50 protein-coding genes and 1 tRNA gene (1 of these 51 only partly in view) are annotated in these 57671 nt (G+C 63.0%); 29 read left to right on the top strand and 22 right to left on the bottom strand.

The genetic code is table 11. The features are described 5' to 3' along the window. Positions 1–265 carry the 5' end (the start) of a cell division ATP-binding protein FtsE gene (gene ftsE / locus PU133_RS19105; RefSeq protein WP_126012375.1) on the bottom strand. It extends 395 nt beyond the left edge of the window, so 265 of the gene's 660 nt are visible here — the first part of the coding sequence; its start codon is at positions 263–265; its stop codon lies beyond the left edge, outside the window. Between the two features lie 269 nt (positions 266–534). Here ftsE and PU133_RS19100 point away from each other — a divergent pair, with 269 nt between their 5' ends. The 4 genes from PU133_RS19100 (at position 535) to PU133_RS19085 (ending at position 4876) form a co-directional block, all read left to right on the top strand. Beyond that, entirely contained in the window at positions 535–1104 is a 570-nt protein-coding gene (locus PU133_RS19100) for an FxLYD domain-containing protein (RefSeq protein WP_126012372.1), read from the top strand. A gap of 146 nt (positions 1105–1250) precedes the next feature. Then, on the top strand, positions 1251–1793 hold the full coding sequence (hpt, locus tag PU133_RS19095) for a hypoxanthine phosphoribosyltransferase (protein WP_126012369.1): 543 nt from the start codon (positions 1251–1253) through the stop codon (positions 1791–1793). Between the two features lie 228 nt (positions 1794–2021). Continuing rightward, a complete protein-coding gene (locus tag PU133_RS19090) occupies positions 2022–4367 on the top strand; it encodes a PAS domain-containing protein (protein ID WP_404864594.1) in 2346 nt (781 codons plus the stop codon). A gap of 146 nt (positions 4368–4513) precedes the next feature. Next, the gene (locus PU133_RS19085; protein WP_126012366.1) at positions 4514–4876 is read left to right on the top strand and encodes a response regulator; all 363 of its coding nucleotides are present in this window, start codon (positions 4514–4516) and stop codon (positions 4874–4876) included. Positions 4877–4902: 26 nt separating this feature from the next. On the opposite strand, the gene PU133_RS19080 is transcribed toward PU133_RS19085, so the two are convergent. From PU133_RS19080 to argH, 5 genes are all read right to left on the bottom strand, one after another. Next, complete coding sequence (locus PU133_RS19080) at positions 4903–7509, bottom strand: TIGR02302 family protein (RefSeq protein WP_404862960.1); 2607 nt, start codon at positions 7507–7509, stop codon at positions 4903–4905. Between the two features lie 87 nt (positions 7510–7596). Next, a complete protein-coding gene (locus PU133_RS19075) occupies positions 7597–8712 on the bottom strand; it encodes a diguanylate cyclase (RefSeq protein ID WP_404862959.1) in 1116 nt (371 codons plus the stop codon). A 54-nt stretch (positions 8713–8766) separates the two neighbouring features. Then, on the bottom strand, positions 8767–10050 hold the full coding sequence (gene lysA, locus PU133_RS19070; protein ID WP_404862958.1) for a diaminopimelate decarboxylase: 1284 nt from the start codon (positions 10048–10050) through the stop codon (positions 8767–8769). Positions 10051–10061: 11 nt separating this feature from the next. After that, positions 10062–10331: an LPS translocon maturation chaperone LptM gene (locus PU133_RS19065; protein ID WP_404862957.1), complete on the bottom strand. Its 270-nt coding sequence runs from the start codon at positions 10329–10331 to the stop codon at positions 10062–10064. Between the two features lie 140 nt (positions 10332–10471). Next, positions 10472–11875 carry an argininosuccinate lyase gene (gene argH, locus PU133_RS19060; protein ID WP_404862956.1) on the bottom strand — a complete coding sequence of 468 codons (1404 nt, stop codon included), beginning with the start codon at positions 11873–11875 and terminating at the stop codon, positions 10472–10474. A 37-nt stretch (positions 11876–11912) separates the two neighbouring features. Here argH and tlpA point away from each other — a divergent pair, with 37 nt between their 5' ends. Further along, positions 11913–12599, top strand: a complete 687-nt coding sequence (tlpA, locus tag PU133_RS19055) for a thiol:disulfide interchange protein TlpA (protein WP_404862955.1) — start codon at positions 11913–11915, stop codon at positions 12597–12599. 21 nt (positions 12600–12620) lie between these two features. On the opposite strand, the gene PU133_RS19050 is transcribed toward tlpA, so the two are convergent. The 7 genes from PU133_RS19050 to PU133_RS19020 form a co-directional block, all read right to left on the bottom strand. Next, positions 12621–13502 (bottom strand): 3-hydroxybutyryl-CoA dehydrogenase, encoded by an 882-nt coding sequence (locus PU133_RS19050; RefSeq protein WP_126012346.1) that lies wholly within the window; start codon positions 13500–13502, stop codon positions 12621–12623. A 105-nt stretch (positions 13503–13607) separates the two neighbouring features. After that, positions 13608–14537, bottom strand: a complete 930-nt coding sequence (locus PU133_RS19045) for an electron transfer flavoprotein subunit alpha/FixB family protein (protein WP_404862954.1) — start codon at positions 14535–14537, stop codon at positions 13608–13610. An 84-nt stretch (positions 14538–14621) separates the two neighbouring features. After that, positions 14622–15371 (bottom strand): electron transfer flavoprotein subunit beta/FixA family protein, encoded by a 750-nt coding sequence (locus PU133_RS19040; protein WP_404862953.1) that lies wholly within the window; start codon positions 15369–15371, stop codon positions 14622–14624. Positions 15372–15538: 167 nt separating this feature from the next. Further along, complete coding sequence (locus PU133_RS19035) at positions 15539–16279, bottom strand: rhomboid family intramembrane serine protease (RefSeq protein ID WP_404862952.1); 741 nt, start codon at positions 16277–16279, stop codon at positions 15539–15541. A 28-nt stretch (positions 16280–16307) separates the two neighbouring features. Next, the gene (locus tag PU133_RS19030) at positions 16308–16877 is read right to left on the bottom strand and encodes a cob(I)yrinic acid a,c-diamide adenosyltransferase (protein WP_404864593.1); all 570 of its coding nucleotides are present in this window, start codon (positions 16875–16877) and stop codon (positions 16308–16310) included. A gap of 31 nt (positions 16878–16908) precedes the next feature. Continuing rightward, on the bottom strand, positions 16909–17106 hold the full coding sequence (locus tag PU133_RS19025; protein ID WP_126012334.1) for a twin transmembrane helix small protein: 198 nt from the start codon (positions 17104–17106) through the stop codon (positions 16909–16911). A gap of 109 nt (positions 17107–17215) precedes the next feature. Then, a complete protein-coding gene (locus PU133_RS19020) occupies positions 17216–18052 on the bottom strand; it encodes an SDR family oxidoreductase (RefSeq protein ID WP_404862951.1) in 837 nt (278 codons plus the stop codon). A gap of 81 nt (positions 18053–18133) precedes the next feature. On the opposite strand from PU133_RS19020, the gene PU133_RS19015 reads away from it, so the two are divergent. Together PU133_RS19015 and PU133_RS19010 are read left to right on the top strand one after the other, a co-directional pair. Then, positions 18134–18982 (top strand): YihY/virulence factor BrkB family protein, encoded by an 849-nt coding sequence (locus tag PU133_RS19015; protein ID WP_404864592.1) that lies wholly within the window; start codon positions 18134–18136, stop codon positions 18980–18982. Positions 18983–19089: 107 nt separating this feature from the next. Continuing rightward, positions 19090–19386 carry a hypothetical protein gene (locus PU133_RS19010; RefSeq protein WP_126012325.1) on the top strand — a complete coding sequence of 99 codons (297 nt, stop codon included), beginning with the start codon at positions 19090–19092 and terminating at the stop codon, positions 19384–19386. Here the strand turns inward: PU133_RS19010 and gluQRS are convergent. Next, positions 19383–20276: a tRNA glutamyl-Q(34) synthetase GluQRS gene (gene gluQRS, locus PU133_RS19005; RefSeq protein ID WP_404862950.1), complete on the bottom strand. Its 894-nt coding sequence runs from the start codon at positions 20274–20276 to the stop codon at positions 19383–19385. The two genes, PU133_RS19010 and gluQRS, sit on opposite strands and share 4 nt — an antisense overlap. A gap of 126 nt (positions 20277–20402) precedes the next feature. Here gluQRS and PU133_RS19000 point away from each other — a divergent pair, with 126 nt between their 5' ends. Together PU133_RS19000 and PU133_RS18995 are read left to right on the top strand one after the other, a co-directional pair. Beyond that, positions 20403–21050, top strand: a complete 648-nt coding sequence (locus PU133_RS19000; protein ID WP_404862949.1) for a DNA-3-methyladenine glycosylase family protein — start codon at positions 20403–20405, stop codon at positions 21048–21050. Between the two features lie 109 nt (positions 21051–21159). Next, complete coding sequence (locus PU133_RS18995) at positions 21160–21717, top strand: HNH endonuclease (protein ID WP_404862948.1); 558 nt, start codon at positions 21160–21162, stop codon at positions 21715–21717. Between the two features lie 21 nt (positions 21718–21738). Here PU133_RS18995 and PU133_RS18990 read toward each other — a convergent pair whose 3' ends face one another. After that, the gene (locus PU133_RS18990) at positions 21739–23865 is read right to left on the bottom strand and encodes a DUF294 nucleotidyltransferase-like domain-containing protein (protein WP_404862947.1); all 2127 of its coding nucleotides are present in this window, start codon (positions 23863–23865) and stop codon (positions 21739–21741) included. A gap of 54 nt (positions 23866–23919) precedes the next feature. Beyond that, a complete protein-coding gene (locus tag PU133_RS18985; RefSeq protein ID WP_404862946.1) occupies positions 23920–24444 on the bottom strand; it encodes a disulfide bond formation protein B in 525 nt (174 codons plus the stop codon). Between the two features lie 175 nt (positions 24445–24619). On the opposite strand from PU133_RS18985, the gene PU133_RS18980 reads away from it, so the two are divergent. The 3 genes from PU133_RS18980 (at position 24620) to PU133_RS18970 (ending at position 29228) form a co-directional block, all read left to right on the top strand. Next, positions 24620–24704 (top strand) — tRNA-Leu (locus tag PU133_RS18980). Positions 24705–24845: 141 nt separating this feature from the next. Continuing rightward, positions 24846–27512 (top strand): EAL domain-containing protein, encoded by a 2667-nt coding sequence (locus tag PU133_RS18975; protein WP_404862945.1) that lies wholly within the window; start codon positions 24846–24848, stop codon positions 27510–27512. A gap of 69 nt (positions 27513–27581) precedes the next feature. Continuing rightward, positions 27582–29228, top strand: coding sequence for an AMP-binding protein (locus PU133_RS18970; protein ID WP_404862944.1), 1647 nt, complete (start codon positions 27582–27584; stop codon positions 29226–29228). A gap of 9 nt (positions 29229–29237) precedes the next feature. Here PU133_RS18970 and PU133_RS18965 read toward each other — a convergent pair whose 3' ends face one another. From PU133_RS18965 to secA, 3 genes are all read right to left on the bottom strand, one after another. Beyond that, entirely contained in the window at positions 29238–30530 is a 1293-nt protein-coding gene (locus tag PU133_RS18965; protein WP_404862942.1) for a GNAT family N-acetyltransferase, read from the bottom strand. Then, complete coding sequence (locus tag PU133_RS18960) at positions 30530–31942, bottom strand: lipopolysaccharide biosynthesis protein (RefSeq protein WP_404862941.1); 1413 nt, start codon at positions 31940–31942, stop codon at positions 30530–30532. Before PU133_RS18960 ends, PU133_RS18965 begins: the two co-directional genes overlap by 1 nt. Before the next feature lie 162 nt (positions 31943–32104). Next, positions 32105–34822: a preprotein translocase subunit SecA gene (secA, locus tag PU133_RS18955; RefSeq protein WP_404862940.1), complete on the bottom strand. Its 2718-nt coding sequence runs from the start codon at positions 34820–34822 to the stop codon at positions 32105–32107. A 249-nt stretch (positions 34823–35071) separates the two neighbouring features. Here secA and PU133_RS18950 point away from each other — a divergent pair, with 249 nt between their 5' ends. The 6 genes from PU133_RS18950 (at position 35072) to PU133_RS18925 (ending at position 39371) form a co-directional block, all read left to right on the top strand. Beyond that, the gene (locus PU133_RS18950) at positions 35072–36040 is read left to right on the top strand and encodes a peptidylprolyl isomerase (protein ID WP_404862939.1); all 969 of its coding nucleotides are present in this window, start codon (positions 35072–35074) and stop codon (positions 36038–36040) included. Between the two features lie 92 nt (positions 36041–36132). After that, the gene (gene argJ / locus PU133_RS18945; RefSeq protein ID WP_404862938.1) at positions 36133–37365 is read left to right on the top strand and encodes a bifunctional glutamate N-acetyltransferase/amino-acid acetyltransferase ArgJ; all 1233 of its coding nucleotides are present in this window, start codon (positions 36133–36135) and stop codon (positions 37363–37365) included. After that, positions 37346–38122: a GNAT family N-acetyltransferase gene (locus PU133_RS18940; RefSeq protein WP_404862937.1), complete on the top strand. Its 777-nt coding sequence runs from the start codon at positions 37346–37348 to the stop codon at positions 38120–38122. Before argJ ends, PU133_RS18940 begins: the two co-directional genes overlap by 20 nt. After that, positions 38115–38555 (top strand): 8-oxo-dGTP diphosphatase MutT, encoded by a 441-nt coding sequence (mutT, locus tag PU133_RS18935; protein ID WP_404864591.1) that lies wholly within the window; start codon positions 38115–38117, stop codon positions 38553–38555. Before PU133_RS18940 ends, mutT begins: the two co-directional genes overlap by 8 nt. 216 nt (positions 38556–38771) lie before the next feature. Beyond that, positions 38772–39083 carry a hypothetical protein gene (locus PU133_RS18930; RefSeq protein ID WP_126012292.1) on the top strand — a complete coding sequence of 104 codons (312 nt, stop codon included), beginning with the start codon at positions 38772–38774 and terminating at the stop codon, positions 39081–39083. Between the two features lie 108 nt (positions 39084–39191). Further along, entirely contained in the window at positions 39192–39371 is a 180-nt protein-coding gene (locus PU133_RS18925) for a Flp family type IVb pilin (protein WP_126012289.1), read from the top strand. A 7-nt stretch (positions 39372–39378) separates the two neighbouring features. Here the strand turns inward: PU133_RS18925 and PU133_RS18920 are convergent, their stop codons facing one another. Continuing rightward, positions 39379–40260, bottom strand: coding sequence for a methyltransferase domain-containing protein (locus tag PU133_RS18920; protein WP_404862936.1), 882 nt, complete (start codon positions 40258–40260; stop codon positions 39379–39381). 77 nt (positions 40261–40337) lie between these two features. Here PU133_RS18920 and PU133_RS18915 point away from each other — a divergent pair, with 77 nt between their 5' ends. From PU133_RS18915 to PU133_RS18900, 4 genes are all read left to right on the top strand, one after another. Then, on the top strand, positions 40338–41108 hold the full coding sequence (locus PU133_RS18915) for a ComF family protein (RefSeq protein WP_404864590.1): 771 nt from the start codon (positions 40338–40340) through the stop codon (positions 41106–41108). 80 nt (positions 41109–41188) lie between these two features. Continuing rightward, positions 41189–41449, top strand: a complete 261-nt coding sequence (gene grxC / locus PU133_RS18910) for a glutaredoxin 3 (RefSeq protein WP_404862935.1) — start codon at positions 41189–41191, stop codon at positions 41447–41449. A gap of 3 nt (positions 41450–41452) precedes the next feature. Further along, positions 41453–42313, top strand: a complete 861-nt coding sequence (locus tag PU133_RS18905) for a carbon-nitrogen hydrolase family protein (protein WP_404862934.1) — start codon at positions 41453–41455, stop codon at positions 42311–42313. Beyond that, on the top strand, positions 42310–42741 hold the full coding sequence (locus PU133_RS18900) for a DUF1178 family protein (protein WP_404862933.1): 432 nt from the start codon (positions 42310–42312) through the stop codon (positions 42739–42741). The genes PU133_RS18905 and PU133_RS18900 overlap by 4 nt, the downstream gene beginning before the upstream one ends. Before the next feature lie 48 nt (positions 42742–42789). On the opposite strand, the gene ubiG is transcribed toward PU133_RS18900, so the two are convergent. Beyond that, a complete protein-coding gene (ubiG, locus tag PU133_RS18895) occupies positions 42790–43581 on the bottom strand; it encodes a bifunctional 2-polyprenyl-6-hydroxyphenol methylase/3-demethylubiquinol 3-O-methyltransferase UbiG (protein ID WP_404862932.1) in 792 nt (263 codons plus the stop codon). Between the two features lie 225 nt (positions 43582–43806). Between ubiG and PU133_RS18890 the strand changes: the two genes are divergently transcribed. The 7 genes from PU133_RS18890 to PU133_RS18860 all read left to right on the top strand — a co-directional run bounded on the left by PU133_RS18890 (position 43807) and on the right by PU133_RS18860 (position 55236). After that, on the top strand, positions 43807–45060 hold the full coding sequence (locus PU133_RS18890; RefSeq protein WP_404862931.1) for an aspartate kinase: 1254 nt from the start codon (positions 43807–43809) through the stop codon (positions 45058–45060). Positions 45061–45174: 114 nt separating this feature from the next. Continuing rightward, complete coding sequence (gene ptsP / locus PU133_RS18885; protein WP_404862930.1) at positions 45175–47445, top strand: phosphoenolpyruvate--protein phosphotransferase; 2271 nt, start codon at positions 45175–45177, stop codon at positions 47443–47445. 17 nt (positions 47446–47462) lie between these two features. Next, complete coding sequence (prfA, locus tag PU133_RS18880) at positions 47463–48542, top strand: peptide chain release factor 1 (protein ID WP_404862929.1); 1080 nt, start codon at positions 47463–47465, stop codon at positions 48540–48542. 3 nt (positions 48543–48545) lie between these two features. Next, on the top strand, positions 48546–49424 hold the full coding sequence (prmC, locus tag PU133_RS18875; protein ID WP_404862928.1) for a peptide chain release factor N(5)-glutamine methyltransferase: 879 nt from the start codon (positions 48546–48548) through the stop codon (positions 49422–49424). Between the two features lie 303 nt (positions 49425–49727). After that, positions 49728–50684, top strand: coding sequence for a DUF4167 domain-containing protein (locus PU133_RS18870; protein ID WP_404862927.1), 957 nt, complete (start codon positions 49728–49730; stop codon positions 50682–50684). Between the two features lie 217 nt (positions 50685–50901). Further along, entirely contained in the window at positions 50902–53514 is a 2613-nt protein-coding gene (gene clpB, locus PU133_RS18865) for an ATP-dependent chaperone ClpB (protein ID WP_404862926.1), read from the top strand. 237 nt (positions 53515–53751) lie between these two features. Beyond that, complete coding sequence (locus tag PU133_RS18860; protein ID WP_404862925.1) at positions 53752–55236, top strand: L,D-transpeptidase family protein; 1485 nt, start codon at positions 53752–53754, stop codon at positions 55234–55236. An 81-nt stretch (positions 55237–55317) separates the two neighbouring features. On the opposite strand, the gene PU133_RS18855 is transcribed toward PU133_RS18860, so the two are convergent. Continuing rightward, on the bottom strand, positions 55318–57267 hold the full coding sequence (locus PU133_RS18855; protein ID WP_404862924.1) for a M23 family metallopeptidase: 1950 nt from the start codon (positions 57265–57267) through the stop codon (positions 55318–55320). Positions 57268–57671 lie beyond the last annotated feature (404 nt).

Genomic DNA, 57671 nt, shown 5'->3' with positions numbered 1-57671 from the left:
GGAAGTCTTGGAAGACGATACCGATTCGCCGCCGCAGGAGCGGCAGTTCGTCGCGGGGAATCGTCGCGATGTCCCGATTGAAGACATTGATTAGTCCGCGCGTCGGCTGCAGGGACATGAACAACAGGCGCAACAACGTCGTCTTGCCGGCGCCCGAAGGCCCCGTCAGGAACTGGAACGACCGCTTCGGAATGTCGAAGGTCAGGTCGCGCAGGATTTCCGGACCCATGCCGTAGCGAAGTCCGACATTTTCAAATCGAATCAATGCCTGCTATCCTCAATCACGCCGATTCAGGTGATGATTGCGTGTGCGGAGGGTTATCGCGATATGCGCTTCGCTGCAATTCGCATGACGTTGGCTCGAATGTTAGGCAAAAGTTAACCAGTCTGCTTCACGATTTGCCAACTGTTTTCCCCGATAGCCGCGGCCCTGGGCACTGATGCCCGGACATCGCGGCAGGGCGACCATGTCCGGTCCTTAGGGAGTGTCCGATGTTTGGACGGCAAACGGCTAAGAGCAAGGCAACATCTTCGATGTCGATCGATGTGATCCCGCCTCAGAATTTTACCCGACAGGCGCCTCGCGGTGTCCTGATCGGCGATTCGCGCGTGGTTGACGCGGAATTCATCGACATTGATTCGGTTGCCGACACGACCGTCCGCTTCCGAGAAGTCGCCCGTGCCACCGCAGCGTCGCCGAGCGTTGACCTGTCGGCTGCCCCGAAGCGGCGCGGACGCAGCGATGCCGCCTTCTGGGCCGCGCTCATTCTGCTGTCTGCCGCCACCTTCTGGATATCCGGTGGTCATGCACTGGCGAAGCTCACCGGCTATGGCCCGCAGATTCAGGTGACGGACGTCAATTCCCATATTGTGGCCACGCGCCTCGGCGATGTCCTCTTCATCACCGGCCGCGTCGAAAACGGTGGGGATCGCGCTGTCAGCTTGCCACAGGTGCATGTGAATGTCGGTGACAGCTTTGCGCTGGCTGATGTGATCGCGGGCACGGAACGGCTGGCCGCCGGTGGATCGGTCCGTTTCGAGGCGCGCATCCCGCGCGCCGATCTTGTCGATGTGCCGCCGTCCGTCCAGCTGTTGAAGCGCTGATCATCGACTGCGGCGATGCATTTCCGCATCACGCTTGAAACAAGCCTCGTTCTTCATGGGTGTCGCGTCGAGCCGATCGTTTCGCTCGGCGCGCAACTGCGCTAAAGCGGCGGCTTGAAAGCCACTGCCGCAGGAAAGATCGAGACATGCCCGTCGTGCGCGGAAAGACCATCGACCCCTTGTTTTCCGCCGAAGCGATCGCGGAGCGCAACCATGCGATCGCCGCCGAAATCGCTGCCACGCCGCGCAATGATCTGCTGGTCGTTGCAATCCTCAAGGGTTCTTTCATCTTCGCGGCCGATCTGATCCGCGCCATGCACGATGTTGGCCTGGCGCCGGAGGTGGAATTCATCACGCTCTCCAGCTACGGCAAGGGCACCACCAGCCAGGGCGTGAAGATCATCAAGGACATCGATAGCCTCGTCAAAGACCGCGATGTTCTCCTCATCGACGACATCCTGGAATCGGGCCGCACGCTGCGCTTTGCCCGTGATCTCATGTATGAGCGCGGTGCGTCCAATGTCTCGATCGCGGTGCTGCTCGACAAGCGCTCCAAGCGAGAGGGCCAGCTTGAGGCCGATCATGTCGGTTTCGAATGCCCCGATTATTTCGTCGTTGGCTACGGCATGGATGTCGCTTACGCCTTCCGCGAACTGCCTTTCGTGGGCGTGGTGAAGGGCGACGCCTGAGCCTGACGGCCTTTCCGTCGCCTTAGGCGGAAATCTTATCGCGTTTTCAACGTCTCGGTGTAGAACCAGTCGAACGCTCTGCCGGAAAGCCTGTCATCATCGACAGGCGCGACAGGGTCGAATGTCGATCTGCAACACGTAGGCTGGGAAAACCTCTTGGACAGCAACGAGAATTCCGAACAGGCCTCGTTCCAGAACGTCGTTCTCGAACGCGATCAGCTGGCAGCGATGTTCGAGCAGGCGCCGACTTTCATGGCGCTTCTGAGCGGCCCGGAGCACCGGTTCGAACTTGCCAATCCCAGCTACAAGAAGATCGTTGGCGGTCGTGACGTGCTGGGCAAGACGGTTGCTGAAGCGCTTCCCGATGCCGTGGAGCAAGGCTTCCTCAAGCTGCTCGACGAGGTCTACCAGAGCGGCAAGCCGTTTCGGGCCGATGGGTTCAAATACGCCGTGCAGCCCGTGCCGGGCGGGCCGATCAACGAGTGCTATGTCGATTTCGTCTACCAACCCTTGCGCGGCAGGGATGGGCAGATCACAGGCATCTTCGTCGAGGGCGCCGATGTCACCGATCGGACGATCGGCACCGAGCTGCTGCGCGAGAGCGAAGCCCGCTACCGCATGCTGTTCGACGCGATCGACCAGGGCTTCTGCATCATCGAATTTCTGGATGGTCCGCACGGCCCGGCCAGCGATTACGTTCACATCGAAGCGAATGAAGCCTATGCCCGCCATGCCGGCATTCCGAACGTCGTCGGCCAGAAGCTGCGGGAGATGGTTCCCGCCGAGGCCGATGACTGGGTTGCGCGCTATGGCGAAGTGCTGCGCACTGGACAGCAGATCCGCTTCGAACAGATGTTGATCGCGACCGGCCGGCATCTGGAGCTTGCCGCGGTTCGGGTCGAGCCGCCGAGCCGCCGCCAGGTGGCCGTGCTGTTTCAGGACGTTACGGCCCGCAAACAGGCTGAAAAGGCGCTTCGCGACAGCGAGGAACAGTTCCGCGTCTTTGCCCAGACGGTGCCGAACCATGTCTGGGCGGCCCGACCCGACGGCCTGCTCTACTGGTTCAACAACCGCGTCTCCGAATATGCGGGCGCTTCCAGCACAGACCTGGAAGGTGTCGAGTGGACGAAGATCGTTCACCCCGACGATCTCAAGAAAGCTGCTGCCGCCTGGGAGCGTGCTTTGACGACAGGAGCCGTCTACGAGACGGAATTTCGCATTCGCCGCCACGACGGCGTGTATCGCTGGTTCCTGGTCCGCGCCGAGCCTGTGAGGGACGAGGACGGCACGATCGTCAACTGGATCGGCACCAACACCGATATCGAGCACAGCCGCGCCCAGGCCGCCGAACTTGCCAATCTGAACGCGACTCTGGAGCAGCAGGTCCAGCAACGCACCGGGGAACTGATGGCGGCGGAAGAGGCGCTGCGCCAGTCCCAGAAGATGGAAGCGGTTGGCCAGCTGACCGGTGGGATCGCGCACGATTTCAACAATCTGCTCGCGGGCATCACGGGCAGCCTGGAGCTGGCCGAACGGCGCATCGCGCAGGGTCGCTTCGACGAGGCTGGCCGCTATCTCGGCGCGGCGCAGGGCGCGGCAAAGCGGGCGACTGCGCTGACGCATCGTCTCCTGGCATTTTCCCGCCGCCAAACGCTCGATCCGAAGGCGACCGACGTCAACCGTCTGGTCGTCGGCATGGACGACATGATTCGCCGCACCATGGGACCGCAGATCGCCGTGGAGGTGGTGGCAGCCGCTGGCCTCTGGGCCACGCTCGTGGACCCGAACCAGCTCGAAAACGCGCTTCTCAATCTCTGCATCAATGCGCGTGACGCGATGCCGGATGGCGGCAAGCTGACGATCGAGACCGCCAATCGCTGGATGGACGAGCGCGCCGCTCGGGAACGGGAGATCCCGCCGGGTCAGTACATTTCCATGTGCGTGTCGGACAACGGCGCCGGCATGCCGCCGGAGGTCGTCGCCAAGGCATTCGATCCATTCTTCACGACCAAACCCATCGGCCAGGGCACCGGGCTCGGCCTGTCGATGATCTACGGCTTCACGCGCCAGTCCGGCGGGCAGACGCGGATCTATTCGGAAGTCGGGCAAGGCACGATGGTGTGCCTCTATCTGCCGCGCCATCTGGGCGATGTCGTAGAGCATGGCGTTCAGGCCGAGCCGAGTGCGCCCGCGCTCGAAGCGGCGGGACAAACAGTGCTGGTCGTTGATGACGAACCGCTGATCCGGCTTCTGGTCGTCGAGGTGCTGGAGGAGCTGGGCTTCACAGCGATCGAGGCGGGCGATGGTCCGTCGGGCCTCAAGATTCTGCAGTCCGATGCGAGGCTCGATCTCCTCATTACGGATGTCGGCCTTCCCGGAGGCATGAACGGCCGGCAGATGGCCGATGCAGCACGCGAAACGCGACCCGATCTGAAGGTATTGTTCATTACCGGCTACGCCGAGAATGCGGTCGTTGGCCATGGCCATTTGGAACATGGCATGCACGTGATGACCAAGCCATTCGCGCTCGAGCAGCTGACGGAACGCATCAAGGCCCTTATCGAGCCGAGCTGAAACGCCGCTTCATTTCGGCACTCAACCAGGTTTCCGGCGTGCTCTCTTTACGCAAAGCAAACCAATCAATGGTTTGTTGGCGTAAGGGCTGGGCAGAGAAACCCGCGGCGACCGATTGCGGTGCGCTGACGAAAGCGGAGACGGCAATGGCGAAAATTCTGATCGCGGAAGACGAGACTGCGCTCCGCTCGTTCGTGGCACGAGCCTTGAAGCTCGACGGTCACCAGGTCGAGGAAGTCGGTGACGGCGCCGAAGGCATCGACAGGCTGGGTGGTGGCGAGCGCTACGATTTGCTTCTGTCGGATATCCGCATGCCGGCGATGGATGGCATCGAGCTGGCGCACCAAGCGTCCGCCATGCACCCGACCATGAAGATCCTGCTCATGACCGGCTATGCCGAGCAGCGCGAACGTGCGGACAACCTCGCCGCCATCATCGTGGATGTCGTTTCCAAGCCCTTCAGCCTGCCGGAAATTCGCGCCGCCGTAAGCCGGGCGCTCGCCGCCTGAGACCCGATGCGCGAGGCGGCATCGCCTCAGCGGATCTCCAGCAGCCGTTCCAAATATTGCCGTTCCAGCTGCGGGCTCAGCGCATTGCCGAGCCTGTTGCGGATCGCTTCCAGGATCTCCCGCGCCCGCTGGATGTCGATCTCGTCCGGCACGCGCACCGTGTCGCCGAAATCCGGCCCTTCGGTAGAGCGCGGCCGCCCAAGCGGATCGGTATCCGACCGGCGCATCTGGTTCTGGCCCTGGCCTTCGCCCTGACCCTCGCCTTGGCCCATCTGCTGCATCATCTGGTTCATCATGTCCTGAGCGCCTTGGCGCAGCGCTTCAAGCGCGCGGCCCTGTTCGCCGACGGCCTGTTCGCCGCGCCCGTCACCGAGCGAGCGTGAGGCATCGCCCATGGCCTCGCCCGCTTGGCCGAACCCTTCGCTCGGCTCCATGCCCATGCCCTCCAGGCTCTCCTGCAACTCACCCAGTTGTTGCTGGAGCGCCTCCTGCTGCGCGCGCAATTGGCGCAGCGCCTCCTGCAACTGCTCGGGCGTCATCTCCGAAAGCCCGTTCTCGCCCTGCTGACCCTCCTGTGGCGCCTGATTGCCCTGCTGCTGATCCTGCTGGCCGGGATTGAACGGATCGAGGCTCTGCTGCATCCGCTCGGCGAGCTCCTGATCGAGCCGGAAGGTCTCGTTCATCAGCTCCTGCTGCTCGCGCATCAGTTCGCCGAGCTGGTCCATCTGGCGGCGCATCTCGCCATTGCCCTGCTGCTGTTGCTGCTGGCGGCCGGCCTGAAGGTTGTTCATCATGCGCTGCAGTTCGGACAGCATTTGCTGCGCTTCTTCCGTCGCGCCTTGGCGAGCGAGATTCTCGATCTGGTCGAGCATCGCGTTCAGGTCTTCCTGGCGAAGCAGGTTCTGCATCGCGTTTTCGGGAAGCTGCATGGCCTGGTCGGAATTCTGCAGTTCCTGAGCAAGCGCTTGCAGGTACTCCTGCATCGCTTCGCGCAGCTCGTCCATCAGCGCTTGGATTTCCTCGTCTGTCGCACCGTTCTCCAGTGCCTCGGCAAGCTCGCGCTGGGCGTTCCGCAGGCGTCTCTCGGCAAGCGACAGGTCGCCGTCCTCGATGCCCAGCGCCACTTCCCAGAGGTAATCGGCGGAATCGCGCAGCATGTCGTCGTTGTAAGCCTGCTCGATGCGCGAGCGCGCCGATTGCAGAAGCAGGAAATGGGAGAGGTTCGGGATGGTCTCTTCCGGCGCGATCATCAGCGCATCGCTCAGCGTCAGCACCTCGGCGACGGCGTTGGCATCGAGCGCGAGGATCTGTCGCTGTTCGACCAGTGCGCGGGCGAGAGGCTCGGAGAAGCTGCGTTCTGGCAACCGCATGCGGTGCGGCTCCGATCGGCCCTCCTGGCCGCTGGCATCGACGGCGACGAGCGTCACGTCGACGAGCGTGCCCGACCATGGATGCTGCGTGAGATCGTGACTTGCGCGTCCCCGCTGCTCCAGCCCCTGGCGACGGGATAGGTTCAAGCGGTACTCGGGTGCGTCGTAGAGCGGGCGAGCGCCTTCCGCGGGATCGACCGGTGCGATATCGGCGAAAGCGCGGACGATCCCGTAATCGTCGGAAGCGGTGAAGGCAACTTCCAGCGCACCGTTGACGGCCCTTCGAGGATCTTCGGCGAATGTGATTTCCGGTGCCTGGTCAGGCTCGACCGCGAGCCGCCACGCACGATCGCCGTCGCGCGCGCCGGAAACGACCAGCGTTCCGCTGCGCATCGCATCCATGCGGTAGCCGCGCGCGTTGGCAGTCGATGCAACTGCAGGCCTTTGCGTTGCGGACGAGGGCGCGTCTTTGGCCTCGGTCGGTGCCAGCATCACCGCGCTTTCGGCCTGTTCCGCGGCGAAGCTGACGATCTCGCCGCCGGCGCCGCCGCTGATTCGGACAACCACTTCGCTGCGCTCCGGCAGGGTGATGACCGCACCTTCGCCCAGCTGCGCCGTGCTGAGGAAAATCGGCGGACGGCCCGTATAGGCCGGCGGCGTGATCCACGCGTCGATGCGTGTCGGGGGCGCATTGCTGACCGCATGGGAAACGAACGCGTCCGACAGCGTGCCGGCGCGGTTGGAAGAAGAAAACGCAAATGCCGTGAAAAGCAGAAGCACGACCAGCGCCCGCATTCCGTAGGGGTCGCGGCGCGGCGTGTCGGGATTGGGCAGACCGACCGAAAGCTTGTCGAGCTTCGCGCTCATGCGCCGCTGGTGTTCCTCCCAAAGCGCGCGGGCAAGCGGGTTGTCGCGCTCGAGCGTGTCGCTTTGAACGCGCACCGCCTGGTGCGCGATCGCATTGCGTTCCTCAAGCCGGGCGTCGGCCTCGCCCGTCGATGGAAGTCGAAAACGGGTGAGTAGGTAGAGCGACGCGAGCGCGGCCAGCCCCAGGACGACGAGCGTCGCGATGCGGACCAGGTCGGGCACGGCGCGAAAATAGCCGAACCAGGACAGCGCAACGTAGATCGCGGCGATCCCGGCGAGCGGAAGGACGGCAATCCAGAGGCGCTCCAGCGCGATGACGAGCTTCGTCGTGGCCCGCTTGCGCGAAAGCTTGGCGGCCAGTGCCGCCGCCGTTTCGGTCAAGGAAGAAATCGCCATTCACCGCTGCTCCAGGTTCAAGACGAGGATAGCGGAAAATGTGGCTTTGGCGAGGGCACCCACCGGATTGTGATGGGGAGCAAATCCTCAGGCAGCTTTGACGATGGCCGCGCTCTTCACCCGATTGCGACCGGCGCTTTTCGCCGAATAGAGTGCCTTGTCTGCAGCATCGAACAGGTCGCCGAATTCGGTCATCGACTCGTCGACGCATGAGGCACCGGCGCTGACGGTGACTTTGATCTGGATCCCGGCCAGCAGGAAAACTGCCTCCTCGATGGCGATCCGAACCCGTTCGGCAGTCGCCAGCGCTGCTTCCAGCGAGGCGTGCGGCATGAGCACGGCAATTTCCTCACCGCCGAAGCGGCAAACGGTATCGTTGACGCGAACGTGCTTGGCGATGATATCGCTGACTTCCGCCAGCACCTTGTCGCCCGCTGCATGGCCCCAGATGTCGTTGACCCTCTTGAAGTGGTCGATATCGATCATGACGAGCGCAAGCGACTGGCCTTTGCTTCTGGCGACGTAGAAGGCGTGCGTGGCGAGATCGTCGAAGCCACGGCGGTTTTGCAGTCCGGTCAGTGCATCGGTGCGCAGATCCCGACGCGCTCGCACCGTGGCCTCATGACGCTGCAGCTCGCCGGCAAGAAGGTGACCAAAAGCCAACACGCCGCCAAAAGTCGCCGCTGCGAGCGGCAGACCCGCATTCAGAAAAACGGTGAGCGCGAGATTCGAGGGCATCAGCAGAATGGCTATCGGCATCAGTGATGCCACAAAGGCAATTTCCGTCAAGCGCCGCATGCTAGGCACGGTTGTCGTCAGACCGCGCCATCCAGCGACCGCGATCGTCGAGACCACGACCCAAACAATTCCGCAGAGCCCCGCGGTAGCTCCAATGCCACCCGTCTCGAGCCGATGAAAGGCGGCGATCGATGCGGTAATCATGGCGCCCGGCCAGCCCGCAAACACCGCAGAAAGGGCGACAAAGACTGCCCGACCGTCGATGACGACGCCTTCCGTCAGCATGATGGGGCTCGACATCGCCAAATGGACACCTGCCCCAAACAGAAGCCCGAGTACGAGGTTCCGGGCCATCCCGGCGCGTGTGCGTCTCAGCACCGAGCCATATGCCAGCACCACCAGGGCGACCAATCCGGCATTGTGGAAAAACGCGAGCGCAATGACGCCGAAATCGACTTGAAGCAAAGAAGAACCCCTTAATAATTAGGGGGTTATCGCTTGAAAAACCTTAAATTTGGTCTAACCAGCTTCGATTTCGTTGACCCAGTCCGGCACGCTGTCCAGGCCGAGAAGATCGTCGAAGCTTGGGCGCGGGCGCACGACGTGGAACCGGTCGCCCTTGACGAGCACCTCCGGCACCAGCAGGCGGGAATTGTAAGTGCCCGATTGCACCGCGCCATAGGCACCCGCAGAGCCAATGGCGATGAGGTCGCCGGCTTGAAGAACCGGAATGGTCCGGTCGCGGGCCATGAAGTCGCCGCTCTCGCACACAGGCCCCACGATATCCGCCTTGATGCGCGGCGCGCCGGCAGGCGTTTCCTTCACCGTCCTGATTTCGTGCCATGCCTCATAGAGCGTTGGACGGATCAGGTCGTTCATGGCGACGTCGGCGATCACGAAGATCTTGCTGCCGGTTTCCTTCACGTAGAGCACTTCGGAAACGAGAATTCCCGCATTGCCGGCGATCATGCGGCCGGGCTCGAAGATCACCTGACAACCGAGATCGCGCACATGCGCCTTGACCGTTTCGGCATAGTCGCGCGGCTCCGGCGGCGGCTGGTTGTCGTCGCGGTAGGGAATGCCGAGGCCACCGCCAAGATCGACGTGGTGAATGGTATGCCCGTCGGCGCGCAGCGTCTCGACCAGTTCGCGCAGCAGCCGGAAGGCGTCGTCATAGGGCTGCAGATCGGTGATCTGGCTGCCGATATGCATGTCGATGCCGGTCACGCGGATGCCGGGCAGCGTGGCGGCATGGGCATAGACCCGGCGCGCATCCTGCCAGGAGATGCCGAACTTGTCGTCCTTCTTGCCGGTCGATATCTTGGCATGGGTGCGTGCATCGACATCCGGGTTGATGCGGAAGGAGACCGGTGCAGTCGTTCCGGCAGCGAGCGCCCGGCTGTTCACGACCTCCAGTTCGGGCTCGGATTCGATGTTGAAGCAGTGGATGCCGGACGCGAGCGCAAAGTCGATCTCGCGCTTGGTCTTGCCGACGCCCGAAAACATGATCTTGGAAGGCGGGATGCCGGCTGCAAGCGCGCGCCGCAACTCGCCCTCGGAGACCACGTCGACGCCGGAACCGAGCTTGGCGAGCGTCGCCAGAACCGCCTGGTTCGAATTGGCCTTCATCGCATAGCAGACGAGCGCATCGATGTCTGAAAAGGCGTCTGCGAAGACCTGATAGTGGCGCGTCAGCGTTGCCGTGGAATAACAGTAAAAAGGCGTGCCGACGGCCTTGGCGATCTCCGCCACATCGACGTCTTCGGCGTGGAGCGCGCCGTTCAGGTAACGGAAATGGTTCAAGAGGCTTGGCCTTAATCGAGCAGCGGGTCGAGGAAGAAGCGGCGGTTGGGTTCGGCGGGTGGAACGTCGGCCGAGCTGTTGCGCGAGCCGCCGATCACGCCCGACAGGCGATTGGCATCCGCATCGGGCTGCTGAACCTCTGCCTGCGCCTGCGGCGCGCCGGAAAGCGCCGGCCGGTCGAGCGGCGCCTTGCGACCGCAGGCTGTCAGCGCAAGGCCTGCCGCCACCGTGATGATGAGAAGGCGCGCTGTCGCGTTGGCGGTCGTTTTCTGGCCGGTCATCGTCTCTTGTCTCCGGATGATGCCGCGTCTTTTAGCCGATGGCGTGCGTCATGTGCAATGCGAGCAGAACGCACGCCTTTGTGTGTTGGAATGTCGCGTTCCCGAACGATGAACCGGCATCCACTTCAGTTGGCAACGCTCTAGAGCCGTTCTCGCCACCAGGCGATCTGGCTGCGCACCTGATCGGGCGCCGTCCCGCCGAAGGACTTGCGGCTGGCAACCGACGCTTCCACCGAGAGCACGTTGAAGACATCGTCGGTGATAGATGCATGAATCGCCTGCAGCGCGTCGAGAGGCAGATCCGAAAGCGTGCAGCCCTTCTCGTCCGCAAGCGCGACTGCGCGTCCCGTGACATGGTGTGCTTCGCGGAAGGGCAGGCCGGCTTCGCGAACCAGCCAGTCGGCAAGGTCCGTGGCGGTGGAATGGCCCGAGCCGGCCGCCGCGCGCATCGATTGCGCGTTGACCTTGAGGTCGCGGATCATGCCCGTCATAGCGGCGATGCTGAGTTCCAGGCTTTCGGCTGCGTCGAAAACCTGCTCCTTGTCTTCCTGCATGTCCTTGGAATAGGCGAGCGGGAGACCCTTCATCACCGTCAGCAGCGCGATCAGCGAGCCATTGATACGGCCGGTCTTTGCCCGCACCAGTTCGGCCGCATCCGGGTTCTTCTTCTGCGGCATGATCGACGAGCCGGTGGAAAACGCATCCGACAGCGTCACGAAATGGAACTGCGGGGTCGACCAGATGACGATCTCTTCGGCCAGCCGCGACAGATGCGTGGCCGCGATCGAAGCGGTTGCCAGGAACTCCAGCGCGAAGTCACGGTCCGATACCGTGTCGATGGAATTGCGGGTCGGCTCGCGGAATTTCAGCGCAGCGGCGGTCTGGTGGCGATCGATCGGATAGCCCGTGCCGGCAAGTGCCGCCGCACCGAGCGGCGATTCGTCGAGCCGTTCGATCGCATCGCGGACCCTTGAACGGTCGCGGCCGAACATTTCCACATAGGCCATGAGATGGTGACCGAATGTCACGGGCTGGGCCGATTGGAGATGGGTGAAGCCCGGCATGACGGTCTCGGCATGCTCGCCGGCGCGCTCGAGAAATGCCTCGATCAGGCCGGTCAGCGCCGTGTCCGTGCGCTGCAGCTCTTCCTTGACCCACAGCCTGAAATCCAGCGCCACCTGGTCGTTGCGCGACCGGGCTGTGTGCAGGCGGCCCGCTGCCGCACCGATGAGATCGGCCAGCCGCGCCTCGATGTTCATATGAATATCTTCCAGCCGGCGGGAGAACTGGAATTGTCCCTGCTCGATCTCGCCGAGGATCGTTTTCAGGCCCTGCGCGATCTTGTCGCGATCCTCAGACGAAATAATGCCCTTATCTGAGAGCATCGCCGCATGGGCGAGGGAGCCGGCGATATCCTGACGGTACAGCTTGCGGTCGAAGTCGATGGAAGCATTGATTTCTTCCATGATCGCAGCAGGACCGGACGCGAAACGCCCACCCCACATCTGGTTCGACGATTTGCCTTCGGCAGTGTTGTCCGACATGTTGAGCCCAACGGTCTGATTGAGAGGGATCGCGAGAATGCAGAGCCTGTCCACCGCGAAACTGGCAATCGCCGCCGTCGTTCTTGGTGTCCTGGCTGGTGCCGGGGCGGTATACGTGAAGGGCAGTCCTTCTGGCAATGACCGCACGCCGCCGATGAACGAAGTGGCGGCCGTTTCGCTTCAAGGCACCACCGAGGCGGCAAGCTGCCCGGCAACCGACGACCGGGTTGCGGCGCTGACCCCTGTCGCCACCGGAGCGGTTGCCGCGATGGCTCCGACAGAGACGCCGGTCTCGCTTGCCTCGCTCGGCTTCAACGGCCCCGACGGCGCGCCGATGACGCTCGGCGATTTCGGCGGCAAGACGCTGCTCGTCAATCTCTGGGCCACTTGGTGCGCCCCCTGCCGGGAAGAGATGCCGGATCTCGCCGAGTTGCAGGAGACGATGGGCGACGACACGTTCGAGGTCGTGACGGTCAACATCGACTTGGGCGACGAAGAGAAGCCGCGTGCTTTCCTACAAAAAATCGGCGTCGACAACCTCGCGCTCTACCGCGATGCGTCCATGGGCATCTTCAACGACCTCAAGGCCCAAGGCCTCGCCTTCGGCCTTCCCGTGACGCTCCTCATCGACGAAAACTCCTGCCTCCTCGCCGCCATGAACGGCCCCGCCGCCTGGGCCGGCGAAGACGCCATCAAGCTGGTGGAGACGGCGAAGGCGATCTAGGCGGGCATTGGGGCCGGCGTCCTACCGCGTCGGAACGGGCACTTCGCCGCGATAATCATAGAATCCGCGGCCGGATTTGCGGCCGAGCCAGCCGGCTTCGACGTATTTTACGAGGAGCGGGCAGGGGCGGTATTTGCTGTCGGCGAGGCCGTCATAAAGCACCTGCATGATCGAGAGGCAGGTGTCGAGGCCGATGAAGTCGGCGAGTTGCAGCGGCCCCATCGGGTGGTTGGCGCCAAGCTTCATCGCGGTGTCGATCGCTTCAACGGTGCCGACGCCCTCGTAGAGCGTATAGATCGCCTCGTTGATCATCGGCAGCAGGATGCGGTTGACGATGAAGGCCGGAAAGTCCTCCGCAACCGTGATCGTCTTGTCGAGCGAGGCGACGAATTTGTTGGCGGACTGGAACGTCTCGTCTTCCGTCGCGATGCCGCGCACAAGCTCCACCAGCTTCATCACCGGAACCGGGTTCATGAAGTGAATGCCGATGAAGCGTTCGGGCCTGTCGGTGGCCGAGGCGAGCCGTGTGATGGAGAGTGACGAGGTGTTGGTGGCGAGGATCGCCTCGGGATTGAGAGCTGGGCAGAGCTGCTGGTAGATCTTGCGCTTGACGGTCTCGTCTTCCGTCGCGGCCTCGATGACGAGATCCATCGACGCCAGATCGTCCATGGTCGGAGCGGCTTTGATCAGCGACAGCGCCTTGCTGCGCTCTTCTTCCGGCAGCTTTGCCGAAGAAACCTGGCGCGCGAGGTTGCCGTTGATCGTCGCAAGCCCCGCTTCGATGCGCTCGGTCGTCACATCGTGAAGACGGACGTCATACCCGGCAAGAGCACAGACCTGGGCGATGCCGCAGCCCATCTGTCCCGCGCCCACCACGCCCACGCTACGAATTGTGCTGGTCATTGACCCTCTGTTTCCGCCATGTCCTGAAAGAGTGAGGGAAACTAGCGTGGCCGGGTGGCATGCGTCCACCCCGGCCAGCGCTCTAATGTGCAAATCGGCGTACGGTCAGAGCGCTTTTTCGAGTTCCGGAAGCGCCGTGAAGAGATCCGCGACGAGGCCGTAATCGGCAACCTGGAAGATCGGTGCCTCTTCGTCCTTGTTGATCGCGACGATCACCTTGGAATCCTTCATGCCGGCAAGGTGCTGGATCGCGCCGGAGATGCCGCAGGCGATGTAGAGATCGGGGGCGACGACCTTGCCGGTCTGGCCGACCTGCCAGTCGTTCGGCGCGTAACCGGCGTCGACTGCAGCGCGCGAAGCGCCGACGGCTGCACCGAGCTTGTCGGCAAGCGGCAGCATCACTTCCTCGAACTTTTCCTTGGAGCCCAGCGCACGGCCGCCGGACACGATGATCCGCGCGGAGGTGAGTTCGGGACGATCGGTCTCGGCAATCGCCTCACCGACGAAGGACGACACACCCGGATTTTCACCGGCGTCGATGGTCTCGACGCTCGCCGAACCACCTTCGCCAGCCACCTGGAAGGAGGCCGTGCGCACGGTGATCACCTTCTTGGCGTCGCTGGTCTGCACGGTCTGCAGCGCGTTGCCGGCATAGATCGGGCGTTTGAAGGTCGTCGCGTCGATGACTTCGATGATATCGGACAATTGCATCACGTCGAGCAGCGCGGCGACGCGGGGCAGAACGTTCTTGCCCATGGTGGTCGCAGGCGCGATGACCGTGTCGTAGTCGGCGGCGAGCTTGGCGATCAGCGCAGCGGTCGGCTCGGCGAGGCGGTGTTCCAGGCTGTCGGCATCGGCCAGCAGAACCTTGGTGACGCCCTCAAGTTTGGCAGCTGCGTCGGCGGCGGCCTGCGCGCCCTTGCCGGCGACGAGGACGTGGACCTCTCCACCGATCTTGGAGGCAGCCGAAAGCGCCTTCGCCGTCTGGTCGGAAAGCGTTGCATTGTCGTGTTCAGCGACGAGAAGAATGGTCATCTGTCGTTTCTCCCTTGAGCGCGTTGGCGGGCTCAAGGCGTTGCGGTCTCTCGACCGAGCCTCGGGCCAACGCTGAAAATCACATCAAAGCACGCCGGCTTCGTTCTTGAGCTTCTGCACCAGTTCCTCAACGGAGCCGACCTTGACCCCTGCCGAACGGCCAGCGGGTTCCTCGGTCTTCAGGACCTTGAGACGCGGCGCGGTATCGACGCCGAAATCGGCCGGCGTCTTCTTGTCGAGCGGCTTCTTCTTGGCCTTCATGATGTTCGGAAGCGATGCATAACGCGGTTCGTTGAGGCGCAGATCCGTCGTCACGATGGCCGGCAGCTTCAGTTCCACGGTCTGCAGGCCGCCATCGACTTCGCGGGTCACATTGACCTTGCCATCGCCGAGTTCGACCTTGGAGGCAAAGGTACCCTGACCCCAGCCGAGCAGCGCCGAAAGCATCTGGCCGGTCTGGTTGCTGTCGTCGTCGATCGCCTGCTTGCCGAGAATGACGAGATCGGGATTTTCTTCCGCCACGACGGCCTTGAGCAGCTTGGCGACGGCCAGCGGCTCGACCACGTCGTCGGTCTGGATCAGGAGCGCGCGGTCGGCACCCATGGCAAGCCCAGTGCGCAGCGTTTCCTCGGCCTTTGCCGGACCGACGGAGACGACGACGACTTCCTCGGCCTTGCCGGCTTCCTTGAGCCGCAGCGCCTCTTCGACGGCGATCTCATCGAACGGGTTCATCGACATCTTCACGTTGTTCAGTTCGACGCCTGAACCGTCCGCCTTGACGCGGATCTTCACGTTGTAATCGACCACCCTTTTTACCGGCACGAGGATCTTCATTCTCTTCCCTTTCTCAAACGCGGTCTTCGACGCGGACAGGCTGTTTATCAGCGCATTGTCACCGACAGGCGCCCGATTTGCGACATGCATACGCCAATCGCCGGGGATTTCAATCGCAGCCGGTGCCGCTCGACTGGGTCGAGCACTAGCTTACGCTTACGTAAAAGTCAAACGTCGCGGCGGATGGCGGGCACCACCGTCACGGCGCGTGGCCGCACGATCCGGCGGTCGAAAAGCGGCACGTCGCGCCGCTTCATCAGGGGCAACAGCACGAGCCCGGCGACGATGCCACCTGCATGTGCGGCCCAGGAGACTTCGCCACCGATATCGATGACGAGCATGCCGAACTGATAGGCGATCCACGCGATGAGCGCCAAATAGGCGGGGACGGGCACGGGAATGCGGCCGAAGACGAGGACCCAGAGCCTGACCCGCGGATGAAGCAGGAGATAGGCGGCCACCACGCCCGAGGCGGCACCGGACGCGCCGATCAACGGCACTTCGGAAAAGGGATAGAGAAATCCGTGCGCCATCGCAGCGGCGGCAGCGCAGACGAGGTAGAAGAGGAGGAAGCGCACATGCCCCATCGCATCCTCGACATTGTCGCCGAACACCCAGAGAAAGGCCATGTTGCCCGCAAGGTGCAGAAGACCGCCATGCAGGAAGGCATAGGTGAGGTAGGTTGCCGCGTCGGGCACGATGGCCAGCGCCGGCGCAAGATCGAGATGGCCGTTGGCGACTGCGGGAATGTAGCCGAGACCGTAGACCGTCGCCAGCACCGCTTCGCCGTCGAGCCCGTCCATCGCCGTCGTGAGATAGATGATCACGTTGGCGGCGATCAGTCCGAGGGTGACCACCTGCAGCCGGATGTGCCGGAGATCGTTGGCGTCGTGGATCGGAACGAACATCGCCACTCCCGATGGCTGGCTTCAGGCGTCAGCGGTTCTTGCCTGGAACCCACAGAACGTCGCCTGCGCCATTGTCGTTGGCATGACGTGCGGCGACGAATAGGAAATCCGAGACGCGGTTGATGTAGCGCAGCGCTTCGGGATTGATCCTCTCCCTGGCCGCAAGCGTCACCATCGCCCGTTCCGCTCGTCGAGCAATCGTGCGCGCAAGGTGGAGGTGGGTGGCGAGCGGGGAGCCGGCCGGCAGAACGAAGGATTTCAACGGCTCGAGATCCGCATTCAGCCGATCGATCTCCGTTTCCAGCCAGTCGACCTGGGCGGCAACGATGCGCAATGGTTCGTAGTCCAGCTTCTTGTCCGTATGCGGCGTGGCGAGGTCGGCGCCGAGATCGAAGAAATCGTTCTGGATGCGCGAGAGCACCGCATCGAGTTCGCTCCCCTGCGTGTGGAGCCGCGCCATCCCGATGGTGCAATTGGCCTCGTCCACGGTGCCGAACGCCTCGATGCGGGCGTCGTCCTTGGCGCGCCGATCACCACTGACGAGGCCGGTGGTGCCATCGTCTCCGGTGCGCGTGTAGATCTTGTTCAGTCGAACCATCATTCGTCCCCCCCGCATTCAGGTCGTGCGATCAGCGCCCGCCATTCGTCAGCAACAGCGTAACCACGATGAGAACGATCGCGATGAATTGCAGGAGAATGCGCATCTGCATCAGCTTGTTCGACGTGACGCCGTCGCCGCCCCGCATCATGTGAAACAAGCCACGCACGAGCACGACCGCAACAGCGGCCATGACGATGATGGCGAGGGCGTAAGTGATGTTTTCCATATCAGGTTACTTCTTGCGCTGTGGCGTATGAGAACACCACACATAGGACGTTGCGCCTGCTTTGCCACATTCCATCCGCTCACGGAAAGTGTGTCGCAATGACGCCGTGTCAGGGCTCCTGCCGGGCGAGCATGTCGTAGAAGAAGCCTGCCGGCAAAAGGCGCTTCATCGCGATGCCGAGCTTGGCCGGACGCGTCACCGGATAATGCGGCCGTGGTTTCGGCGAGTTCAGCGCGTGGGTCAGAACCGCATGCACGGCGTCCGGCCCGAGCTTGTTCTTGGACTTGACCCCGCCCTGGCGCAGCCGTGCGAGCTGTTTTTCATAAGCTGCGCGATGAACCGAGTTCTCGATGTCGATGTATTTTTCCACATAGCGAAGCGCGTTGATCGCGATCTTCGATTCAATCGGGCCCGGCTCGATCAGGCTGACATGGATGCCGGAGCCCCTCAGTTCCATGCGCATGGTGAGGCTGAGTGCCTCGATCGCGTGTTTCGAGGCATTGTACGCGCCGCGATAGGGCATCGGAACGAGGCCGAGGATGGACGAGCACTGTACGATGCGGCCATGTCCTTGTGCGCGCATGACCGGCACGATGCGCCGCGTGAGATCGTGCCAGCCGAAGACATTCGCCTCGAACTGCTCGCGCAGCGCTTCGACCGGTAGGTCTTCCACCGCGCCGGGCTGGCTGTAGGCGCCATTGTTGAAGACCGCGTCGAGCGTGCCACCTGTCGCAGCCATCACGGTCTCGAAAAGCGTCGCGATCGAGGTCGCGTCGCGGTAGTCCAGTTGAAAGGCCTCGATCCCTTCGGCTGCAAGTGCGGCAAGGTCGGCATCGGTGCGCACAGTGGCCAGCACGCGCCAGCCCTCGGCCTTCAAGGCCCGTGCGCAATAGGCGCCGATGCCGGATGAGCATCCGGTTAAGAGAATGGAACGTATTTGTGTCATGCTTGATGCACCGCTTGATGAGATGGGCGCGGAACGGTGCGCATTGCCGAACCGCCTGGGCTGAAGTGCGACTTTACGAGAATGGGCGTCTACAAGAAGACCTACCGGATAGCGCTCGACGCCTTCAACCACTTCAATGACGAAGATGGCTGGGCGATGGCGAGCCATGTCGCGCTTTCGACGATCATGGCGATCTTCCCCTTCATGATCTTCGGAACGGCGCTGGCCAGTTATCTCGGCGCCGATGCGTTCTCCGAGACGGCCGTGCATCTCATCTTCGACACCTGGCCGCAGACCGTCGCCGAGCCGATCGCGCGAGAAGTCGAGAATGTGCTGACGCAGGATCGTTTCGACCTTCTGACGATCGGTGTGCTTGCGGCGGCGTTCTTTGCGTCGAACGGCGTTGAAGCGCTGCGCATCTCGCTGAACCGTGCCTATCGCGTCGCCGATCGGCGACCCTGGTATCTGACGCGCGCGCAAAGCCTCGGCTTCGTCTTCATCGCATCCTTGGTCTTCATGGCGATCAGCTTCCTGCTCGTCCTTGCCCCGCTCGCCGTCCGGCTGGCGCGGGACTGGCTGCCCTGGATGGATGCGACGACGTCGATGATCGACAATTGGCGCATCGTGGTGGCCGTATCCGTCCTCATCATCGGCCTTGCGATCTCGCATCTCTGGCTGCCCGCCGGCCGGCGCAAGCTGACCGAGGTCCTGCCGGGTGTCGGACTCACCATCTTCTGTTGGCTGGTCGCCGCAAGCCTTTTTGCGTCCTATCTGCAGCGTTTCGCGACTTACGTATCGACCTATGCTGGCCTCGCCTCGATCGTGATCGCCCTGTTCTTCCTCTACATCGTGGCGGCGATCTTCATTCTCGGCGCCGAAGTGAATGCCGCGATCTTGCGCTACCGGTCGATCCACAAGGACGACGCCTAATTGTCGGTGTGCCGCTAGGACGCCGTTTACCCAATCTCCACAATCCCATCGCAGCCGACAGCGGCCAGTGGTATTTTAGCAATGGGTGAAGCGTTGGAGGTGCGAGCATGATGCTCGGGGATCTTTCGGTCGAATGGTCCACCATTTTTGCGATCCTTGCGCTGATGGGTGGATTTCTGGTCGGGCAGGCGATGGATGCCGTCATGGGCAGGCAGGGCTTTGGTGCCCTCGGCAACATGATCGTGCTCGCTGCCGGCTTCTATCTCGGTCTGATGGCCTATGAAGCGATGCGCATGCCGATGGATGCGACGGAGATCCGGTTTGCTGCCGGCATCGCAGGAGGCTTCGGATCGCTGTTCTTCCTGGCTGTGGTGAAGCGCATTCTCATGCGCATGGATTTCTAGCTAAACCCGAGATCACTGCGAATGGTGATGGGATCGATGCCTGCATCGCGCAAGGCGGCAACGCCTTCGTCACCCTTGCTCTTGGCAAGCTTCGTTCCGTCATCACCGAGGATCAGCCGGTGATGATGGTACCGCGGCGCCGGCAGTGAGAGCAGGTGCTGCAACAGACGGTGGATCGCCGTTGCATGGAAGAGATCCCGGCCGCGCACGACGTCGGTCACGCCCTGCAGTGCATCGTCGACCACTACGGAGAGATGATAGCTTGTCGGCGTGTCCCGCCGCGCCAGCATCACATCGCCCCAGGCAGCCGGATCGGCGGCGATGATCCCATGCTCGCCCGAGGGGCCTTCGCCGTTTTCCACCCAGCTGAGGTGCTGACCCAACATGGCAAGCGCAGCCGCCATATCGAGCCGCCACGCGAAAGGCGCACCTGTGGCGATCCGGACTTCGCGTTCGGAGGCGGAGAGGTGACGATCCAGGGCAGGGTAGATCGGTGCGCCATCCGGATCGCGCGGCCATGGCTTGCCGATCTCACGCTCCTGGTCGTTGATCCACGCTCGAATATCGCCACGGCTCATGAAGGCGGGATAGGCGAGGCCTCGACCGATCAGTTGATCGAGCGCCTGCCGGTAGTCGTCGAAGTGATCCGACTGGCGGCGATGCGGCGGCGTGAAGTCCAGGCCGAGCCAGGTGAGATCGGCGATCATCTGCGCTTCGAGCGCCGGCGTGCAGCGTGTCTGGTCGATATCCTCGATGCGCAGCAGCAACCGGCCATCGGTTTCCCGCGCCAGCTTCTCGTTCAGCAGCGCCGAATAGGCATGGCCGAGATGCAGCGCACCGTTGGGGCTCGGCGCGAAGCGGAAGACGGGACTGGACGGCACAGCGCTCATGATTGGTTCCGCGGCGGATGATCTGCTATAGCGTTCCCGGGTGAAGTGGATACCGGTTCACGGTCGGGAACGCGATAAGTCGGAGCCATGTCCCGTGCCATCTGTCCCGGACCGAGGTCAACGTCCATGCAGCCCATCGCGACACAGGAGCAGATCGAGGCGGGCTTGGCGGAACTCGCCCGTGCCGACCCGCGCCTGCGCCCGGTGATCGAGAAGGCGGGCCCCGTGCCGCTGCGCCTTCAGCCTTCAGGCTATGCGGGGCTTGCCGGCATCGTCTTGTCGCAAATGGTGTCGCGGGCGAGTGCCGACGCCATCCATGCGCGGCTCCTGTCCAGGCTGGGTGAGATTACCCCGGCCGGCGTTCTTTCACTGGAGGAAGCCGATTTCCGTCAGATTGGCCTCTCGCGCGCCAAGCAGGCGGCATTGCTGGGTGTGGCCCGGGCCGTGTCCGAGGAAGCGATCGATCTGGACGCGGTGCGCCATCTGCCTGCCGAACAGGCGATCGCCGACCTGACGGCACTTCCGGGGATCGGCCCCTGGACCGCAGAAGTCTATCTGCTCTTTTGCGGGGGTCATCCAGACATCTTTCCGGCCGGCGATGTGGCGCTGCAAGCGGCTGCCGCCCATGCCTTGTCCCTTGCCACGCGTCCAAACGCACGGGACCTGCGTATGATTGCAGAGGAATGGTCGCCTTTCAGGGGGATCGCCGCCAGACTTTTGTGGGCCTATTATGGAACGGTGATCCGCCGTACGGTGGCTCCGGTGGGAAGCTGAGGATAAGGCTTGGCAACAAAGGTGCCCGGACTTCGCCATAGCTTCACATTCCTGCAACATGGTGCCTAATATATGTGACGCAGCGTACGAATCGGTCAGGAGCAGCTACTTGACGATTGCAGTTTCACCGGAGTCCTTACCGGCGCTTGTATTGAACGCCGACTTCCGGCCCTTGAGTTATTATCCGCTTTCCTTGTGGTCCTGGCAGGACGCGATCAAGGCGGTGTTTCTCGACCGCGTGAACATCGTGGCCGAATACGAGCACGCGGTGTCCTCACCGAGTTTCTCGATGAAGATCCCGAGTGTCGTCTGCTTGAAAAGCTACATCAAGCCGTCCCGACACCCGGCCTTTACACGCTTCAATGTCTTCCTGCGCGATCGCTTCGAATGCCAGTATTGCGGCTCGCCCGATGATCTGACCTTCGATCACGTCATCCCGCGCCGCTGCGGTGGTCAGACGACATGGGAAAACGTCGTCGCGGCCTGTTCGCCCTGTAACCTCAAGAAGGGCGGGCTAATGCCGCGCGAAGCGCAGATGTTCCCGCGCCAGACGCCGTTCCAACCATCCGTGCACGATCTTCACAACAATGGCCGGCTTTTTCCGCCGAACCATTTGCATGAAAGCTGGATGGATTATCTCTACTGGGATGTCGAACTGCAACCTTGAGCCGGCTGCGTCGCTACGATGTCAGCGGGGCTGGGCAGTGACCAGCCCGCGGAACAGATTGGGCACGCTCTCCACCAGCTTGAGCGCTGCCTTCAGCCGCGCTGTTTGAGACGGTGTGAGGCGGTCGACCGCGACCTTGTTCGAAACGGGTATGCCTTCCGCGAGATCCCGCGACTGCTGGGCAAGCATCAGCCCGAGAATGAACCGGTGCGCATCGAGCAGCGCCGTCAGCTGTTCCTCCGAGCCGATACCGCGGGCAATCAACCCCTCCAGGCGCAATTCGGTGCGGCGATGGCGGATGTTGTGGCGGATGGCGAGCGCCCGCGCGAGCGTCACGATCGGGAAAAGCCCGTGCTTCTTGAGATCGAGCCGGCCTTCGATCGTCTTCAGCCGGCCGAACATCCCGAAGACGGGTGTGAACTCGCCGAGCCGGTCGCCGAGCAGTTTGGCGAAGGGCCGGTGCTCATGGGCGGCAGTCAGCGCATCGTCCAGAAGCCGCGCGGCAAGCGGCTGGCTTCCGTGAACCGCCCGCATGTCGAAGAAGATATCGACATTGAGCAGATCTTCCGGCTCGGAGCGTGCGATCCAGTGCGCGATCCGTCGGTGCCAAGTGGCGAGCGATCCGCGCCATTGCGGGTTCTTGGCCATGACGCCGCCCTTGCAATAGACGATGCCGGCCGTATCGAGCGTCTTGGCGACCCTTTCGCCTAGTTCGGCGAACCACTCGTCTTCCGGGCCACCCGGTTCGCCCTGCTGATAGACGATGGCGTTGTCCTGGTCGGCCGCAAGCAGGCTTTCACCCCGGCCGCCCGATCCCAGAACCAGAAAAGCATAGGATGTGGGAGGAGCGCCGCGCCCTTCCGCCAGCATCTCCGCTTCGGCCAGAACGGCCGCGCGCCGCGTGACGATGCGGAGCTCCTCCGAGACGATGCCGGCGAGGATGCGCGGATCGATGTCTTCGGCAAGCAGGCGGTTGGTGACGCCGGGCAGCATCGCCCAGGCCTTGGCGATGTCGGCGGCGTTCTTCGCCGCCTCAATCGCGTCGTCGAGCCGAATGGCGGCACTGCCGCGCAACTTCAGAAGATCGCGCGCCGAGATGATGCCCGTCAGCCGGTCTTCCTGGTTGCGCACGGCCAGATGCCGGATCTGCTGCCGCTCCATGCGGCCGATGGCGCGGTAGACGAAGGATTCTTCGGCGACTGAAATCAGCGGCCGCGTGGCGATGGTATCGATGGGCATTTCGAGCGCCGCCGCGCCATGGGTGACGACGAGGCGGAGCATATCGCGCTCGGTAACGATGCCGTATTCCTGCACGGTGCCCCCGGGCTTGCCTTCCGGAGAAACGAGGACGGAGCTGATCTTGCGCTCTGCCATCAGCTTCATGGCGCGATTCACCCGCTGATCGCCGGCAATGATAACAAGCTCGGCGGACGCAATCTGGCCGACCCGGTGCCGATAGGCGTAGGGGTCCACCGCCGCGAGTGAGGGGTGGTCTCCCGGTTCCAGCACCGGCCGCGTCCAGCCTGCGCGATCATGCGACGTCATCTGCTCGTTGAGCCCGAGACTTGCCCGTTCCGCCTCGGCAAGCGTACGGACGCCGAGATCGGCAAGCCTGGGCAGAAGAGCGATGAAGATGGCCGAAGCCGCCCGCGCATCGCCCATCGCGCTGTGGCGTCCGACAATCTCGACGCCGAGCCAGGTGGCGATCGTCTCCAGGGCATGGTCCGGCAGATTGGGATTGGCAAAAGCCGCCAGCGTTCGCACGCAGAGCGAACGGGGCCGGCGCCAGGTCAGGCCGGTGCGGCTCGCCTCCTTGGCCATGATGGCGAGATCGAACCCGATCGAATAGCCGATGATCGGCCGCTCGCTGCGGTAGGATTCCAGATGGCCGAGCGCGACGGCGAACACCGGCGCATCCTTGACCATGCTGTCGCTGATGCCGTGGATCGCGGTTGAGCCTGACGGGATCGCCATGCGCGGATCCACCAGGCTGTCATAGCGATCGTGTTCCACGATCGCACCGCCCGATACGCCGATGGCTGCCATCTGCACGATACGCGCGACCTTGGTATCGAGGCCGGTGGTCTCGCTGTCGAATACGATGGCATCGAGCGCCTTGAGCGGCGTTGCACCGGTTGCTGCCTTCATCGGTCTTGCCTTCAACCCCTCACCGGTAGAGCCCTATGTCTTTGCACTCGGCTGTCACCGCGCCGGCGCGAATGCTCCTTTGAGAGCAATGGCAAGAAGGCCGATGCTGGCGATGACGTTCCAGCCCGCGAAGGAGAGGCCGAGAACCCGCAAGGCCGCATCGGCGCAGGACGGTGGGCGCAGCGCGTTGAGATCATTGAGCAGACTGCCCGCATCGGTGCTGACAGCGCCGCCACCGCACGCCGCGGGGCCCTCCCACCAGCCCCATTCCACGCCGGAATGGTAGGCGCCGAGCCCGGCGCCATAGGCCATCAGCGCGGCAGCGATCAGGAACAGGGCCCGGGTCACCATCGCCGGCCAGCGCATCGTCGCCGACAAGAGAGCAAGCAGCGCGACGGGAATGCCCACATAGTAGGGCGTGCGCTGCTGCAGGCAGAGCGCACAGGGAATGTAGCCGCCGATGTGCTCGAAGGCGAGGGCCCCGCCGACGACGAGCGTCATGCCGATGGCGAGCGCTGCCGCCAATGCGGGGCGCCGATCCCGCGCTATGGGCCTGTCGAGTGAAATTCTGTCTGCCATGTCATGCCGATCCGCGTCGTTGATTGCAGCCTTCTACCATGTCGCCTGCGGGAAAACGAAGCGCCATCGACGCCGCAGGCCAGCCTATCGATCGGATCGAGCTCAGCTTTCAAGGCATCGAATTAAGGCTGGACTGACTGCGTTGCTCGTGGCAGATATCGCCTCGTCACGCGATGCGGGTGTGGTGGAATTGGTAGACGCGCCGGACTCAAAATCCGGTTCCGAAAGGAGTGTCGGTTCGACCCCGACCACCCGCACCATCGATCGATCCAGGCTTTTACGACCCGACAGTGGCTAGTTATCCCAGCTTCGACGTTTCAAAGTGTTAAGCTCTCGCCTCTAGTGTCGACCCATCGGGGGACATCTCACGCGGGGTGTCCGGGCATTCGCGGGACAGCATCATGGGGGCTTGGAGAGCGGTCGGCTACCGTTTCAAATCCAGTCAGTTCGCCGCAATCGTTGCGCTTGCGGTGCTGATTGCGGCCGGCGTCTATGCCGAACACCAGAACAACGTCGTCTTCATGCAGAAGCAGCGTGCCGAGGTCGCCGAGCGGCTTTCTGTGGTTCGCGCGAAGCTCGAAGGTGGCATCAATGCCAATACCCAGCTGGTACGCGGCCTCGTCGCGGTCATCACCAGCGAACCGGACATGGACCAGGCTCGCTTCGAGCAACTGGCCGGCGAACTGATCGACAACAATTCACAGGTGCGCAACATCGCTGCCGCGCCCGACCTCGTCATTACGTTGATGCACCCCGTGCAAGGCAATGAGAGAGCCATCGGCCTCGATTACCGCACCCTACCTGCCCAGCGCGATGCCGCGCTGCGCGCCCGCGACACCGGCGGCCTCGTTCTCGCCGGCCCGGTCGATCTCGTTCAGGGCGGACAGGGTCTCATCGGCCGCTACCCGGTATTCGTCCAGGACGACAATGGGCGTCGGCGCTTCTGGGGGATTGTTGCTGCGGTTCTGGACCTTCAGGCGCTCTACGCGGCCAGCGGCCTGACGGCAGAGCTTCCGATCGACATCGCCATTCGCGGCAAGGACGGGCTCGGCGGTCAGGGCGAACTTTTCTACGGAGACGCCGAGATCCTGGCGCAGCAGCCCGAAACGATGTCGGTTGTACTGCCGACCGGGCAATGGGTGCTGTCCGCCGTGCCGAACGATGGCTGGGCGACCATGCCGCCGAACACATGGCTCATCCGCGCGATCTTTGCGACAGCCTCGATCCTCATCGTGGTGCCGATCGTGATGTCGGGCCGCCTCGTCGACGAGCGCCAGCGTCACATCCAGGAGATGCGGCGCCGTGAGGAAGAGATGGAGCGCCTGTCCCACCGGCTCGAACTTGCGCTCGACGCCTCTAAGATCGGCATTTGGGAGATCGACGCGAAGACGGGCGAGCTCTACTGGGACGACCGGATGAAGGAGCTCTATGGCATCCGGCCGGAAGACGACATCAACGATTTCGAGCGTTGGCTCGACTGCATCCATCCAGACGATCTGGAGCAGGCGACGGCAGCGTTCCGACGCGTGCTCGATGGCGGCGAGCGTTACGAATCCGAGTTCCGCTCGGGACAATCCGTCAGCTATTGCCGCCACATCCGGGCGATCGGCTCTGCCTATATCCACTCCAATGGCGGCCGGCGCATCGTCGGCGTCAACTGGGACGTTTCGGCCGATCTGGAGTTGAATGCTCGCCTGAAGCTTGCCCGTGATCTCGCCGAAGCGCGCACCGCAGCGCTTGAAGAGGCCAAGGCGCAGATGGAGCACAACGCCAACCATGATCCGCTGACGGGACTGCCGAACCGGCGCTATCTCGACCGCATCCTGAGCGAGGGCGGCGATGGTGGACGCCTGCCATCGGCCCTGATCCATCTGGACCTCGATCGTTTCAAGCAGATCAACGACACGCTTGGGCATGCGGCAGGCGACGAGACGCTGCGCCACGCGGCCGGCATCCTCAGAGCGAATGTCCGCGAGCAGGATTTCGTCGCCCGCATCGGCGGCGATGAATTCGTGATCGTGACCATGGGCCCGACCAGCGCCGCATGTCTTGCAGCCCTGGCGATGTCGATCATCGAGGCGATGCGGCAGCCATTCCTATACCAGTCGCAGGACTGCCGCGCCGGAGTGAGCGCCGGCATCGCGCTGGCAGCACCTGGCGATCGGAACGGGCGTCAACTGCTCGTCAATGCCGATATCGCGCTTTACGAAGCCAAGAGCCGCGGCCGCAACCGCTATGAATTCTTTACCGAAGCGCTGCAGACGGCCGTCATCGCCGGCAAGAAGACGGCCGACGAAATCCTGCGCGGCCTGGAGCGCGACGAGTTCGTGGCTTGGTATCAGCCCCAGTTCGACGCGACCTCGCTCGCCGTGGTTGGTGCAGAGGTTCTCGTGCGCTGGCAGCATCCGGAACGCGGCATTCTTCCGCCGGCTGCTTTCCTCGACACTGCCGAAGACATCAACGTCGTGGCTGCGATCGACCAGCGGGTGCTCGATCAGGCGATGTTCCAGCTGGTGCGCTGGCGCGCGCAGGACATCGCGGTGCCACGCATCTCGGTCAATGTCTCATCGGCCCGACTGCATGACGAGAGCCTGATCGACGGACTGAAGCAACTGAGCTTCAAGCCCGGCGATCTGTCCTTCGAGTTGCTGGAATCGACGTTCCTGGACGACGGCAAGGACATCGTCGCGAAAAACATCGCTGGCTTGAAGGACCTCGGCATCGATATCGAGATCGACGACTTTGGTACGGGCTACGCCTCGATCGTCAGCCTCGTCAATCTCCAGCCGAAACGCTTCAAGATCGACCGCCAGCTGATCATGCCGATCACGAAGTCCGAGACCGCCCGCAATCTCGTTTCGTCGATGATCGATATCGGCCGCTCGCTGCAGATCGAGGTCGTGGCCGAGGGCGTGGAGACCATGGAGCACGTGTCGATCTTGCGCAGGCTCGGCTGCAGTTCGTTGCAGGGCTATGTGTTCGCGCGCCCCATGTCCGGGGATGATCTGTCCGCTTACCTCGCGGCCTATCAGCGAGAGGGCAATGCGGAAGCGATGGGCGCAGCGTAAATCACGCCCTTGCCATCCGCCGCCGTTGAGCGTTTAAGCTGCTGCCCAAAATTAAGGCGGACAACTGAAATGCTCGACGAGAGCCAAATCTACGAAGAGGCCATGTCCGGCTTCGAATGGCATGTGCCGGATGATTTCAACATTGCCGAATATGTCTCCGCACGGTGGGCGCGCAGCGAGCCGGAGCGGGTCTGCCTCCAGCATTTCGATGTCGGCGGCAACCACGCCTCGCTAACCTATGCAGAACTTGATGCTCGCGCATCGGCGCTGGCGCGGGCATTGAAGGCCGAGGGCGTCTCTCGCGGCGACCGCGTCGCAATTCTTCTCCCGCAGAGCTTCGAGACCGCGATTGCCCATGTCGCGATCTACAAGATGGCGGCCATCGCCGTGCCGCTTGCGCTGTTGTTCGGGCAGGATGCGCTCAGCTATCGGCTGGCCGCCTGCGGTGCGCGCGCGATCGTGACGAACGCGATGGGGGTCGAGAAGCTAAAGCCACTGCGCGACGCCTTGCCCGACCTCAAGACCGTGATCGTTACCGGCGATGCGGTCGAAGACCCGGCGCTCAGCTTCGACGCGCTCGTGCAGGCGAATCGCGATGGGCCCCCTATCGACGAGCCGACGACCGGCGACACGCCGGCATTGATGGTGTTTACCTCCGGCACGACCGGGCCGCCCAAGGGGGCGCTGCACGGCCACCGCGTCCTGATCGGGCATCTGCCCGGCGTACAGATGCACCATGAGTTCCTGCCTCAGCCCAGCGACAAGCTTTGGACCCCGGCCGATTGGGCCTGGGCGGGCGGACTGCTCAACGTGCTTCTGCCGGGGCTTTATTTCGGCGTCCCGGTGGTGTCGACACCGGCGCAGAAATTCGATCCCGATCTCGCTTTCCGCATCATGGCGGAGCTTGACGTGCGCAACGCCTTCATTCCGCCGACAGCGCTCAGAATGCTCCGGAGCGTCGTGCGTCCGGCCGAAAAGTACAGCCTGAACCTCAGGACCATCGGATCGGGTGGTGAATCGCTTGGCCGCGAAACCTTCGAATGGGGGCGGCGCGAACTCGGTGTGACGATCAACGAATTCTACGGCCAGACCGAGTGCAATCTCGTGCTCGCATCCTGCGCCAGGATTGGCGTTTCGCGATCCGGCGCGATCGGCAAGACCGTGCCGGGGCACAACGTGGCCGTCATCGACGCGGATGGCGCTCCCTGTCCGCCTGGCGCGCCCGGTCAGATCGCGATCAAGCGGCCGGACCCGGTCATGTTCCTCGGCTACTGGAACGACGAGGCGGCGACGGAACGCAAGTTCATCGGCGACTGGATGACGACCGGCGACCAGGGCGTGATGAGCAAGGATGGCTATGTCGAGTTCTTCGGCCGCGACGACGACGTCATCACATCAGCCGGCTATCGCATCGGCCCCGGCGAGGTGGAGGATTGCCTCCACGCGCACGAGGCGATCGCGCTGGCCGCAGCCGTCGGCAAGCCGGACCCGATCCGCACGGAAGCGGTGAAGGCCTATGTCGTTCTAAAGCCCGGTTTCGAAGCATCGGAGACGCTTGCGAGCGAGATCACCGCATGGGTGAAGACGAGGCTGTCGGCCCATGAATACCCGCGCGAGGTCGCATTCGTCGACAGCCTGCCGCTGACGACGACAGGCAAGGTCATCCGACGCGAATTGCGCCAAAGAGCAATCGAGGAAGCGGCAGCCGGCGTCTGACCGGCAGGCTCAGTTCTTCGCCGCGGACTTCCGGCGGGCGAGAGCGCGCACGCGTTCGCGCAGGATGCGCGCGACGTTGCGCGTGTTCCGGTAGAGGTGAAGCTGACGCGCGACTTGGCGGACTTGACGGTCTGCCTTTCCGTCGAGCCCGATGATCATCGTCGCCATGCGCTCGCGCTCTTCCCAGAGCCGGCTGGCAATCGGATGGTCAGGCACCGCGCAGGAATCCGTCATCTGGATGTTCGGGTCGTCGAGGTGCTGTTCGGTCAGCTTCCAGAAGAGAAGCTTGCCCGGCGAGGATGCGGCGAACCTTTCGTCATAGGCGGTCTTCCAGGTGAAGGCCTGGCCGGCGATCACGAACACGACCATAACCGCAATGGCCCGCCCATCGAATTCCAGAACATGGATGCGGGCATTGTCGTTTTCGGCCTGGTTGGTCACGGCCTCGCGGGCAAAAGCCGCCCGGTAGCGATCCGACACCATCGCGCTTCGTCGCTGGCCCTTCCAGCCGCTTGCTTCGAGCGCAAGAAACTGTTCGAGCCCGATGCGCACATCGAGCGGCTGGCGCGCGACCTTGTGCACGAGCGTGCCCTGGGCTGCGAGATGGCGCCATTGCCTGCGCATCTCCTTCAGGTGACGTCCGCGGATGGCGCCGCGCAGATAGCGCTCCGGCTCTTCGCTCGACCGCAGCACGGGGCGTTCCACCGCTTCTGTCGTTTCCACCGTCAAACCCCGCGCCAGAGCGACGGCGCGCAGCAGTTCTGCCGCCGGCCCATCGATACGCATGTCCGGCAGAACCAGCACATTCGGCATCTGCGTGTCATCGCCGGCCAGCGCTTCAAGGAAATTATCGAGTGTTTCCGCTGCACCTTCGGCATCGACCAATGGCGTACCGAGGGGACCGAATGGATGCGACCAGGCGCGAATGATCGAGGGGCCGACTGAAAAGCCAGGACGCTCGATCGAGAACGGCATGACCATGCGCAGCCGGCTGCGCCCCGGCGCTTCGTCCCGAATGAGCAGCAGACGCACCTGGCGATCATCGAGGCGCGGCATAGCCGGCGCAAGGAACCGACCGGTGAAGAAGACGTTCGGCTCGATCATCCGATTGGCGAGAAAATCGAGCTCGGCCTGCAGATCGTAGCCGGCGCGCGCGGGATAGACGCACATCTGACGGCCGGGACGTCCGATATCGATCGCAAGCTCCGGCGGTGGGCGCGTGATCGGTGTTTCTGCCAGGGCGTCGATCAGCGTTGCGGCTTGCCCGCCGATGTCGCCTTCGAAAAACGGGTTGGATGCCATCAGCCGGGATCCTCTTCATGCGTGTACCGGCGAGGGGCGAAGACGAACATCGCGATGCCGATCCGGTGGCGGACGACAAGGAACAACAGGATGGCCTCAACCGTCATCGCGGTCGCCGTGGCCGCAGCAGCACCCTGCAGCCCGTAATGCGGAATGAGCGACACGGAAAGGCAGAGATGGGTGATCAAGACCAGGAGATAGATGAAGGCGCAGATCATCTGGTGCCCGGCCATTGTCAGAAGCACTTCGCCTGGGCCGATCATGGCTTTGGCAAGGATGCCGGCAAACAGGATCGCCATTAGCAGTTCGCCATCAGCAAAACCCGGTCCGAAAAGCGAGAGCAGAAACGGTCCGGCAAGCAGGATCATGGCGCCGAGCACGAGCGAGGGCCAGAATGTCCAGGCAGCCGTGCGTGCTGCGAAATTTGCAATGCCAGCGGTATCATCGGCGCTGACCAGCTGCGAAAACCGCGGCGAAGCGCCTGCCTTGACCGCGTAATAGACGAAGTGAACGAGCGCCATGGTCTTGGCTGCCGCGAAATACACCGCGACCTGATCCGGGGAGACGAAGAAGCCGACGATGATGACATCGGAATTCGTCAGCAGGAAGTAAAAGCCCTCGATGAAGAAGATCGGCAGGGCGACGACGAACCAGCGGCGGAACGTGATGCTCTTGGTGGGCGAGGCGAAGCTGCTGCGCACCCGAATGGTTACGGCCAAATACTGGCCGATCGTCGTCAGATAGGTGGCAATCAGCGCTGCGCTCAAGGCGGTGATCGCCGTGGCCTCATAGCCGAGCGAGATCGCCGCTACCATGAGGATGATGATGAGCGTGGGGCGCAAGAGGAATGTCGCGCCATGGCCGAAGAAGGGCCAATTGTTGGCGCGCGCCGTTCCGTCGAGCACGTCGCCAAGCGCGATCATCGGCAGCGTGAAGGCTGCCAGATAGAACGGCACGAGATAATAGGCATCGACGCTCTCACCGAAAACGGCAAGGCCGGTGAGCCCGAGTGCCGCGATCAGCGTGGCCGACCCGACGGCGAAACGGCGGGCGGTCTGAGTCAAGCCAAGGATTTCCGCATGCGCCTTCTGATCCCGATAGCCGGGAAGAAAGCGAATGATCGCTGTGTGAAAGCCGAAGCACGACAGATTGCCGAAGATGACGGCAATTGCCCAGACGAACACGAAGATGCCGTACTGGAACTCGCCCATGAAGCGCGCGAGGATGATCTGCGACGAAAACGCGATGGCGGCGCTCAACACTCGGATCGCGAAAGCGACGAGCGCCATGTATTCCGCAGCCGACTGGTCGTCGCGCCGCGATATGATCGCCTCCGCACGATCCAGCGCTGGCGCAAGCCGCGCTGTCACGCGCGGCGGCAGCCATTTCTCGGCACTGGTGATGACGGTCATGTCAATCGCGGATCCGGTGACGTTTCTGGTCAGCCTTTTCCATCGCATGCGACACGTTAAGGATCGGTTTTGCCGACACTATCGGATTGCTTGGATGTGGCCGAAAACGAAACGGCGCATCGGAGGATGCGCCGTTTGAAAAGATCACGATTTTGCGAGGGATCAGGCGACGGTCGCCTGGGCGAACGCACCGTGGCAATGCTTGAATTTCTTGCCGGAACCGCAGGGGCAGGGCTCGTTGCGCGCGACCTTGCCCCAGCTCTGCGGATCTTCGGGATTGCGGTTTTCCGGCGGCACGTAGCCGAGGTCGTCGCCGCCGAATTCATCTTCTCCGGTCGTCGCATCGACGTGGCGGGCACGGCCTTCCGGGACCTGTGGCGTTTCTCGCGGTTCTTCCCGGCGGATCTCGACGCGCATCATCTGCGACGTCACGGCCTGGCGCAGATTGCCGAGCAGTGCCTGGAAGAGCTCGAAGGCTTCCTGCTTGTATTCCTGCAGCGGGTCCCGCTGGGCATAGCCGCGGAAGCCGATGACCGAGCGCAGATGATCGAGATTGACGAGATGCTCGCGCCAGAGGTGATCGAGCGTCTGCAGCACGATCGATTTTTCGACATAGCGCATGACGTCGACACCGAAGCGCTCCGTGCGCTCGGCTGCTGCCTTGTCGGCCGCCTCGATCAGGCGCTCGCGAATGTCGTCTTCGGCGATGCCTTCTTCGGCGGCCCAAGCGTCGACCGGCAGGTCGAGATTGAGGTGCTTGCGCACGTCTTCCTTGAGCGCTGCCGTATCCCACTGTTCCGCATAGGCGTTTTCGGGGATGTACTTGTTGACGAGATCGTCGATCACGTCGTGGCGCATGTCCGTGATCGTCTCTTCGACGTCGGTCGCGTCCATCAGTTCCAGACGCTGCTCGAAGATGACCTTGCGCTGGTCATTCATCACGTCATCGTATTTCAGCAAGTTCTTGCGGATGTCGAAGTTACGCGCCTCGACCTTCTTCTGCGCCCGCTCCAGCGCCTTGTTGATCCAGGGATGGACGATCGCCTCGCCCTCCTGCAGGCCGAGCTTGGTCAGCATGCCTTCCATTCGGTCGGAGCCGAAAATGCGCATGAGATCGTCTTGCAGCGAAAGGTAGAACTTGGAACGCCCGGGATCGCCCTGGCGCCCGGAACGGCCGCGCAGCTGATTGTCGATGCGGCGGCTTTCGTGGCGTTCGGTCGCCAGCACGTAGAGGCCGCCGGCTGCAAGGGCTTCTTCCTTGAGCTTCGCGACTTCGGCCTTGATTTCAGCCTCTCGACGGGTGCGCTCCGGCCCTTCCGGCATGTTGGCAAGCTCGTGCTGGATGCGCATGTCCAGATTGCCGCCGAGCTGGATGTCGGTACCGCGACCGGCCATGTTGGTGGCGATCGTGACGGCGCCCGGCTTGCCGGCCTGCGAAACGATATAGGCTTCCTGCTCGTGATAGCGGGCGTTCAGAACCTGGAAATCCTTCAGCCCTTCCTTCTTCAGGAGTTCGGCGAGCAGTTCCGACTTCTCGATCGACGTCGTGCCGACGAGCACCGGCTGGCCGCGCTCCCGCGCCGCCTTGATCTCGGTCACGATCGCCTGGAACTTTTCCTCGAAGGTCCGGTAGACCTCGTCGTCCTCGTCGAGACGCTGAATCGGCAGATTGGTCGGCACTTCGATGACCGACAGGCCGTAGATGTTGGCGAATTCCTCGGCCTCGGTATTGGCCGTGCCCGTCATGCCGCCAAGCTTGGAATACATGCGGAAGTAGTTCTGGAAGGTGATCGAGGCCAGCGTCTGGTTCTCGGGGTGGATTTTCACCTTTTCCTTGGCTTCCAGCGCCTGGTGCTGGCCTTCCGAATAGCGGCGGCCGGGCATCATGCGGCCGGTGAACTCGTCGATGATGACGACTTCGCCGTTGCGGACGATGTAGTCCTTGTCGCGCTGAAACAGCTTGTGGGCCTTCAGCGCATTGTTGAGATGGTGGACGATCGAGACGTTTTCGATGTCGTAGAGGCCGGCGCCCTTCAACAGGCCGGCTTCGGCAAGCACCTGTTCCAGCTTTTCGGTGCCGGCTTCGGTGAAGGTGACGGAGCGCTGCTTCTCGTCGAGCTCGAAATCCTCGTCCGTCAGCTGCGGGATGAACGCATCGATCTGTGCGTAGAGGTCGGAGCGGTCGTCGAGCGGACCGGAAATGATGAGAGGCGTGCGGGCCTCGTCGATCAGGATGGAGTCGACTTCGTCGACGATCGCGAAATTATGGCCACGCTGGACCATCTGCTTGCGATCATACTTCATGTTGTCGCGCAGATAGTCGAAGCCGAGTTCGTTGTTGGTCGCGTAGGTGATGTCGCAGGCATAGGCCTCGCGGCGCTGGTCGTCGTTCATGTCATGGACGATGACGCCCACGCTCAAGCCCAGGAAGCGGTAGAACCGGCCCATCCACTCGGAGTCGCGACGCGCCAGGTAGTCGTTGACCGTCACGACATGCACGCCCTTGCCGGACAGCGCATTGAGATAGGTCGGCAAGGTCGCAACCAGCGTCTTGCCTTCACCGGTCTTCATTTCGGCGATGGCGCGCTCGTGAAGGATCATGCCGCCGATCAGCTGCACGTCGAACGGGCGCATGCCGAGGGCACGGCGCGCACCCTCTCGGGCTACCGCAAAAGCCGGGACAAGGATGTCGTCGAGCGTCTTGCCGTTGGCGAGTTCCTGCCTGAGGCTATCGGTGCGGCCGCGCAATTCCTCGTCGGACAGAGCCTTGAGCCCATCTTCGAGGGCGTTGATCTGATCGACCCGCCCTTGAAATCCCTTGACCCGACGATCGCTGGAGGAGCCGAAAAGTTTGCGGGCAAGGCCGCCGAAGCTGACCATGAAGATGGTCCTTTCCGTTGTGTTCTTAGGCGGCGTCTTAGACGGCCGGCGGGTCCGAAGCAGTGGGGTTCCTGGGCATAGCGACAGGCACGGCTTCTCCCGGCGGGAACTGGACGCGCGGTTTCGTGACAGATAAGAGGGGGGTCAATCGATGTCAACGGCGCCGCCACAGGCGGCCGCGCCTCAAAACGGTGCGTTTTCGTGGCCATTGGACGATCCAACGATACCACAGGAAAGAGGCCTGGTTCAATGAAGCGTTATCTCTCACTCGCCCTTCTCGCGGCCTTGAGCGCCGGAACGGCACTGTCGTCGCCTGCCGCTTTTGCGCAGACCGAGGCTCCCGCCGTAGAGGGTGAGGCCGCAACGCCGGCTGCAGACACCGTCATCGCCACGGTGGGTGGTCAGGACATCTACGAATCCGAACTCGAATACGCGATGTCGGACCTCGACCCGCAGTTCGAACAACTGCCGCCCGAGCAGCGCCGCGTTGCAGCGCTCGCCGCGCTGATCGACATCAAGCTGCTTGCGCGCCAGGCGGAAGACGCCGGTCTGGGCGAGGGCGAAGAATTCCAGCGCCGGATCGATTTCCTGCGCGACCGCGCTCTGCACAATGCCTATTTCCAGGAAGAAATCCTGAACGGCATCACCGAAGAGCAGGTTCGCGCCCGCTATGATCAGGAAGTCGCGGCCATGGACCCGGCCGAGGAAGTCAACGCGCGGCACATTCTCGTCGAGAGCGAGGAAGAGGCGGTCGCATTGATCGAGCAGCTGGATGGCGGCGCTGATTTCGCCGAGCTCGCGACTGAGAATTCGACCGACGGCTCGGCTGCCAACGGTGGTGATCTCGGCTATTTCCAGCAGGGCCAGATGGTTCCGCCCTTCGAGGAAGCTGCTTTCGCGCTCGAGCCGGGCGCCTACACCGCCGAGCCGGTGCAGAGCCAGTTCGGCTGGCACGTGATCAAGGTCGAAGACCGTCGTGATGCAGAGCCGCCGGCATTCGAGCAGGTGGCAACCCAGGTCCGTCAGGTCGTGCTGCGCGAGCGTTACCTCGAGGTTCTCGAAAACGCCCGTGGCTCCGGCGACGTCGAGATCGCCGATCCGGCGCTTGCCGAAGCCTACGCAGCCGCCAACGCGCCGGCTGGCGAGCCGGCTGGCGGTGAGGAAGCACCGGCTACTGAAGAAGCACCGGCTGCCGAAGAGGCACCGGCCGCTCAGTAAGGTTGGATTGTGAAGGAGCCCGTTGGCGCTGCTGCGCCCGCGGGCTCCTTCGCATGGTCCACGATTGAATTTCAGTATTCCGGACGGTTTCGATGACGACGACGATCTCGCCCCTGGCGCCCAAGGTCTATGCCGATCTGCCTCACATCGCAGGTGTGAGGCTCGCCACCGCTGCGGCCGGCATCAAGTACCGTGACCGCACCGATGTGATGGTCATGGTGTTCGATCGTCCGGCGTCCGTCGCCGGTGTCTTCACGACATCGAAATGCCCCTCTGCGCCGGTCGAATTCTGCCGGCAGAACGTGTCTCACGGGACGGCCCGCATTCTGGTCGTCAATTCCGGCAACGCCAACGCGTTCACCGGTAAGAAGGGCCGCGAAGCGACCCGCCTTACGGCGAGCGCTGCGATCGACGCCGTCGGCTGTGCCGAAACGGATGTCTATCTCGCCTCGACCGGCGTGATCGGCGAGCCGCTGGACGCCACGAAATTCGCCGGCGTGCTCGGGGATATGGCTGAGCGCGCAAACGCAGATGGATGGCTCGAAGCAGCCAAGGCCATCATGACCACCGACACCTATCCGAAGGTCGCGACCCGCACGGCCGAACTCGGCGGTGTGCTGGTCACGATCAACGGCATGGCAAAGGGCGCAGGCATGATCGCGCCGGACATGGCCACCATGCTTTCCTTTATCGCAACCGACGCGAACATCGCGCCGGCCGCTTTGCAAGCGATCCTCTGCGAGCACGTGGGCACCACCTTCAATGCGGTGACGGTCGATAGCGACACCTCCACATCGGACACGCTGCTTGCTTTCGCAACTGGCGCGTCGGGCGGGACGCGGATCGAGAGTGCGGACGATCCGCGGCTTGTCGACTTCAAGGAGGCGTTCCGCCAGCTCATGGCCGATCTCGCCCTGCAGGTGGTGCGTGATGGCGAGGGCGCGCGCAAGATGGTGGAGATCACCGTCGAAGGCGCCGAAACAGACGCTGCAGCCAAACGCATCGCCTTTTCCATCGCCAACTCGCCGCTCGTGAAAACGGCGATCGCCGGCGAAGACGCTAATTGGGGTCGCATCGTGATGGCTGTCGGCAAGGCCGGAGAACAGGCTGACCGGGATCGCCTTGCGATCTGGTTCGGCGATGTCCGCGTTGCCGTCGATGGCGAACGCGATCCTGCCTATTCGGAAGCCGCAGCCACGGCCGTCATGCGCCAGGAAGATATTGCCATCCGGGTCGAACTCGGCATCGGCGAAGGGCGCGCAACTGTCTGGACCTGCGACCTTACCAAGGAGTATGTCGCGATCAATGGCGACTATCGCAGTTGAACCCGATCTGGCGACGGTGCGCAGGCTGGAGGCTGTAAGTTTCCGGGCCTGGCCTGCTGCGTCGGTGCGTTTCGACGGAGCTTGGCAGATCCGGCTGACCGCCGGACATCCGTCCAGGCGGCTGAACTCGGTCAATCCGCTTGACCCGTCCGATTACCGGAACATCGAGGCCCGCGTCTCGAATGCCGTCCGCCTCTTCGATGCTTATGGCCGTCCCGCAGTCTTTCGCCTGTCGCCGCTTTCTCCCGCGGTCCTGGATGATTATCTGGCAGTCCAGGGCTGGGAAGAGGCCGGCGAAACGTTGGTCATGGCCGCGTCGATGGAGAGTGTCGATCTCTCCGATGCGCTGGATCAGTTGCCGCTTCACGATGTCGGCCGATATGTGGATGCCTCTCTGGCGCTTCAGGATGCAGATCCCGGCCGCAAGGCAGGTTTGAGCGAAGTCTTGAACGCGATCCGACCTTCCAAGGGCATGTTCGTCGCCGAAGACACCGCCGGATCGCCGCTTTCCGCTTTGCTCTGCGTCCACGACAACGACCTTACGGGATTGTTCGATGTCGCGACGCGGCCCGACGATCGCCGTCGCGGCCATGCCCGAAGCCTGATCAAAAGCGCTTTGCGCTGGGCGCGTCTGCGCGGCGCCCGAAGGGCGTTTTTGCAGGTCGAGGCCATCAATGATCCCGCCGTCGCACTCTATCGCTCGCTCGGCTTTCAGGAGGTCTACCGCTATGTCTACCGACAGCGCAGCCATGGGTGAGAAGGCTCTCGAAAGCTCTGAGCGCCCCGGACGGCGCATGTTGCTCGTTTCCGCCTGCGCGCTCGTCGATGCGGATGGCCGCATCCTCATCGCGCAGCGGCCGGAAGGCAAGGCGCTCGCAGGCCTCTGGGAATTTCCCGGCGGCAAGGTCGAGCCTGGCGAGACGCCGGAGGAAACGCTGATCCGCGAACTCGCGGAGGAGTTGGGCATCGTCACCCAGGTTGCCTGCCTCGCACCCTTGACCTTCGCCAGCCACAGCTACGACGACTTTCACCTGCTGATGCCGCTCTACATTTGCCGGCGCTACGAAGGCATTGCCCGCGGTCTGGAGGGGCAGGCGGTCAAATGGGTTCGTGCCAAGGCGCTGCGCGATTATCCGATGCCGCCCGCCGATGCGCCGCTGATCCCCACTCTGGTCGATCTGCTCGGTTGAAGCCTCTGAATTGCGACAGCAATTAAGACAACGTGATCAATGTTGCCGCAATTGATGATCTCCGCCCTGTATCATTAATCAATCCTTTAGCCGCTTTCGCGAATATGCGCCTAAGCCGAGATGCCACATATGTGGTCAAACCTTGGTCGTCCGGCTGGATTGAGATAGACCTCGTCGTCGCAGAGTCGTCGAAGACAGGCAGAACAGGGCAGATCGATGAGCAACAGCGAGTTTTGGCTTTCCGTCTCCACCGACGCTGACCGCAAGCACAAGCGCGCGGGTGTCGGCCCGGTCCGCGTCGCGCTTTTGTTCGGCACGGTCGCAGTCGCGATGGCGCTCCTGCTGCCGCCTGTCTTGGACGGTGGGGAACGGATGACGGCCTATAATCCGGGGATCGACACGATGGCGACGGGTTCCATCCCGAATGGCGATCGCGGCGTCAGGCAATACACGCTTCGGCGCAGCATTGCCCAGGAGCCCGGCTCGGTCTGTATTCTGCATTTCGGTGATACCGGCAGCCGTTGTTGAGCAAATACACGCACGCAATTTAGTTGTTGCGTAAGAATTGCCCCTTATTCTCGTGTCGCATGATCTGGGCCCGTCCACCGACCGGCCAAGCCAAGAGGCCGAGCTGACATGACGATCCTCAAGCGTTTCTGGAGCGAGCGAAGTGGCGCGACGGCTATCGAGTATGGCCTGATCGCGGGACTACTTTCCATCGCCGTCATCGGTGGCGTTTCCGGAACCGGCTTCAGCGTTCAGAACCTCTATGGCAATGTTGCCAACGAAGTCGTCGACGCCATGAGCGGCGAATAGCGCGCGCTCAATCTTCGCCGGACGTGGATTTCAAGATATCTGCAAGGCTGACCGTCGCTGAACCCCGGCGCGCTGGCTTCTGCTGGCTCTCATGCGGACGCCAGCCGGACATGTGAATGATGCGAAACGTTGCGCGGATGCGTCCGTCCGGATCTGAAAACCGCTCCGCATAAAGTTCGGCAGCACGCAGGAAAAGCGCCCGAGAAGCAGGACGCCGGCTTCTTCCTGAAAGCGGGTTTGCCATGCCCATCGCCCTCAAATCCCGCATCAGCCCGAACAGGTCGGAATAGCGCACGGTCAGCGTGTCCACATCCGTCACCGGCAGCGCAAAACCGGCGCGCTGCATCAGCGCGCCGGCGTCGCGGATGTCCGGAAACGGGATCACGCGCGGCGCGGCGCCGCCGGAGAGCTCGCTTTCAGCCGCGATCAGCGCCTCACGCAGCTCGCCAAGCGTGCCGGCGCCGGGCATGGCGCCGAGAAAGAGGCCGTCGGGCTTCAGGGCACGGTTGATCTGAATGAGGACGCCCGGTGTATCCTGCGTGAGGTGCAGCGACAGCGGCGATACGATCAGGTCGGCCGTCTCGGGTTCCAGCGGCACGGTTTCCAGCGAGGCGACCTTGCCGTCCGATTGCCCGATCAAAAGCGGATCCGTTTCGATGCGGATAAGCCGGTCTATGCTGCCGCTCGAAAGAAGTCGCTCACCAACGATCCCCGTGTGCCCATGCAGTTCAACGGCGACGGGAAACCGGCGGCTCACGGCTGCCAGCCGATCAGCCAGATCTTCGGCGACGTGCCTCAGCAGGAAGTCGGCACCTTCGGTCGCTCTGGCGCGCGCCCGGCGGCGTTGCAGTGCCAGAAATGCCTGATCGAATAGGGATTGGTCGGTCATCCGTCGCCTGTCTCAGGTTGCACGTGCTCAAGGCAACCCCCGTATACCGCGTGTCGCCGTTTCGCTATCCTGCAAAGATGGTGACGATCGATCCTCCAGGCCAGGTTTCAGCGGTGCGCAAACAGGCTGGCGCGCTCTGGTCGCGTCTGGTGTCGCTCGTCTATCCGCCCGTCTGCCTCGGCTGCTCGGTCATCATGACCCGCCATGGCGGACTGTGCGCCACATGCTGGTCGGGCGCGGAATTCATCGAGCGTCCGTACTGCGAGGTCCTGGGTGTGCCTTTTGCGCACGATCAAGGCGAGGGCACGATCTCGCCCGCGGCATTTGCCGAGCCGCCCGATTACCACCGGGCGCGTGCCGTGATGCTCTATGGGGATATTGCCGCAAGCCTCGTGCACCGCCTGAAATACAATGATCGTCTCGATCTCGCCTCCATCATGGCCGCGTGGATGGTGCGTGCGGGGGATGGACTGGTCGAGAAGGCGGACGTCATCGTACCGATCCCGCTGCATCGCCTCCGGCTCCTGTCACGACGCTACAACCAGTCGGCGGAACTCTCGCGGGCTTTGGCGAGGCTCACGGGAAAGCCGCACGGGATCGGATTGCTGGTGCGCCGCCGCCAGACGAGACAGCAGGTCGGCCTTGGCGAGAAAGCCCGCCAACGCAACGTGCGTGGTGCGTTCGTCGTGCCGGACACAGTGAAGGCCGACATCGCCGGAAAACGGGTTCTCCTTGTCGACGACGTCTACACGACTGGAGCTACGGTCAACGCCGCCGCACGCGCCTTGAAGCGTGCCGGCGTCGCCGATGTGACGGTTTTGACCTTTGCGCGGGTTCCAGATCCATGAAGCCTGGTGCCGGTCCCTTGCAGTGCAGGGCGACTGCCCCCTATATCGAAGCTGACACGCAAGCAAAGCCGGAGTGCATCATGCCGCCAGTCGTCATCTATACCCGCCAGTTCTGTGGCTTCTGCAGTGCCGCCAAGCGGCTGCTGGAGACTAAGGGCGTGGCGTTCGAAGAACGGGATGCGACTTTTTCCAAGGAGCTTCGGGCGGAAATGATGCAGAAGGCCAACGGCCGCGCCACCTTCCCGCAAATCTTCATCGGCGACGTCCACGTCGGCGGCAGCGACGATCTTCATGCGCTGGAGCACGATGGCAAGCTCGATCCGATGCTGAAGGCAGGCTGATCCATGGCAAGCTTCAAGGCCGCCGCCGTTCAGATGCGCTCCGGCACAGAGCCTGGCGCCAACATCGAGACGTTGCGGCGTCTGGTGGGCGAGGCAGCCGCAGCCGGCGCGACCTACGTGCAGACCCCCGAGATGACCGGCATGATCCAGAAGGATCGCGCGCGTCTTTTCGAGCAGCTGAAGCCTGAGGCGGAAGACGACGTGGTTGCCGCAGCCGCTGAGCTTGCTAAGCGCCACGGGGTGCATCTGCACATCGGTTCGACGGCCATCGCACTGGGTGACGGCAAGGTCGCCAACCGCGCGTTCGTCTTCACCCCGGATGGAGCGATCGCCGCACGCTACGACAAGATCCACATGTTCGACGTCGATCTCGACAATGGCGAGAGCTGGCGGGAAAGCGCGGTCTATCGACCCGGCGAGGCAAGCTGTCTGGTCGATCTGCCCTTTGCGCGCATCGGGCTCGCAGTTTGCTACGATATCCGCTTTCCGCATCTGTTCCGGGATCTGGCGTTGGCAGGGGCTGAAGTGCTCACGGCGCCCGCTGCCTTCACGCGCCAGACGGGCGAGGCGCATTGGCATGTGCTGCAGCGCGCCCGCGCTATCGAGAACGGTGCCTATGTAATTTCGGCGGCGCAGGGCGGTCTCCACGAAGATGGTCGCGAGACCTATGGCCACTCGGTGATCATCGACCCGTGGGGCCGCGTGATCGCGGAGGCCGATCACGACGAGCCGGCTGTCATCGTCGCCGAGATCGACCCTGCGACTGTTGCGGCGGCCCGGGCCAAAATCCCCAATCTAAAGAACGCGCGCGGCTATCAGAATGCAGCCGCAGTCCATTCGGCCGAGCAGCGACAAACCGCATGATCAAATTTGCCTTGAGTTGCGACCGGGGCCACGCATTCGAGGCGTGGTTCGCCAAGAGTGCGGATTATGACGACCAGTCCGCACGCAATCTCGTCTCATGCCCGCAATGCGGCTCCACCAAGGTCACGAAAGCCTTGATGGCCCCGGCGGTGGCCGGCACACGCAAAGCGGACAGCGCGATGCAGCCGCTGGCAATGAGCGCCGAACAGGCCGAGAAGCTAAAGAAAATCCGCGAGATGGTGAGTGCGATCCGGTCGTCGTCGGAAGATGTGGGCGACCGCTTCCCGGAAGAAGCCCGCAAGATCCACTACGGCGAAACGGAAGAGCGCGGCATTATCGGACGGGCCGCACCCGACGAGGCGCGAGCACTTCTGGAGGAAGGCATCTCCGTTGCACCCCTTCCCCATTTTCCAGATGACGCGAACTGAAGCGTATCCGGGTGAACTGGTCGCCGGTTCCGAATACGTGAGCTCAATCTAGATCGTTGAGGCCGCTGCCGCCTTCGGTCGCTCGGCCAGAACCATGTAATTCACGTCCATGTCGCGCGACAGGTTCCAGCTGTCGCTGAGCGGGCTGTAGAAGACGCCGGTCCGATCGATGAGGTTCATTCCCGAAGCTTCGATCGGACGCTGCAGTTCTTCGGGGCGCACGAGCTTCTCATACTGGTGCGTGCCCTTCGGCAGCCAGCGCAGCACGTATTCGGCACCGACGATCGCGAGTGCACCGGCCTTCAGCGTGCGGTTGATGGTGGCGACGAACATCAGGCCACCCGGGCGCACCATCGAGGCGCAGGTCGTCATGAAGAAATTCACATCCGAGACGTGCTCGACGACTTCCATGTTGAGGATGATGTCGAAGGTCTCGCCTTCGGCGGCAAGCTGTTCGGCCGTCACCGCGCGATAGTCGACCGAAACGCCGCTTTGGGCCGCGTGGATCTTGGCAACTTCGATGTTCGTTGCCGAAGCATCGGCGCCGACGACCTCCGCGCCCATGCGCGCCATTGGTTCCGACAGAAGTCCGCCGCCGCAGCCGATGTCCAGCACGCGCAGGCCCTGAAGCGGCTTCGACGAGCGCGCATCACGCCCGAAATGCAGGCTCGCCTGGTCGCGAATGTAGGTGAGGCGCACCGGGTTGAACTTGTGCAGCGGCTTGAACTTGCCGGTCGGGTTCCACCATTCACGTGCAAGCGCCGAGAAGCGGTCGACCTCGGCCTGGTCGATGCTGGATTGACGGCTGTCACCGTTCTTGTCCTCGGCTGCGATCGTCATGGCGCGTTCTCCTTGTTCTTGAGTGCCAAGTCGGGCGCGCATGGGAAGATGTCAAGCACCGCCGGCTTCGAATGCTTGGGTTAAGCCTCCCATCTGCGCCGCTCGCCCGTTGCGGGTCGCCTGCACTTGCGTTATGAGAGCCGCGTTTTCAGGCGGCCTTGGCGGGAGAGGCCGCTCTCGAACGAACCCTTCCCCTGATCCTCAATCGGAGCTCGGATACCGCCGATGGCACGTATCGTCATGAAGTTCGGCGGAACATCCGTTGCCGATCTCGACCGCATCCGCAATGTCGCGCGCCACGTGAAGCGCGAAGTCGACGCCGGCCACGATGTGGCGGTCGTCGTCTCTGCCATGGCCGGCAAGACCAACGAGCTCGTTGCCTGGACGCGCGGCGCATCACCCATGCACGACGCGCGCGAATATGATGCGGTCGTTGCGTCCGGCGAACAGGTGACCGCAGGACTGCTGGCGATCACGCTGCAGTCGATGGACATCAATGCGCGCTCCTGGATGGGCTGGCAGATCCCGATCCGCACCGATAACGCCCATGGCGCCGCGCGGATCATGGAGATCGACGGCACGGAGCTCATCCGCCGCTTCGGCGAGGGCCAAGTTGCCGTCATCGCTGGTTTCCAGGGCATCGGGCCTGACAACCGCATCGCCACGCTCGGGCGCGGCGGTTCCGATACGAGCGCCGTCGCCATTGCTGCGGCCATCAAGGCCGACCGCTGCGACATCTATACCGACGTGGACGGCGTCTACACCACCGATCCGCGCGTCGAGCCCAAGGCGCGCCGCATGAAGAAGATCGCGTTCGAGGAGATGCTAGAAATGGCGTCCCTCGGTGCCAAGGTTCTGCAGGTCCGCTCCGTCGAGCTGGCCATGGTCCACAAGGTGCGCACTTTCGTGCGCTCCAGTTTCGATGACCCCGATGCACCGGGCATGGGCGATTTCGACAATCCACCCGGTACGCTGATTTGCGACGAGGAAGAAATCGTGGAACAGGAAGTCGTCACCGGTATCGCTTATGCCAAGGATGAAGCGCAGATCTCGCTGAGACGGCTTGCCGACCGTCCTGGCGTCTCGGCCGCCATTTTCGGGCCGCTTGCCGAGAGCCACATCAATGTGGACATGATCGTGCAGAACATCTCCGAGGATGGTTCGCGCACCGACATGACCTTTACGGTGCCGACCGGCGATATCGAGAAGGCGCTCGCCGTGCTCGATCGCGAGCGGTCGAAGATCGGTTACGACGCGATCCAGAGCGAAGCGGGCCTCGTCAAGGTGTCGGTCATCGGCATCGGCATGCGCAGCCATGCCGGCGTGGCGGCAACCGCGTTCCGAGCGCTGGCTGAAAAGGGCATCAACATCAAGGCGATCACCACGTCCGAGATCAAGATCTCCATCCTCATCGACAGCCCCTACGCCGAGTTGGCCGTGCGGACTTTGCATTCGGTCTACGGTCTCGATAAAGGTTAAAGACAGCATATGGGGATTCGTGCTGGAGGTGAGGCCGCGGCCAAGCGGTATCGATAAGGCGCGCCGGGGTGGCACGCCGTAGGCGGCGCCATGGAGAGTGGGAGCCAACACGCAATGAGAGACCTGTCTGCGGGTCCGCGCGTTCTGTTGCGGCGGCTGCGCGAACTGATGGCGGAGCCGCTCGGCCCGCAGGAACGCCTGAACCAGATCGTGCGCCAGATCGCGCAGAACATGGTCGCCGAGGTGTGCTCGTTCTACGTGCTGCGTGCCGACGGCGTGCTGGAGCTCTACGCCACCGAAGGTCTTAATCCCGACGCCGTCCACCTTGCCCAGCTGAAGATGGGGCAGGGTCTCGTCGGCACCATCGCGGCCAGTGCGCGGCCGCTCAATCTCTCCGACGCCCAATCCCACCCGGCCTTCGCCTATCTGCCGGAGACGGGCGAAGAGGTCTATCATTCCTTCATGGGCGTGCCGATCTTGAGGGCTGGGCGCTCGCTCGGCGTTCTCGTCGTGCAGAACAAGGCCCGGCGCAACTATCGCGACGACGAGGTCGAGGCGCTCGAAACGACGGCGATGGTCCTCGCCGAAATGGTCGCCACGGGCGAGCTGAAGAAGATCACCCGTCCGGGCATGGAACTGGACCTCTCCAGGCCGATCTCAATCGATGGCGATGCCTATGGCGACGGGATCGGCCTTGGCTATGTCGTGCTGCACGAGCCGCGCGTGGTCGTCACGAACCTGCTCAATGACGACATGGATCTGGAGCTGAAGCGCCTCGACGAGGCGCTGGGCTCGCTCAGGATCTCCATCGACGACATGCTGTCTCGCCGCGACGTGTCCATGGAAGGCGAGCACCGCGAAGTGCTGGAAGCCTATCGCATGTTCGCCCATGACCGGGGCTGGGTGCGGAAGATGGAAGAGGCGATCCGCAACGGCCTGACGGCGGAAGCGGCGGTCGAAAAGGTGCAGAGCGACACCCGAGCGCGCATGATGCACCTGTCGGACCCCTATCTGCGCGAGCGCCTGCATGATTTCGACGATCTCGCCAACCGTCTCCTGCGTCAGCTGATCGGTCGCTCCGGCCCATCGACGGCAGAGGGGTTTCCGGATGCCGCGATCATCGTGGCGCGTGGAATGGGCGCGGCGGAACTGCTGGACTACACCCGCTCCAAGATCCGCGGCCTGGTGTTGGAAGACGGTGCGATCACGAGCCATGTGGTGATCGTTGCGCGTGCCATGGGCATTCCGGTCGTCGGCCAGGCAACCGGCGTCGTTTCGCTTGCCGAAAACGGCGATGCCATCATCGTCGACGGCGAAGACGGCAAGGTGCATCTGCGCCCGATGCCGGACCTTGAGAAGGCCTACGCCGAAAAGGTCCGCTTCCGGGCAAAAAGGCAGGAACGCTTCCGCGAACTCCGGGCTGTCGAGCCGGTGACGAAGGACGGCACCCGTGTCGACCTGATGATGAATGCCGGCCTGCTCGTCGACCTGCCGCAGATCGAGGATTCCGGCGCCAGCGGCATCGGCCTCTTCCGGACCGAGCTGCAGTTCATGATCTCGTCCACCATGCCGAAGGCGGACGATCAGGAGCGCTTCTACACCAACGTCCTCCGCCAATCGGGCGACAAGCCGGTCACCTTCCGCACGCTCGATATCGGCGGCGACAAGGTCGTGCCTTATTTCCGCGGAGCGGAGGAGGAGAACCCTGCTCTTGGCTGGCGGGCCATCCGCCTGTCGCTCGATCGTCCCGGTCTCTTGCGCACCCAATTCCGCGCCCTTCTGCGCGCTGCTGCCGGTCGCGAATTGCGGCTGATGATCCCGATGGTCACCGAAGTCCGCGAGATCCGCGAGGCGCGTGAGCTTTTGAACCGCGAAGTGCGCCATCTCTCCCGCTTCGGCCATGACCTGCCACGCAAGCTGCGCTTCGGTGCCATGCTGGAAGTGCCGAGCCTGCTCTGGCAACTGGATGAACTGATGGCGACGGTCGATTTCGTATCGGTCGGCTCCAACGACCTGTTCCAGTTCACCTTTGCGGTGGATCGCGGCAATGCGCGCGTTGCCGATCGCTTCGACAATCTCGGCCGCCCGTTCCTGCGTGTGTTGCGCCAGATCGTGGAAGCGAGCAACCGTCACGACACGCCGGTCACGCTGTGTGGTGAAATGGCGGCGAAGCCTCTTGGCGCGATGGCATTGATCGGGCTCGGTTTCCGCTCCATATCCATGTCACCGGCCGGTATCGGTCCGGTGAAGTCGATGCTGCTGGCGCTCGACGCCGGCCAGCTGCGGACCGAAATGGCAAAGGCGCTGGAGGAGAGCGGGCCCGACACGCGGCCGATGCGCGAGCTCCTCACCGAGTTTGCCGAAAACAACGCGATTCCGCTTTGACCGAATTAGGGTGACTGATGGCAGTTTTGCCGATCGAGAAGATGCGCGAACTCGAGCGCCGTTACAGCGAGATCGAGGCGCGCATGGCGGCGGGGCCGGACTCCGACGTTTATGTGAAGCTCGCGTCCGAATATGCCGAGCTTGGTCCGGTGGTCGCCAAGATCCGCGAATACGAGAGGGCGACGGCCGAACTCGAGGATCTCGACACCCTGCTTGCCGACAAGGCCACCGATCGCGAAATGCGGGAAATGGCCGAGCTGGATTACCCCGACGTGCGCGATCGTATCGAGGCGCTCGCAGCCGATATGCAGATCATGCTGCTGCCGAAAGATGCGGCGGACGAAAAGAGCGCGATCCTCGAAATCCGCGCCGGCACCGGCGGCTCCGAGGCCGCGCTTTTCGCGGGCGATCTCTTCCGGATGTATGAGCGCTATGCCGCCGACCACAACTGGAAGGTCGAAGTGCTGTCGGCAAGCGAAGGCGAAGCCGGCGGGTTTAAGGAAATCATCGCCACGATCTCCGGCCGAGGCGTGTTCTCGCGTCTCAAGTTCGAATCCGGCGTGCACCGTGTGCAGCGTGTTCCTGAAACGGAATCCGGTGGGCGCATCCACACCTCCGCGGCGACTGTCGCCGTGCTGCCGGAAGCCGAGGACATCGACATCGAGGTCCGCAACGAAGACATCCGCATCGATACGATGCGCTCGTCGGGTGCTGGCGGCCAGCACGTCAACACGACGGACTCAGCCGTGCGCATCACGCATTTGCCGACCGGCATCGTCGTCACGTCGTCGGAGAAATCGCAGCACCAGAACCGTGCCAAGGCCATGCAGGTGCTGAAAGCGCGCCTTTACGACATGGAGCGCCAGCGCGCCGACCAGGAACGCTCGGCTTCGCGCAAAAGCCAGGTCGGCTCGGGCGACCGATCCGAGCGCATCCGCACCTACAATTTCCCGCAGGGGCGGGTGACGGATCACCGCATCAACCTGACGCTCTACAAGCTCGATCGCATGATGATCGGCGAGATCGACGAAGTCGTTGATGCGCTCATTGCGGACTATCAGGCCGGTCAGCTCGCATCGCTGAGCGAGGCCAACTGATCGATGGCCGAGGCCGCCGCCATGACGCTTTCCGCCCTGCAGAAGCAGATGCGCAAAAGGTTTGAGGCGGCGGGGCTGCCAACGCCGCGTGACGATGCGCGACTGCTTCTCCTCGAGACTTTGGGCATCAGCCTGACGGATCTGGTGACCCGTCCCGACGAGCCGGTCGATCCTGCACGGCTCGATGTCGTCAATGCGCGCATGGAACGCCGGCTGCACGGCGAGCCCGTACACCGCATTCTCGGGCATCGTGAGTTCTATGGTCTGCAGCTTGGCCTTTCGGCCGGAACGCTGGAGCCCCGACCCGATACCGAAGTGCTTGTCGAAGCGCTGGCGCCCCATCTGCGCCGGATCGCAGAGGAAAAGGGCACGTGCCGTATCCTCGACCTCGGGACTGGAACCGGCGCGTTGGCGCTGGCTCTGCTCTCCATCGAAGCGCGGGCGATCGCCGTGGCGACCGACGTCTCGGGGAATGCGCTTGAGACCGCCGGCGCCAATGCGGCGGCGCTGGGACTGGGCAACCGTTTTGCTGGATTGCACGACAGCTGGTTCGCCTCGGTCGAAGGGCTGTTCGACATCATCGTGTCAAATCCACCCTATATCAGGACGTCTGTGATCGCCGAACTCTCCGTCGAAGTCCGTGACCATGATCCGCATCTGGCACTTGATGGCGGTTTGGATGGGCTCGACGCCTACCGTGCCATCGCGGCGGGAGTGGTAGACCATCTGGCGCCGGGCGGGATCGTTGGCCTGGAAATCGGCTTCGACCAGCGGGGCGAGGTGACGGCCCTGTTCGAGGACGCGGGTCTGGCTCGGCTCAGCGCAGTCCAGGATCTCGGTGGCAACGATCGCGCGCTGATCTTCGCCCGATCAGCCGTATGAACCACCCGCAGAATTGCCGCCGCGCTGAGAAAGGGCTTGGAATCGCATACAAAGCACTATAGGTTCGGACCAGCATTAGGCAGCAGGTCTCGGTCAAGGGCCAGCCCGTAATGGGCGCGTTCCCGGTATCGCAGGTGCGATCGTCGCAGGACCTCTGGTGCTTGAATCTGTTTAACCCCAATCGTCGACAAGTTCGCGGATGTGACGCGTCTTGATCGCGGCGCTCAGTGCATCGGCGCGCCCAGTGCCGAACATGCACGATGGCGGAAAGACCAGCCAACCAAGGGAAATCGGAATCCACTCATGAGGTCAGGACAGCAGAAGCAGCGCGGACGCGGCCGCAACAACGGTGGCGGCGGCGGTGGCGGCAATAATGGCGGCAACAACAACCGCAAAGGCGGCAATCCGCTCTCGCGCTCCTATGACAGCACTGGCCCCGATGTGAAGATTCGCGGTACAGCGCAGCACATCGCCGAGAAGTATGCGACGCTTGCCCGTGACGCGCAGAGCGTTGGCGACAACGTGATGGCTGAAAACTATTTCCAGCATGCCGAGCATTACAACCGCATCATCGCGGCGGCCCAGGCCCAGATGCAGGAGCGCTTCCAGCGCAATGAGCGCGACTTCGGCGGCGACGGCAACAATGACCGTGACGACGATGATGATCAGCCGCAGATGGGCGGCTATCGCGAGAACGACCAGGATGATCGTCAGCCCCAGGCCCAGCCGCAGCAAAATCGCGATAATCGCGAAGGCCGCGAGCAGCGCGACAACCGCGAAGGCCGTGACAACCGCGAGGGTCGTGACAATCGAGAGGGCCGCGAAGCGCGTGAAGGTCAGGAAGGCCGCGAAGGTCGTCAGCCGAACGCGCAGCGCCCAGAACGCCAAGAGCGCCAGGATCGGGCAGAACGCGGGCCGCGTCGCGAGCGTGGCGAAGGCCAGCAGGATGGCGAGGGACGTCGCGAACGTCGCGAGACTGCGGTAGCCCAGCCGGAAGAGGCGACCGGCCAGCCGACGGACGAGACGCCGAAGGCTCCGGTGGAAGCCGTTGCCGCAGGCACCGGTCCTCAGCCGGAGATCGAGGCAGCGCCAGCCGAAGCATCAACCGACGACGAGAACGCGGATGGTGCGGCTCCGAAGCGCGCCCCACGCCGTCGCGTCGCCGCAGCACGCCCGAAGCGGGTACGCGCCAAGGCTGACGAAAGCGGTGATGCGCCGGAAGCAGGCGCCGCCGAAGCGGTGGCAGTGCCCGGCGAATAATCGCCGCCAGAAACGACGCTAATCATGAGCCGCCGGACCTCGTCCGGCGGCTTTTTTCATGCGCGTTTGATCGATGTCATTTTGCGGAGCCGCGTCCTCTTTCAGCGTGGTCACCGGCTTCCCATATGCATCGGGAAACGGCTTGCCGAACTGGGAGCCGATCGCAAACCGTGTCCTCGTGCTTCGAGAAGGCGAGGTCGACAATGGAGATGCGCACATGAACGTCGAAAAATACACCGAGCGGGTCCGCGGATTTCTGCAGTCCGCCCAAACCTACGCCCTGGCCGAAGGTCACCAGCAATTCACGCCCGAACATGTCCTCAAGGTGCTTCTGGACGACAGCGAAGGCATGGCATCGGCTCTGATCGAGCGCGCCGGCGGCCGTCCGAAAGACGCGCGCTTGGCCGTCGAGGCCGCGCTCGCCAAACTGCCGAAAGTCACCGGCGGCAACGGCCAGGTCTATCTCGCGCAGCCGCTCGCGAAGATCTTCCAGACAGCCGAAGATGCCGCCAAGAAGGCCGGCGACAGCTTCGTCACCGTCGAGCGGCTTCTGCTCGCAATGGCAATCGAGACCAGTGCCAAGACCGCGGACATTCTGAAGCAGGCAGGCGTTACCGCCAAGGCGCTGAACGATGTCATCAACGACGCGCGCAAGGGCCGCAAGGCAGACAGCGCATCGGCCGAAGACAGCTTCGAGGCGCTGAAGAAATACACGCTCGACCTGACGGCCAATGCCCGCGAGGGAAAGCTCGACCCGGTGATCGGCCGCGACGATGAAATCCGCCGCACCATCCAGGTCCTGTCGCGCCGCACCAAGAACAACCCGGTTTTGATCGGTGAACCCGGCGTCGGCAAGACCGCGATCGCCGAAGGTCTGGCGCTGCGCATCGTTAATGGCGACGTGCCGGAATCGCTGAAGGACAAGCAGTTGCTGGCGCTCGACATGGGCGCACTCATTGCCGGCGCGAAATATCGCGGCGAGTTCGAGGAGCGCCTCAAGGCCATCCTGACCGAGGTGCAGTCAGCCAATGGCAACATCATCCTCTTCATCGACGAGATGCACACGCTGGTGGGCGCCGGTAAGACAGAAGGTGCGATGGATGCGTCGAACCTGCTGAAGCCCGCTCTCGCGCGCGGCGAACTGCATTGCGTTGGCGCGACCACGCTCGATGAATATCGCAAGCACGTGGAAAAGGATGCGGCGCTCGCCCGTCGTTTCCAGCCGGTTTTCGTCAGCGAACCGACGGTGGAAGACACGATCTCCATCCTGCGCGGCCTGAAGGAAAAGTACGAGCAGCACCACAAGGTGCGCATTTCCGACAGTGCACTCGTTTCGGCCGCAACATTGTCGAACCGATACATCACCGACCGCTTCCTGCCGGACAAGGCGATCGATCTGGTCGATGAATCGGCGGCCCGGCTGCGCATGCAGGTGGATTCCAAGCCAGAAGAACTCGACGAACTCGATCGCCGGATCATCCAGCTCAAGATCGAGCGTGAAGCCCTGCGCAAGGAAACCGACCAGGCCTCGCGCGACCGGCTCGAGCGCCTGGAGCAGGATCTCGGTGAACTGGAAGAAAAGTCCGACACGCTGACGGCGCGCTGGCAGGCTGAAAAGCAGAAGCTTGGTCTGGCCGCCGACCTCAAGCGCGAACTGGACGAAGCACGCAACGAGTTGGCGATCGCGCAGCGCAACGGTGAATTCCAGCGCGCCGGCGAGCTTGCCTATGGGCGCATTCCGGAACTCGAAAAGCGGCTCGTCGAAGCGGAAGAAAAAGGTGACACCGTTGCCGCCGGCATGATGGAAGAGACGGTTACGCCTGATCACATCGCCCATATCGTGTCGCGCTGGACGGGCGTTCCCGTCGACAAGATGCTGGAAGGCGAACGCGACAAGCTGATGCGCATGGAAGACGAACTCGCCAAGCGCGTCGTCGGCCAAGGCGAAGCCGTGCAGGCGGTTTCGAAAGCCGTTCGCCGTGCCCGCGCGGGGCTGCAGGACCCGAACCGGCCGCTCGGCTCCTTCATCTTCCTCGGCCCTACCGGCGTCGGCAAGACGGAGCTGACCAAGGCACTTGCCGATTTCCTGTTCGACGACGACCAGGCGATGGTGCGCATCGACATGTCGGAGTTCATGGAGAAGCACTCGGTTGCAAGGCTGATCGGAGCACCTCCCGGGTACGTTGGTTACGAGGAAGGCGGCGCGCTGACGGAAGCCGTACGCCGGCGTCCCTATCAGGTCGTGCTATTCGACGAGATCGAGAAAGCGCATCCCGATGTGTTCAACGTGCTCTTGCAGGTGCTGGACGACGGCCGCCTGACCGATGGCCAGGGTCGAACCGTCGACTTCCGCAACACGATGATCATCATGACGTCGAACCTCGGTTCCGAATATCTCGTCAATCTTGGCGACGATGAGGATGTCGATCAGGTACGCGACAGCGTCATGAACGTCGTTCGGGCGTCGTTCCGACCGGAGTTTCTCAATCGCGTCGACGAGATCATCCTGTTCCACCGCCTGCATCGCCAGGAGATGGGCAAGATCGTGGAAATCCAGTTGCAGCGCCTGATGCGCCTCTTGGCCGACCGCAAGATCAGCATCGAACTTGACGAGGAGGCTCGGACGTTCCTGGCCAACAAGGGCTACGATCCAGCCTATGGGGCCCGCCCGTTGAAGCGGGTGATCCAGAAGGAAGTGCAGGATCCGCTCGCCGAGAAGATCCTGATGGGTGAGATTGCCGATGGCAGCCGCATCAAGGTCACCGCTGGCTCTGATCGGCTCCAGTTCCGGGCATCCGGCACGACACAGGGTGCAAACATCGCAGCCTGATATCGCTTGAACGACAGAAAAAGGCGCTCCGTCGGGCGCCTTTTTTGCGTGTGGCCGCTCGCGCTTCAGCAACCGTTCATCTTCAAACCGCCATCTTCGCGCAAACTATTAACGCTAGGGATCATAGACATTCGCGTGGGCGCGAACCGATTCGTTGCCTGCTGCGTTGATATGGAGATCGCCGTTCAACAACGGCTGAATGGTCGAATGGCCATCGCAAGAAAAGAGGGAACCGGAGTGTCGAAGCTCGTCTCTTCCTGTGTCGCAACGGCGCTGATGCTGTCAGCTGCCCCGGCCATCGCGCAGTACTACGATCCGTATGGCCGCCCGCCGCTGCCGGAGCTTCGCGAATACATCGACAATGCCGGCAACCGGGTGTTCCTCAACCAGTATGGCGAAGTCGTCTCGATCGTGCCTCCCGTGGATCAAGCGCCCGTGACCGGCAGCATTCCGCAGGATTATAATGGCGGCGGCTATTATAATGGCGGCCAGCCTGTGCTTGAAGGTCGAGTTGATCCCTACCGCGACCCGTACGGCTATGACGATCGGGCGTATCAGCCCTTTCCGCAGCAGAATCCGGGCCAGTATTACCCGCCGCAGCCGAATTATGGATCGGTCGATCGCCAGCCGATCCAGCCGTCCAATCCCGGCTATGACAATTCCGGACCCCAGCCCTATACGCCGCCGGCTGGCACGAGCGGCCCCGCGACAGCCACGCCTGCACCCTCGCGTGCCGGCTCGCCCGAAGTTGCCGCTCTTCAGGTCTATCTCGATCGCCGTGGTTTTTCTCCCGGCGTGATCGACGGCCAGATCGGTTCGAATGTGCGCAAGGCATTGGCCGCCTACGAACAGGCAACCGGAGAGCGGATCGATCCGAACGACGTCGACGGCATCATGAACCGTCTGGTGGACACCGGCGGCCTGCCGATCAAACAATACACGATCACCAACGAAGACGTCGCTGGCCCATTCATCGCCTCGGTGCCAACCGACTATTCGGAAAAGGCGCTTCTGGAAAACATGTCGTTCACTTCGCCGGCTGAAATGCTGGCCGAGCGGTTCCACATGGACGAGGGCTATTTGCGCGCGATCAACCCGAACGCAGATTTCTCGCGCCCCGGCACCGTCATCAAGGTCATGGACACGGGCAGCAACGTGAAGGCGAAGGTCACGCGCATCGTCGCCGACAAAAGCCTGAAGCAGGTGTTCGCGTATGACGCGACTGATAATTTGGTCGCCGCATATCCTGCCACCATCGGATCTCAGGGCACGCCGTCACCATCGGGGACCCATACGGTGGAACGCATCGCGCTCGATCCAAACTACACCTACAATCCGCGCATCAACTTTAAGCAGGGCAACAATGATCGGGTCCTCACCATTCCGCCCGGCCCGAACGGCCCCGTCGGCACGGTCTGGATCGCGCTGTCAAAGCCGACCTATGGAATTCACGGGACGCCCGAGCCGTCCGCGATCGGCAAGACGGAAAGCAATGGCTGCATCCGCCTGACCAATTGGGATGCGCGTGAACTCGCCGGCATGGTGGAGCGCGGTGTCGTGGTCGAGTTCGTCGACGATCAGCCATTGCTTCTGTCGGAAACGGAAACGCAAACCCAGCCGATCGCGGGACAGGCACCTGCCGCGGCTGCGCAGCCTCCGATCACTGCGCCGCAGCCACTGCAGCCATCGATCCAGCAGGGCGCGTTGCCGCCGATCCAGTAAGACGCGTCGATTTCGAGAGCTAAAGCTGCCGGCGGTCCGATGGGCCGCCGGTTTTGCGTTTGAAGAGTAAATCGCTTGAAATTAGCGGCTGGCCAGTTCCGATTCCGACCCGTCCGCTTCCATCAGCTGATCGATACGCTCGCGTTCCTGGTTGAACGCGGCAAGCGACTCGCCTTCCAGCGACTTCGCATCGGGAAGGCGCACGCGCATCGGGTCGACCTTGGAGCCGTTGACGCTCAGCTCGTAATGGAGGTGAGGGCCGGTCGAAAGGCCGGTCGAGCCGACATAGCCGATGACCTGTCCCTGGGTCACCCGCGCGCCGGGCTCTACTCCCTTTGCGATCGCGCTCTGGTGAGAATAAGTGCTGACATAACCATTGGCATGGCGGATTTCCGTATGGCGACCGAAGCCGCCGGAATGCCAGCCCGCACTTTCGACCACGCCATTGCCGGAGGCAAGAATCGGCGTGCCGCTCGGCGCGGCCCAGTCGACGCCGGCATGCATGCGGCTATAGCCGAGGATCGGATGGCGGCGCATGCCGTAGGACGACGTGAACCGACCGTTCGGGACCGGATTGCGCAACAGGAACTGCCGAACGCTGCGCCCTTCCTCGTCATAGTAGTCGATCGTCTGGTCTTCCGGATTGCGGAAACGGTAAAAGCGCGTCGAGCGATCGCCGAACGTCGCGTTGACGAAAAGCAGCTCGGAATCGTCGCCCGCTTCGCCTCTTTCGTCTTCGACAGAGAAGAAGGCCTCGAGCCGGTCGGTCGGGCGAAGCCGTGCCTGGAAATCGATGTCGCTCGCGAGCAGCCGGACGATCTGCGACGTCAGCTCGGCATTCATGCCGTAGGAAAGCGCTGCGCGGTAAAGCCCGTCATAGACACTCGGAAGCTCACGGCCCGACTGGACAGGAACGGCATCCGTATCCAGTGCTGCCGCCACGATCTCGGAATTCGCCGGCTCGACTGCGCGCACGAAATAGCCGCGATCGTTTTCGGCAAGCGTCAACTGATGCTCGGTGCCGTCGTAGATGCTGGCGCGCACGATGCGGGTCTGCTCGCCGCGCTGCTCGATACCGAGCCGAAGCACATGGCCTTCTCTCAGCCGCGAGGATGCGGCGAGGTTGGCGAAAATGCCGGACACCATGGCAGCCTGGCTGTCGTCATAGCCGGCCGTCGCCATGGCCTCGATGATTTCGCGCTCTTCGCCGACCGCGATGACGTCTTCCAGATATTCGACCGCCGACGCATCGAACGGCGCTTGAACGGATACGGAAACGTTTTCGGTGATGACGCGGGAATTGAGGCTGGCACTGAAGTCGAGATCGAGACCGTCGGTGGCGAAGCGGCGCGGATCGACATAATGCAACGCCGCCACCTGGATCGACCCGTCCGTCAGGATCGATCCGTTGCTGCGCACGGTTTCTTCCGCCTCATCAACGGTGATGGCCGCGCCATAGGCAAGTTCGGTATCGCCGAGCGGGAAGTCACGCGTGCGTAGGCTGACTTCGGATTCCACCTGCGCGCCATAGATGACGCTCGTGTCGCCCGTCGCGGGCGCTTCTTCTGCCGTGCCTGTGGAAAAGATCGCGAGTGGATCGAACGGTGGATACTCTTCCTGGGTCTGGTGGTTTGCTGCCAGGGCCACCTGAATGTGAGCGAAGGGCTTGCGCCGGATCACTTCCCGATCGCCGTCGCGGATCATCGTGGAGACTTCCATGATGGAGCGATCTTTGGGGCGAGACGGCACCAGCGACGCAACGATGCGGCCACCTTTCGCCACATCGCGGCGCGCCGTCTCGGCGCCATCGGCGCTGAGCGCCATGGCCTGAGCCGGCAAGGCCAGCTGCTCGCGTCCATTCACGGCTGCGAAAAGCGCAATGCCCATCAGCGCGCAGGAGGTCACGCCTGTTAGAAAGGTGCCGGAAAGCCAGCGCAGCGAGATCTCGCGACGGTCGGGCGCCCGGCGCCCGTCTGCCATTAGCGGCGGCTCGTTGCCGAGCTGGCTCGTCGAATGTCTTCTAGACCTCATCCCCGGATATCGTGCCCGCTCCATGGCCCTCACGACGGGCCACTCCATAAGTCTCTTCTGATATCGAACCTTCTGTGCCTTCTCGAACGCGTGAAGTCAAACCCTTGGGGTCAGCCATGCCGGCTTCCAGACACCGCCGAATCGGGTTGCTTCGTCCGATGAAGACAGAGAGACCCTAATCCACGAAGATTGTGCCAAGGATGCGGCGGCGGTCTGCATTCGTCATGCCACACGCCTTGTTCGCGCGCGTATCTATATACGGGGGTCATCGAAATGCTCTCTTCCTATAGGGGGGCGTCGCCTGGTAGCGAGCAAGTCCGATCCCCTCGATCCTTTACGTAAAGCTTCCCAGAAGAGCCGAGCGAGATAAGACCGCGAAGGCGTTCCCGTACATTGAGTCGTTC

It is taken from the genome of Georhizobium sp. MAB10 (assembly GCF_045012825.1).
Lineage (GTDB): Bacteria > Pseudomonadota > Alphaproteobacteria > Rhizobiales > Rhizobiaceae > Georhizobium > Georhizobium profundi.
This window is presented reverse-complemented; position numbering and strand designations above follow the sequence as displayed.

What these genes read in the sequence shown, in the direction of transcription:
- PU133_RS19100 (WP_126012372.1), top strand. Translation starts at nt 535, where the DNA reads ATGTCGATCGATGTGATCCCGCCTCAGAATTTTACCCGACAGGCGCCT.
- hpt (WP_126012369.1), top strand. Translation starts at nt 1,251, where the DNA reads ATGCCCGTCGTGCGCGGAAAGACCATCGACCCCTTGTTTTCCGCCGAA.
- PU133_RS19090 (WP_404864594.1), top strand. Translation starts at nt 2,022, where the DNA reads ATGTTCGAGCAGGCGCCGACTTTCATGGCGCTTCTGAGCGGCCCGGAG.
- PU133_RS19085 (WP_126012366.1), top strand. Translation starts at nt 4,514, where the DNA reads ATGGCGAAAATTCTGATCGCGGAAGACGAGACTGCGCTCCGCTCGTTC.
- PU133_RS19080 (WP_404862960.1), bottom strand. Translation starts at nt 7,509, where the DNA reads ATGGCGATTTCTTCCTTGACCGAAACGGCGGCGGCACTGGCCGCCAAG.
- PU133_RS19065 (WP_404862957.1), bottom strand. Translation starts at nt 10,331, where the DNA reads ATGACCGGCCAGAAAACGACCGCCAACGCGACAGCGCGCCTTCTCATC.
- argH (WP_404862956.1), bottom strand. Translation starts at nt 11,875, where the DNA reads ATGTCGGACAACACTGCCGAAGGCAAATCGTCGAACCAGATGTGGGGT.
- tlpA (WP_404862955.1), top strand. Translation starts at nt 11,913, where the DNA reads ATGCAGAGCCTGTCCACCGCGAAACTGGCAATCGCCGCCGTCGTTCTT.
- PU133_RS19050 (WP_126012346.1), bottom strand. Translation starts at nt 13,502, where the DNA reads ATGACCAGCACAATTCGTAGCGTGGGCGTGGTGGGCGCGGGACAGATG.
- PU133_RS19045 (WP_404862954.1), bottom strand. Translation starts at nt 14,537, where the DNA reads ATGACCATTCTTCTCGTCGCTGAACACGACAATGCAACGCTTTCCGAC.
- PU133_RS19040 (WP_404862953.1), bottom strand. Translation starts at nt 15,371, where the DNA reads ATGAAGATCCTCGTGCCGGTAAAAAGGGTGGTCGATTACAACGTGAAG.
- PU133_RS19035 (WP_404862952.1), bottom strand. Translation starts at nt 16,279, where the DNA reads ATGTTCGTTCCGATCCACGACGCCAACGATCTCCGGCACATCCGGCTG.
- PU133_RS19030 (WP_404864593.1), bottom strand. Translation starts at nt 16,877, where the DNA reads ATGGTTCGACTGAACAAGATCTACACGCGCACCGGAGACGATGGCACC.
- PU133_RS19025 (WP_126012334.1), bottom strand. Translation starts at nt 17,106, where the DNA reads ATGGAAAACATCACTTACGCCCTCGCCATCATCGTCATGGCCGCTGTT.
- PU133_RS19020 (WP_404862951.1), bottom strand. Translation starts at nt 18,052, where the DNA reads ATGACACAAATACGTTCCATTCTCTTAACCGGATGCTCATCCGGCATC.
- PU133_RS19015 (WP_404864592.1), top strand. Translation starts at nt 18,134, where the DNA reads ATGGGCGTCTACAAGAAGACCTACCGGATAGCGCTCGACGCCTTCAAC.
- PU133_RS19010 (WP_126012325.1), top strand. Translation starts at nt 19,090, where the DNA reads ATGATGCTCGGGGATCTTTCGGTCGAATGGTCCACCATTTTTGCGATC.
- gluQRS (WP_404862950.1), bottom strand. Translation starts at nt 20,276, where the DNA reads ATGAGCGCTGTGCCGTCCAGTCCCGTCTTCCGCTTCGCGCCGAGCCCC.
- PU133_RS19000 (WP_404862949.1), top strand. Translation starts at nt 20,403, where the DNA reads ATGCAGCCCATCGCGACACAGGAGCAGATCGAGGCGGGCTTGGCGGAA.
- PU133_RS18990 (WP_404862947.1), bottom strand. Translation starts at nt 23,865, where the DNA reads ATGAAGGCAGCAACCGGTGCAACGCCGCTCAAGGCGCTCGATGCCATC.
- PU133_RS18985 (WP_404862946.1), bottom strand. Translation starts at nt 24,444, where the DNA reads ATGGCAGACAGAATTTCACTCGACAGGCCCATAGCGCGGGATCGGCGC.
- PU133_RS18975 (WP_404862945.1), top strand. Translation starts at nt 24,846, where the DNA reads ATGGGGGCTTGGAGAGCGGTCGGCTACCGTTTCAAATCCAGTCAGTTC.
- PU133_RS18970 (WP_404862944.1), top strand. Translation starts at nt 27,582, where the DNA reads ATGCTCGACGAGAGCCAAATCTACGAAGAGGCCATGTCCGGCTTCGAA.
- PU133_RS18965 (WP_404862942.1), bottom strand. Translation starts at nt 30,530, where the DNA reads ATGGCATCCAACCCGTTTTTCGAAGGCGACATCGGCGGGCAAGCCGCA.
- PU133_RS18960 (WP_404862941.1), bottom strand. Translation starts at nt 31,942, where the DNA reads ATGACCGTCATCACCAGTGCCGAGAAATGGCTGCCGCCGCGCGTGACA.
- secA (WP_404862940.1), bottom strand. Translation starts at nt 34,822, where the DNA reads ATGGTCAGCTTCGGCGGCCTTGCCCGCAAACTTTTCGGCTCCTCCAGC.
- PU133_RS18950 (WP_404862939.1), top strand. Translation starts at nt 35,072, where the DNA reads ATGAAGCGTTATCTCTCACTCGCCCTTCTCGCGGCCTTGAGCGCCGGA.
- argJ (WP_404862938.1), top strand. Translation starts at nt 36,133, where the DNA reads ATGACGACGACGATCTCGCCCCTGGCGCCCAAGGTCTATGCCGATCTG.
- PU133_RS18940 (WP_404862937.1), top strand. Translation starts at nt 37,346, where the DNA reads ATGGCGACTATCGCAGTTGAACCCGATCTGGCGACGGTGCGCAGGCTG.
- mutT (WP_404864591.1), top strand. Translation starts at nt 38,115, where the DNA reads ATGGGTGAGAAGGCTCTCGAAAGCTCTGAGCGCCCCGGACGGCGCATG.
- PU133_RS18930 (WP_126012292.1), top strand. Translation starts at nt 38,772, where the DNA reads ATGAGCAACAGCGAGTTTTGGCTTTCCGTCTCCACCGACGCTGACCGC.
- PU133_RS18925 (WP_126012289.1), top strand. Translation starts at nt 39,192, where the DNA reads ATGACGATCCTCAAGCGTTTCTGGAGCGAGCGAAGTGGCGCGACGGCT.
- PU133_RS18920 (WP_404862936.1), bottom strand. Translation starts at nt 40,260, where the DNA reads ATGACCGACCAATCCCTATTCGATCAGGCATTTCTGGCACTGCAACGC.
- PU133_RS18915 (WP_404864590.1), top strand. Translation starts at nt 40,338, where the DNA reads ATGGTGACGATCGATCCTCCAGGCCAGGTTTCAGCGGTGCGCAAACAG.
- grxC (WP_404862935.1), top strand. Translation starts at nt 41,189, where the DNA reads ATGCCGCCAGTCGTCATCTATACCCGCCAGTTCTGTGGCTTCTGCAGT.
- PU133_RS18905 (WP_404862934.1), top strand. Translation starts at nt 41,453, where the DNA reads ATGGCAAGCTTCAAGGCCGCCGCCGTTCAGATGCGCTCCGGCACAGAG.
- PU133_RS18900 (WP_404862933.1), top strand. Translation starts at nt 42,310, where the DNA reads ATGATCAAATTTGCCTTGAGTTGCGACCGGGGCCACGCATTCGAGGCG.
- ubiG (WP_404862932.1), bottom strand. Translation starts at nt 43,581, where the DNA reads ATGACGATCGCAGCCGAGGACAAGAACGGTGACAGCCGTCAATCCAGC.
- PU133_RS18890 (WP_404862931.1), top strand. Translation starts at nt 43,807, where the DNA reads ATGGCACGTATCGTCATGAAGTTCGGCGGAACATCCGTTGCCGATCTC.
- ptsP (WP_404862930.1), top strand. Translation starts at nt 45,175, where the DNA reads ATGAGAGACCTGTCTGCGGGTCCGCGCGTTCTGTTGCGGCGGCTGCGC.
- prfA (WP_404862929.1), top strand. Translation starts at nt 47,463, where the DNA reads ATGGCAGTTTTGCCGATCGAGAAGATGCGCGAACTCGAGCGCCGTTAC.
- prmC (WP_404862928.1), top strand. Translation starts at nt 48,546, where the DNA reads ATGGCCGAGGCCGCCGCCATGACGCTTTCCGCCCTGCAGAAGCAGATG.
- PU133_RS18870 (WP_404862927.1), top strand. Translation starts at nt 49,728, where the DNA reads ATGAGGTCAGGACAGCAGAAGCAGCGCGGACGCGGCCGCAACAACGGT.
- clpB (WP_404862926.1), top strand. Translation starts at nt 50,902, where the DNA reads ATGAACGTCGAAAAATACACCGAGCGGGTCCGCGGATTTCTGCAGTCC.
- PU133_RS18855 (WP_404862924.1), bottom strand. Translation starts at nt 57,267, where the DNA reads ATGAGGTCTAGAAGACATTCGACGAGCCAGCTCGGCAACGAGCCGCCG.